Consider the following 56,926-nt stretch of genomic DNA (forward strand, 5'->3'; position numbering starts at 1 on the left):
CAGGATGGCGGAGCGCGGCGCCGTACGCGCACCAGATGGCGTTCACGTGCTGCAGAGGCACGAAATAGAATCCAGAGAGCAGGAGGCGATCGAGCGCGCGCGCCGCCGCGACGCTGTCTTCCTGCGTGCGCGACGCGAGCAGATTGTCGAGAGCGGCGTCGAGCGCAGGCGACGCGACCCCTGCGTGATTGAGCGAGTTTACCCGCTCGAGGCTCGCCGTGCTCCACCGGTTCAGCTGCTCCTGGCCCGGAACGGCGGCCGGCAACCATTGCCCGATCATCATGTCATATTCGAAGCGCTGACGCCGGCGCTGGTACTGGACTTCGTCGTAGACGCGCGGGCTGGCGTCGATTCCGATGCGCTTCAACGCAGCGGCGAAATTCAGCGCAAGTCGTTCTTCATCCCGGTCGCGAATCATGATCTCGAAGAGAACGGGAGCGCCATTCTTCTGGAGATGTCCGTCGACCAGGACGTAGCCGGCGTCGGCGAGGAGCATCTGCGCGCGCCTGGCCACGGTGCGATCGCGTCCGGAGCCATCGTGTTGAACAGGCCTCCAGCGGCCTTCGAGAACGTCGTCGCGCACGACGCCGGGATACTTCGAAAGCAAAGCACGCTCCGCCGCGCCTGCGGGACGCCCGACCGAAGAATAATCCGATTCGCCGAAGTAGCTTTCCGTACGGTTGTATAATCCGCTGTAGAAATTGGCGTTGATCCATTCGAAGTCATACATCATGGCGATCGCTTCGCGCAGCCGCACGTCGCGGAAGATGCCCTTGCGCAGATTGAAGACGAAGCCTTCCATTCCTGTCGGGCGGCCGGGGCGCAAGACCTCCTTCACCACGGCGCCATTGCGAACCGCCGGGAAATCATAGCCGCTCGCCCAACGCGCGGCGCTCGTCTCCTCGCGATAGTCGAGGAGGCCCGCCTTCAGCGCCTCGAACAGCGCCGCCCCGTCGCGATAATAGTCGAGGTCGATCTCGTCGAAGTTATAGAGTCCTCTTTGGCTTGGTATGTCGCGGCCCCAGTAGTCGGGATCACGGCGCAGAACCAGACGCGCGCCGGCTTTAGCTTCCGCGATCACATACGGGCCTGAGCCGAGCGGGATCGTCATATCGAGCTCGTCAAAGCGCTCCACATTGGTCGCCTTCTTCGACAGGACCGGCATGGCGGCGAGAATGAGCGGCGCCTCGCGATCCTTCACGCCAGTCAGATCGAAACGCACCGTATGATCGTCGAGCGCGGCGGCGGATTTCACTAAACCGAAAATCGCGCGATGGTTCGGCCGACCTCTTGACTTCAGCAAATCGAAGGAAAAAAGCGCGTCCGACGCAAGGATGGGCGTCTTATCCGAGAAACGCGCCCGAGGGTCGATGTGAAAGGTGACGTGTTCGCGCGCGTCGTCGATTTCGACAGATTGAGCAATCAGCGGATAAAACGAATAGGGTTCGTCCTGCGATCGCGTCATCAGGCTTTGCAGCACATTGCCGATGATGACTTGCGGCGCGTCGCCGAATCTTGCGTTGAACGGATTGAGACTCGCAAATCCGCCACGCTGGCCGAGCCGCAGCCTGCCGCCTTTCGGCGCGTGGGGATAGGCGTAAGGAAAATGAGCGAAATCCTTCGGCAACGCAGGTTCGCCATAGAGCGCGAGACCATGCGTGATGGGAGCTTGCAGAGGGCTTTCGGCAAGCGCCGAAATCGGCGCGATCGCCGTCAGTTGGACAAGCGCCGCGAGGCGCGCGGCGCCGATCAGGCGGCCAGTTGCGTGGGCGGCGCAAAGCATTCCATCGCCTCCTTCGCCAAAATCGCGCATCGAAGCTATCTCGCTTCGGCAAAACGTACGGTTGAAAGAACTCCTGATCGCTTCGGGCGCACCACTTCGAAAATGAGACTGAAGAGGATGCCGCAGCTGAGCCGCTGTGTAGCTTTGCCAACACAGATGGCCGTGCAGCGTCGCCCCGAATGAACGAGGCGACGCCACGCCGCGTCAGAACCTGAGTTTGACGCCTCCGGTGAAACCAAGCGGCTGGCCGGCGAGTAGACCCGCGCCCTGCGCCGTCGCCAGTCCGCCCGTCGGCCAGACCAGCGGCGTTTGTATCGCGCCGGTAAGGAGAGAGTTGGCAAGCACGGTTGCGCCGGCGGCATAGGTTCGATTGAAAACGTTCTGGACGTCGAAATAGAGTTCGATATTCTTGATATAGAAGTTTGTCAGGTCGTGTCTGTAGTGAGCGTTCAAATTGACGAGGCTGTAGCTCGGGACGGTGGTGAAATTGGCGTTGTCGATCGTATAGTCGCTCTTGAAAATATATTCGACATAGGCACCGAGACCAGCGAGATCGCCGTGCGGCTGATCATATCCCAAGCGCATCGTCAGCGTATGCGGCGGCACATTGGGGATTCTGTTGCTGGCGCGATTATACAAGACCGCTCGCCCCCCGACCGATCCGAGATCTTCCCAAAAATTGGTGAAAAACTGATTGTTGAACGTATAGGCGGCGATCATCCGCCATCCCTCGAAGGGTCGCCAATCGGCGTTGAGTTCGACGCCGCGGTGGAGAGAGGCGGGCGTGTTTAAAAAATAGTTGATGGTTCCATTGCTCAACCGCAAAATCTCGTTGCGATGCCATTCGTTGAAGCCGGTCACGCTGACCGTGAGATCCGAGCGCGGCGTCCAGTCGATCCCGACATCGACGCCCATGTTGGTCTGGGCCTTCAGCGGATTTTGTCCAACGCCGTTTCGCGTGCTGGTGAGGAACACGAATGTCGGCGTGCTGTAGCCGGTCGCATAACGCGCCCGCACCTGCCATTCGGGGCTGTAGCGATAGGTGAGCGACGCTTCCGGCGCCGTGTTCCAATAGTCATTGTCAACGGCGACCAGCTGCGAAAGGGTCGGCTGAAAATTGTTGGCGTAATTGTTGGCGGTGAAGACTCCCCAGACCCGGTTCCAGTTGGCGCTGAAGCCCACGACGCCGGTCAGGCCCGGCGCGAGCGCAATCTCTTCGCGCGCACGCAAACTGATGTTTGACGTGTAGCTATCGATTTTGCCCACTGGCGCGCCCCTTACGCCGCTGTACCATGCGTTCGCAATCTGGTTATAGAGCGGGTTGGTGGTTTTGGCGTTGTTATAGAAAAACTGGAGAAAATGCGTGGCCGGAAAACCAAACAGCGGAACGTGACTGGTAATGTCGGTCTGCGCGGTGATGCCCACCGTCGGACCCGTGATGGCCACCGCGCCGCCCTGTCGGCCCGGCGGCGGCCAAGTTCCGTTGATGTTATCGAGATAGTCGTAAGTGAATTGCGATCGCCACGTGGTGCTATTGTCAAAATCATGCTCGAACTGAACGCCGCCGATCTGTCTGAGCGTGTTCGCGTGCGAGCCGAGTTGCCAGACGCTTTGGCGAGTGAGCGCGCCGGTCACGCCATTCGCCGGCACGTTCAGATTGTTGCACAAGTTGAGATTCAGCGGAACCGCGGTGGAGCACCCGTAATTTTTTTGAAAAGGATTGAGGTAGAACACCGTAAAATTTTCTCGGTTGAGATACTCCGCTCTCAGGTCGTTGGCGATATATTTCACGATGACGCGATCGGTAGGGGTCACATCCCATCTGCCGATAACCTTGGCTTGCTTGCCTGAGTAGGCGCCCCGGCCCGCAAAGCCGCCGCCATTGGCGTCGGAGGCGAAAAACGCCAGATCGAAGCCGCCGAGCACGCTGTCCTTCACCGCCTTGCCGACGCGAATATAATTGTTGACGTAGCCGAAGCTGCCGAATTCCGAACCTGTGTTGACGCCATCAATTTCGGCGCCGGTGAAGGTGCGGAAATTGATCGCGCCCCCATAGGCATAATTGCCGAAAAGAGCGGACGAAGGTCCGCGATAGACATCGACGGCGGCATAAGAGTGCGGATCGAGCAGGTCGGTGCGGCCATTGCCGTCGGCCGTCATGATCGGAAAGCCGTCTTCCCACAGCATGATGTTGCGGACGCCGTAGGGGAACCCGACGCCGAGCTGATTGCCGGATCCGCGAATCGAGATCATCAGGTCACGCGCGCTATTGCCCTGCTGTATGGAGACGCCGGGGCTGTAATTCAGCACTCCTCGGACATCGACCAGCGGCGTTGGCGATAAGAATTTGGTGTCGATGATCGTTACCGTCTCGCCAGGCGGATCGCGGTAGATCGGCAACTTCGCGCGGACCGGATTGAAGCCGGGCGCATATCCCGCTTCGCCCGCCGTCGACTCTCTCACCGCCGGAGCCTCCGCCGTCGGCGCTCCGGCCGTGGGCCCGTTCGGCGCGGCGCGAACGCCGGCGCCCGAGCGGAGCCGGCCGCCGATATCGATCGTCGGAAGCGCCTGCTGCGCACGCGCGACGGAGGCGGCGGACAAGACGGCGAGAGCGCCGAGCGCCACGCCGTGCATCGATTTCGATCGAGAGCGCATCTTCTTTGCTTTCCTGGCTGAGGTAGAATTTTATTGAGAGCGCCGCCTTGCCTCGTGTCGCCCGAAAAAACATGCCCGACGGTCGGCATGAAAACCGGAGGCGGCGCCCGATCGCGTCAGAATTTGAGTTTGACGCCGCCGGCGAAACCAAGCGGCTGGCCGGCGAGGATGCCCGCGCCCTGCGCCATCACCAGGCCGCCGGTCGGCCAGACGAACGGCGTCTGTATCGTCGTGCCCGGGAGGAGCGTGTTGGTGACCACCTGCGCGCCGTTGACATAGGTCCGATTGAAGACGTTCTGGACGTCGAAATAGAGCTCGATGTTCTTGAAATAGAAGTTTGCGACGTCGTGATTATAGTGCGCGTTGAGATTGACCACGCTGTAGCCTGGTACGGTCGTGTAATTGGCGTTGTCGATCGTATAGTCGCTCTTGTAAATATATTCGACATAGGCGCCGAGACCGGCCAGATCGCCGTGCGGCTGATCATATCCGTAGCGTATCGTCACCGTATGCGGCGGCACATTGGGAAGTCTATTGCCCGAGCGATTATAAAGAACAGGAACGCCGGCGAACGCAGGAACGCCGGAGACCGACCCGAGATCGTCCCAAAAATTGGTGACGAAGAAATTGTTGAAGGTATAGGCCGTGATCAGCCGCCATCCCTCAAAGGGCCGCCAATCGGCGTTGAGTTCGACGCCGCGGTGGAGAGAGGCGGGAATGTTCTGCTGATAGGGGTTAACAAAGTTGGTCAGCGTCAAAATCTCATTTCGGTGCCATTCGTTGAAACCGGTCACGCTGACAATGAGATTGGGGCTTGGCGTCCAGTCGATCCCGAGATCGACGCCCATGTTGGTCTGGGCCTTCAACGGATTTTGTCCAATCCCGCTTTTCGTCCTGGTGAGGAAGATGAACGCCGGCGTGCCGTAGCCCGCCGCATAACGCGCCCTCACTTGCCATTCTGGGTTGTAGCGATAGGTGAGCGAGGCTTCCGGCGCCGTGTTCCAATAGTCATTGTCGACGGCGAGCTGAGTAGACAGCGTGGGCCGGAGAGTGGCGGCGTTGTAATTATAGCCGGTATTGACGCCCCAGACTCGGTTCCAGTTGGCGCTGAAGCCCACGACGCCGGTCAGACCAGGCGCAAGCGCAATCTCTTCGCGCGCACGCAAACTGATGTTTGACGTGTAGGAGTCGATCTTGCCGACCAGCGCGCCGGATGCGCCGCTATACCAAACATTGGGAAGCTGGGTATAGAGCGGATTGGTGATTTTGGCGTTGTTATAGAAGAACTGGAGAAAATGCGTCGCGGGGAATCCAAAGATCGGCGCGTGACTGGTGATGTCGGTCTGCGCGGTGATGCCCACCGTCGGACCTTTGAGGCCCACAGGGCCGCCTTGTGGGCCCGGCGGATTCCAAACGCCACTGATGTAATCGAGATAGTCGTATGTGAATTGCGACCGCCACGTCGTGTCGCTATTGAAATCATGCTCGAACTGAGCGCCAGCGATCTGTCTGAGTTCGTTCACGTGGGAGCCAAGCTGCCAGACGCTTTGACGAGCGAGCGGCGCGGCGACGCCATTGGCCGGCTGTTGAAGATTATTGCACAAGGCGAGGTTTAAAGAGGTGGGGATGGCGCAACCCTGTTGAAAAGGATTGAGGTAGAACACTCCTAAATTCGTTCGATTGACATACTCCGCTCTAAAATCGTTGGCGATATATTTCACGATGACTCGATCGGTAGGGGTCACATCCCATCTGCCGAGAATCTTGGCTTGTTTGCCCGAGTACGCGCCGCGCGCTTGATAGCCGCTGCCATTGGCGTCGGAGGCGAAAAACGCCAGATCGAAGGCGCCAAGCACGCTATCCTTCACCGCCTTGCCGACTCGAACGTAATTGTTGAAATAGCCGAAGCTGCCAAATTCCGAACCCGTGTGCACGCCGTCGATTTCGGCGCCCGAAAAGGTGCGAAAATTGATCGCGCCGCCATAGGCGTAATTGCCGAAGAGAGCCGATGAGGGTCCGCGATAGACGTCGACGGCGGCGAATGAGTGCGGATCAAGCACGTTGGTGTGGCCGAGGCCGTCGGCCGTTAGGATCGGAAAGCCGTCTTCCCACAGCATGATGTTGCGGGTGTTGAACGGATAGCCGGAGCCGGCGCGGTTGCCGGATCCGCGAATCGAAATCTGCAGATCGCGCGGACCAAAGCCACCCGCCTGTACGGAGACGCCGGGGCTGTAGTTCAGCACCTGTCGGACATCGACCAGCGGCGTCGGCGACAGGAATTTGGTGTTGATGATCGTCATTGTCTGGCCTGGCGGATCCCGGTAGATGGGCAGCTTCAAGCGGGCGGCGCTAAAGCCCGGCGCATATCCCCCTTCGCCAGCCGTCGACTCTCTCACGGCCGGAGCCTCCACCGGCGTTCCGACCGTCGGCCCGTGCGGCGCGGCGCGAACGCCCGCACCCGTGCGGAGCCGACCGCCGACATCGATCGTCGGCAGGTTCTGCTGCGCATGCGTAACGGATGCGGAGGACAAGAGGGCGAGAGCGCCAAGCGCCACGCCTTGCATCAACTTCGACCGGGAGTTCATTGTCTTTCTCTTTCTATGAAGGAGTGAAACTCATTGAGCAGGCGCACGCGTTGATCCGCTCGCTGTCGACGCCGGTTTCCACGGGTCGGCGAAGCGGGGAGATGTCAGCAGGGAGTCGTCGGTCAGCGTTTTCAGAAAGGCGATCAGATCGCTCTTTTCCTGAGGCGACAGATCGATGGGCACGATCAGCGCGCTTTTGTTTGCGTTGTATCGACCGTCGCCCTTGAGAGGGCCGCTCGTGACATTGCGTCCGCCGGCCGCGTAAATGTCGATCACGTCGTTGAGCGTCGCGGCGCTGCCGTCGTGCATATACGGCGCGGTCACAGCGATATTGCGCAGGCTCGGCGCGCGAAACGCGCCCATCTCGGCGGGATTATGCGTGTTCTCGAAAACGCCGCGATTGGGTTCCGGATAGGCGCCTTTGCCATCGAGATCGTAGAGGCCGGTGTTGTGAAACGGCGTCTCGATCTCGCGCGTTTTGGCGTGATAGAACTGATCGTCGAAATTCACGCTGCCATGGCAGTGATGGCATTCCGCCTTCTCGCCGAAGAAGAGATCCTTGCCGCGCGTCTCTTCAGGAGAGAGCGTCGCCTTGCCTTCAAGATAGAGATCATATTTCGAGGACGCCGAGACGACGCCGCGCTCGAAGGCGGAGATCGCCTTGATGACGTTGCCGAAGCTGATTGGATCCGCCTCGCCGGGAAAGGCGGCCGCGAAGTCGCGGCGATATTCTGCGTCACTGTCGAAACGCGCGAGGATCTCTTTGCGGTTCTTGTCATTGACGCCCATCTCGATCGGCTCTTCGCCAAACAGCGGGCCTTCCATCTGCCTTTCGAGAGTCACCATCGCCGGATTCGCCCAGGTGAGCGTGGCGCGCCAGGCGGCGTTGGCGATGCTCGGCGAATTGCGCGGCGTATGCTGGCCCGTGGCGCCGACGGCGACCGGGCGGCCATCGGTGAACGCCAAGCGTTGCTCGTGGCACGAGGCGCAGCTCTCCTTGCCGTTTCCGGACAGACGCGGGTCGTAGAAGAGTTTGCGTCCGAGCTGAAAACGCGCCTCCGACATTGCGTTGTCAGCTGGAACCCGTGGCGGCGGCATGAACTCGGGCAAGGTCCAGCGCCACGCTTCCGCGCTCGGGACCGTGTCGCCTTGCGCGCCGCCCGCGATCAGAGTTGCGGCGAAGAGGAGGATGAGAGCGTCGCGCTTCATTTCGTGGCCTCCGCGCGGAAAATCTTCGTCGACGCGCCGGAGGACTGGCCGGCGTCATTGGCGTCGGGCGCAGTTTCCTTGAGCCGAAGCCCGAGATTTTCGAACATCGGCGTGCATTCGGGATCGGCCGGACCGCTCATGCAGCCGGTGGAGAACCCTTGGTCTTTGCCAAGATCGATGCCGGCGAAGAGCGACTTCAAATCGAGCACGACGCGCTGCCGCGCGGGGTCGAAGGACGCGAGTTTCACGGGAACGCGATTTGGATTGGCGCAGGAGGTGATTTCGCCTTTCGTCGCATCGCCGCGGCAGCCGGTCGAACCGAGATGCAGCATCCAGGTTGAGACCGTGATCGTGCCGTCCTCATTGACGCGCAGCGGCGCCGCCTTGGGCGCGTCGGCCATCGCCGGCGCGCCGCCGTCGGACTTGTCGCCGGACTTGTCGCCTTGCGCGCCGGCGCTATTCGCTGCGTCCGCCGGGCTTTTCGGCTTGGGCGGCGGACGGGTCACGCCGCCCTCGGGATCGACTTCGATCTTTATGAATTTGCGGCCAGCCTGCCAATTCCACGTCATCGACTGAAGATCGAGCGGCGCGGGCGCGGTGGCGAAATTCGAATGGTTGAGAATGACGTCCTTGCCGTCCTTATCCTGGACGACGCTGGGAACGCCAATGACGAAGCTGAACCCTTTGTAGCGGCCGCGCGGCGCCGATCCCTTGATCGTCACGTTGACGTCGGCGCTGCCGATGCATTTGCCGGTCTTGTTTTCGAAATCGAGCAAAGCGAGATTGGCGTATTGCCAGTCGTTCTGTTCCAGCTCGATAGGAATTTCATGGCCGGCGGCGTCGATCAGCGCCGGCGCGGCGATGTAGAACCTGGCGTCGCGGAGCTGCGCCGGCTGTCCGCCGGTTCCGAGCCCGGCGATGTCGCGGCCGCATTCGACCGGCTGATCGCCCGCCGCCAGCGCAAAACGTATCGCGACCTGCTGCCTCTCGCCGCCATCGACCTTGGCGGCCTGCGCGCCGCCAAAGGCCGCGAGACCGGCGACGACGGCCGTAAATCGAGTGAATGCGCCCATGGTTCCTCTCCTGTCGGTACGATTTTTGAGACGTTTCTTGGCTGCACGCGTTCGCGACGCGTGTCGGCGGCGGCCGTGTGAAAACACGCGCGGCGCATTAAAGACGCGATGGAATGGCGATGAGGGGTCGAGGACCCGGCAGCCGGCCGTTAACGCGCTCTCTTAGGAGAGAAGCGACGGGGGTGCGCGAGAAAGCCTATTTCGAGGCCACTGGGTGGTCGGGGGCGCGATATCGCGCTCTTCCGGCCAAAGAGGAGAAGTCTCAGACACCGGCGCCAGCACGAGAATGACGGCGGACAGGAGAACCTTTGCTCCGAGGTCGTCGTTTCGGTCGCTTAGGAAGCAAGCCATGCAGTGCATGTGCTGAACATGCGGGGCCTTGCCATCGCCATTGGCTTGGTCGGCGCAAAGCTCGTTCGCCATCGCTACGGGAGAGCTTAGGAACGCGCCGAAATCGCCGCCGTAGCGGCCGTGAGAAAAAACAAGACCCAAAGCTTGTTGAAACAGCAGACAAGCGACGGCGGCCGCCACAATCGGACGCATGAATCGCCGCATTTGTTTCTTGTCTTGCCGCATAAGGAATTTTGAGTGCACAAGGATTAACTTGTCAACGACAGTTATTGCCCAACTTTTGCAATATTTAGAACTGTTGCGCTGTAGCCACACTTGGTCTTTGCAATTTCGCTTTGTCTTTAAATTGACGCGCACGAAGAAGCCGAGCGCTCCGACATCCCTCCAAATGGCGGCGCGACCGCCGGCGCAGAGTCTCCGGCATAGAGTCTTTCGTCCGCATGAAGATCCTGTGGCGATTTGAGACCGCGCAGCGGGCTCGCCGACGGCTGCTGTTTGTCAACGCGTCATCGCCTTGTCGGACCCTGATCGTTCCGCCATGCGCGCGTCATATAAGGAGTTTCCATATTGCCGCGCGCGAGTTTCGCGCCTATGATCCGCGCCGCGTAGGCAATGGTTGGCGGCAATCCATGCTCGTTCGGCTCATTCTTTTCGTTGCGATCTTGCTGCAAGTCGCTGGCGTTTCGACTGTCGCCGCGCGTGCTCAATCTCATTCTTTGTCGTTCCGGGCCATCGTCTGCAAAAGCGATGCTGTTCCCGCCGCGCCTCACGCGCCGGGCGAACACGACGGCTCTTGCTCGGATTGTATCGCGTGCTGCAACGCTCAGCCGCAGATCTTATGCCTCTATGATCAGGTTGCGCGCCTGTCCTTTCCAACGGCGCGACCCAGCGTTCTCGCTTTTCCAATCCTTCCCGTTTCCCGAACGCGGTCGGCGACTCCGCCGGCGCGCGCCTCCCCCGTCTAAAGACACGGCCGTACATCCGCGCGTTCGGAAGCAATGACGTCCGCGGATTGAAACCACGCATCCCTGAAGGCCTTTGAGGGCGCTTGGGGTTGATGCGTTTTGGATAATCGGCGCGCTTGGAGACAAGCGGGGAGGCGCTGATGCAGAAGTCCCATGAAACGATCGACCGACTGTTTAGAAGCCATCATCGCGATCTGATAACGCGGGCGCGCCGCGTGATCGGCTCGGGAGACGCCGAAGACCTGGTCCAGGAAGCCTATCTCAAAATGCTGGAAAGCGACCGTGGCCAACTGATTTCGAATGCGCGCGGCTATGTGTCGAAGATGACGTGCACGCTCGCGATCGACAATCTTCGCAGGCAAAGAACGCATGCCAGAGCGCTGGCCGAAGACGGCGCATGGTTCCAATCGCCCGCTCGAGACACGCAAATCACAACGGCCCTCGACGCGTTCGGCCTGGCGCGGGACGTTCAAGCAGCCCTGGCGCGGCTGCCGCGATGCTGTCGTCAGATATTCCTGATGAGCCGAATTCTGGGTTTCAGCCATTCGGAGATCGCGCAGGAACTCAGCGTTTCCTTAAAAAGCGATCAATCGCAACCTCGGTCGCGCGCTCGAGCATTTCGGTCGCGCCTTCGAGATCTCGCCTTCGAGCGTCCCGATTGAGTCGCAGAGCGTTAAGCCGCAGGCCGCGTCAAGCGACGCCTTGGTCGAAGCTGCCGCGCCGCGACTTCGACATGCGCCAAACATCAAAATCTCGACGGCTCGAAAAAATTCTCGCCCCAAGCTGTCCGATTTTTGCGGCCTCGCTCGTCATACCATTCGGGTTCCGCGTTCTGCGGAACCCGTCTGGACATTCCAGACGAACCCAAAGAGGGAAGCCGTCATGACCATCCGTATCGCCAAGCGCATCACTCTCAATGTTCTCAGCCGCGCCGGCGCCGACTGCGGCGCGACCTGCTCCGCCACCAACGGCTAAGCACGATCGGCTTGCGCCGTTGGCCCCCCGGGCCGGCGGCGCGGTCGAGGTTCGGCGACAGGACGAAGGCGACATTCGATGCGGCTAGGCTTCAATTTCACGCTCGGCTCAACTTATGAGATGGTCCAGCGGCTAATCGCCGAAGGGCACATCGATTATTGCGAATTTCTTATCGACAATTTCTTCTGCGTCGATCCGGACGAAATGGCCCGGGCGTTCGATTGCCCCATCGGCTTACACGTCATGTATTCCAAGTTTCTCGAAGTCGATCGGCCGACGCTCGTCGATTTCGCCGCACGGCTTCGCGACTATATCGATGCGCTGAACCCGATTTACGTCTCGGACCATATTTTACATTTTTCTCACGAAGGGCGCGCGTTTTTTCACCTGGGCGAAATCGATTATTCCACGGAATATGAACTCGTGCGTGACAGGGTTCTGGAGTGGCAGGACCTTGTTGGGCGGCGCGTTCATTTTGAAAATTACCCGTCGATCATGGACGGCGGACTGGAAGCGCCAGCCTTTTTCGAGCGGCTGATGAAGGAAACCGGCGCGGGCGTGCTGTTCGACGCGTCCAACGCCGTTTGCGCCAATCGCAATTGCGGCACTCCGTTCGAAGCCTGGCGCAAGGTCATCGCCGCGGCCCAACATTTCCATGTCGCGGGCTATAGGCCGTCTTTGACCGAGCCCTTCATCTCACTCGACACCCACGCCGAGGCGCTGGCCCCGGACACGCTCGCCTTCCTTGAAAAATATCGATCGGTCTTCGACAAGCCTGGCGCGACGATGACCTATGAGCGCGACGACCGGATCGAATATGACGACGTCGTCGCCGATTTGAAGCTACTGCGAAACCTGTTCGGTGAACCGCAAGAAAGGCGTCATGATCTTGTTGTCTCTGCCTAGTCGAACTGATCGCGACCTTTATCCGGCGCTCATGTCGCCGGAGCTTTTCGCCAAATATCCCGCAGGCAATAGGGCTTTTGTGCGGATCGACACAAGCCTGCGCGTCTATTGGCACACGCTGTTCGATGTTTGCCCAGAACTGCTGGAGCTCTCCGGTCCTGACGGCATGTCGATCTTTCGCCCTTTCATGAACTGGGCGGGAGAAAAGAAGCTCGCCTTCGATTGGTTCTATTATTTGTGGGTCTATGTCTGGCTGCGCCAGTCGCCGTTCAAGGAACAGGTGCTCGCGGACCAAAAATATTTGAAGTCGCTCATGGGCGCTTGCGCCGCGCGCTGGGCGATCCTCGATCGGGGCAGAGATTGCGGGATCGGGATCGGATGCGCCGACACCACGGATATTGTCGTCGGTTGGAAATGCCACGACGTCCGTTTAGGACGGGAAATCGAGCTGATCGAGCCCGAGGAGCCGCTGCCGTCGCCTCCAGAGGTTTTCGGCTACTTCACGCTGCCGAGTTTTGAACTCGACATATTTCCGGGGTGGCAAGGCGTCACACGATGAACGGCGCGTCGCTGTGGCGCGGATACTGGCATCTGTTCGCCAGCGCTTCGGCGGCCGCCTTTATCATCCAGATCAATTTCGCCATGGTCGCGAGACTGGATGGGCGCGCGTCGGGCGCCTATGCGATTCTCATGCGCATAACCGTGCTCGATGTTGCGGTCACCATCGCTTCCGCCGCCGTCGCCGCCATCGCCCTCGGCCATGCGCAAAGGAAGGGAGAGGCGGCCGAGGCGATCGAAAAGACCTGCGCGCTGGCAGTCGCGCTTGGAGCAACGACGGCGATCTTCGGCTATTTCGCCTATCCGGTCTTGCTCAGCGCGCTGATGGGCGACGCCGCCGCGGCGCCCTTTGTCGGCGCGCCGATCTTTTGGTTCGTCGCGGGCGCGCCTTTCCGAGTTCTTGCGAACACTCAGGGCTTTCTGCTGCATGCGCTCGGACGCGGAAGCTCGGTGTTCGTATGGAGACTTGCGGAGATTCCCGTGAGAGTGGGCGCTAACGTCCTGTTCATGAATGTACTCGAGTTCGGGTTCGCCGGCTGCTTTTTCGCGGGCTTTATCGTCACGGCGGGCTCGTCAATTTGGCTGTGGAGTCGGCTGGCGCCGCATGGCGCGCGCAGATTGCGCATTCCCGAAGCCGCATTTGCGCGTTCCTTTATGAGCGGAACGTTCTGGGAAGCGCTGCGGGTTCTGTCGCCGCAAGCGGCGATGCTCTTTTCGCTGACGCTTTTTTCTCTGCCTTGGCAGAGCGGCGACGGCCAGCGTCTCGACTCATATGCCGCCGGTCAAACCTTCATGCTGTTCATTCTTGGTCCGCTGATCACGCTGACGCGCTTTCTCGCCATTCGCCTGCCGTCGAGATCTCACGAAGAGTGGATGACGACGCTCGCGCCGATGATCCGGGTCGGCGCGCCGCTCGCGCTGACGGCCGCGATTCTGCTCATGTTCGGTCGCGACTGGATCGGCGCGACGTTTTACCGCCAGCATGGCGATTGGTGGTCCGTCTTCGTCGCCGCTTTGGCGCTCTCGCTGCCGATCCGATTCGTCGGCGGCGTCGTCCGCGGCCTGGCGCTGGCGCGACGCGCCTTCGCCAAAGTCACCTTTGCTGACGCGCTTGCGCAATGGGTCGTCTCGCCTCTGTTTATTTTGCTTGGTCTCTCGGCGAACCGTCCTGAGATCGCCTATCAATCCTTGATCTGGTCTGAAGTCGTCGGCGTTTTCCTGATCTGGCGCAGCCTTCGATCGGCGTCCGAAGCGCAGGTTGGCGTCTCACTGCCTTGCAAAGGACATGTCCAATGAGCGTGGAGCGCGTTCCTGTTCTCATCGTCGGCGCCGGCTATGCCGGTCTGTCGGCGGCCACTCTGCTTGCATGGCGTGGCGTTCCCTGCATCCTCGTGGAGCGGCGCGCGTCGACGTCGCGCCTGCCGAAAGCGCATGGCGTCAACAGGCGCACCATGGAGCTTTTGCGCGTCGTCGAAGGCTTGGAGGATGCGCTGTTTGCGTCAAGCCGCGCCGGCGCCAATGAATCAACGCTCGTCATCGCCGAGACCGTGACGAGTCCGCCGATCGAAACGCTTATCACCAAGAATTCGCTCGACGCGACGCGCATCTCGCCCAGCAAAGTATGCACCGCGGGCCAGGATCGAGTCGAACCCGTGTTGCTGCGCTTCGCCCGCGAGAAAGGCGCCGACGTTCGATTTTCGACGGCGCTGGCGCGCTTCTCGCAGCGGGACGACGGCGTGGAAGCGATCTTGCGCGACGAAGCGTCGGGACAAGAGACGACGGTTGTCGCCGACTACATGATCGCCGCCGACGGCGCCGGCGGAACGATCCGCCACGCCGGCGGGGTGAAGATGGATGGGCCGGGATTTATCGCGGATGCGATGGCGGTGCTGTTCGAGGCTGATCTCAGCGCGATCCTGCCAACCGATGGATTCATGCTCTACTACTTGCGCAACGCGGCGTTCAGCGGCGCCTTCGTCACCTGCGACGAGCCCAACCACGCCCTGATCAATGTTGATTATGATTCCTCCCGCGAAGGGGAGTCAGATTTCGATGAAGAGCGATGCAAAGACTTCGTTCGCCGATTTCTCGGCGTCCGCGACCTTGCGGTGAAAATTCTCGACGTTCGTCCCTGGCAAATGGCCGCTCTTCTCGCCGATCGCATGTCCTTCGGCCGCGTGTTTCTTGCCGGCGACTGCGCGCATATCGTGCCGCCGGTCGGCGGCTTGGGCGGACAGACCGCGATACAGGACTCGGCCGACCTGGCGTGGAAACTGGCGCTTGTCGTCAAGGGCCAGGCCGCGACTTCACTACTCGACAGCTATAGCGTCGAGCGCAGGCCGGTGGCCCGGATCGCGATCGGGCGAGCCCTCGCCAATTACGTCGAACGCATGCTCCCCGATCGTCAGGACTTGCGCATCCGGGAAGATGAATACGGCCTTGTCGAAACCGCGATCGGCTATCGGTATCGCTCGGACGTGATCGTCGCCGATGAGGCCGACGACGGCGCGCCGGTCGAAGATCCTCTTCGTCCAAGCGGCGCGCCGGGTACGCGCCTCGCGCATGTCTGGCTGCGGCGGGGCGAGGAGACGATCTCCTCTCACGATCTGATCGGACGCGACTTCATGCTCTTCGCCGGACCGAACGGCGGCGACTGGATCGAGGCGGCGCAGCGTGTCGGCCTCCGTTCGGGAACGCCGCTTAGCGTCTGCCGCTTGGGATTTGACGTCGACGATCCCGAAGGGTTGTTTCTGCCGCGTCTCGGCGTTTCGCCTGAAGGCGCGCTGCTCGTGCGGCCCGACGGGTTCATCTGCTGGCGTTCGCGAGGCCGAAGCTCCGACGCTCTCGCGACGCTCGATGCGAGTTTTGCGCGCGTGCGCGGTTTCGATACGCGCCAATCCAGCGACAGTCTCAAGGCTACGCTCGTCGACGCAAGCTAGGCGCAACCGCCTCATCCTGCTCCAAGAAACGTCATCGCAAAGGAGAGTGGTCGAATGTCCATCCTTTCGCCGGAACTCCACGCGCCGTCCCGGTTGGAGCCCCTCCTGGCGGTCGATCCGAAACGACTCGAAACGATCCAGACGCCCTACCAGGACTTCAACCGGCTATCGCGCGCCAGCGGGATTTTGGAATCCCTACCCCTTCGGGCGAAGCGTCAATTCCGCTCCTACTATTTTTTCAATCCGCCAAAATGGCGGGTGTGGGCGCGGACCCTCGGCTCCAGCCAACGCATGGAGCCGTCCTTCGCATCGATCGGCGCGGTGCGCTCCGGCACGTCTTTTCTCTCCTCCTATATTCTTCAGCATCCGCATGTCGTCCTGCCCCTGTCGAAGGAAATTTCCTTCACGGATACGATGCGCGAGCTGATGGCGTATTTTCCGACGCTCGCGGCGCAAAGGGCGGCGGAGCGGCGCAACGGCGGCGCCGTCACTGGCTATTGCACGCCGGTGATGCCCAATCCCCGTTGGATATTTCTGGCGAAGTCGATGTTTCCGAATCTGCGCATCATCTGCGTTCTGCGCGATCCGGTTGAGCGCACGTTTTCGCATTGGCGGTGGGATCAGAAGCGCTTCCAAAGCCGAAGGGCGAAGGATCCGCACTGGAAGGGTTTTCCAGATTTTGAAACCTTCATGAGAGTGGAAAAAGAAGCGATACGTGCTGGCGGGATGGAGCCGCATGCGTTCTCGGGCGCGCACGCCGGCTATTTGCGCCATAGCATCTACGCCCCCTTCATGCGTCTGCTCTTCGAGCAATTCGGCAGAGACCGCGTTTTCGTCGTCGATGCGGCAAAGTTTTTCGAAGACCCCCAATCGACCGCGAAGCGGATTTTCGCCTTCCTTGGCCTGCCTGAGGTCGAGCCGCTGGTGATCGAGGAGCGCAATCCCGGGCCTTCCGGCGAGCTCGACGACGGCGCTCGGGAAAATTTGGCCGAGTTCTTCCGGCCCTACAATGAAGAGCTCTATGCTCTGCTTGATAAGGATTTCGGCTGGGGCGCCGCCCGATAAGAGGCCGCATTCCGCGGCAAACCTCTCCTTGCTCCTGGTCCCGCCCCTCGGCGACCCGACGGGTGGGCTTCACGCGACCGCGTTCCGGCAATATATGGAGGACGCCGAATTTCCGCCGGTTCGAGGTAAGGATGAACGCCCACGCCAGAGGGCCTGCAATTGCGACGCCCGCGGTCGCCGCGCCGGCGCCGCTCGTCGACCCCTTCGGGCGGACGATCTCCTATCTGCGCGTCTCCGTCACCGATCGATGCGATTTCCGCTGCGTCTACTGCATGTCGGAACATATGCAATTCCTGCCGCGACGCGATCTGCTGACGCTCGAGGAGCTCGACAGGCTGTGCTCGGCCTTTGTCGCGCGCGGCGCCAAGAGGCTGCGCATCACCGGCGGCGAGCCGCTGGTGCGCCACGACGTGATGAAGCTGTTTCGCGCGCTGTCGCGCCACCTTGTCTCGGGCGCGCTGGAGGAGCTGACGCTCACCACCAATGGTTCGCAGCTTGCCCGTTTCGCCGCCGAACTCGCCGATTGCGGCGTGCGGCGGGTCAATGTCTCGCTCGATACGCTCGACCCCGATCGTTTCAAGGCGCTGACCCGCACCGGCGCGCATGCGCAGGTTCTGGCGGGAATCGCCGCCGCCCGCGCCGCCGGCCTCAAGGTGAAGCTCAACGCGGTGGCGCTGAAAGGCGTGAACGAAGACGAATTCGTCTCGCTCGTGCGCTTCGCCCACGAAAACGGGATGGACATGACCTTCATCGAAGTGATGCCGCTCGGCGAACTCGACGGGCCGGAACGCGCCGACCAATATCTGCCGATGCAGGAGGTGCGCGATCGGCTGAGCGAATCCTTTACCCTCGATGAGATCGACTATCGCACCGGCGGACCGGCGCGTTACATGCGGTCGCGCGAAACCGGCGGGCGCATCGGCTTCATCACGCCGCTCACCCATAATTTCTGCGAGAGCTGCAATCGCGTCCGCGTCACCTGCACCGGGACGCTGTATATGTGCCTCGGCCAGGAAGACGCGGCCGACCTTCGCGCGCCGCTGCGCGAAAGCGCCGACGACGCGCTGCTGCATCAGGCGATCGAGGCCGCGATCCTGCGCAAGCCCAAGGGCCATGATTTCATTATCGACCGAACCGCGCCGGCGCCCGCCGTCTCGCGTCATATGAGCATGACGGGGGGCTGAGTGATGGAGCCCATGTCCGTCGCTTTCATTGGCCTTGGGGTCATGGGTTATCCCATGGCCGGCCATCTTCATCGCGCCGGCCATAAGGTGCGGGTCTACAACCGCACCGCCGCCAAGGCCGAGCAGTTCGTGGCCGAGCTCCCCGGCGCCGAAGGATTCTCGACGCCGGCCGAAACGGCGAATGGCGCCGAATTCGTCTTTTCCTGCGTCGGCAATGACGACGATCTGCGCGCGGTCACGATCGGCGACGGCGGCGCCTTCGCCGGCATGTCGGCGGGCGCAATCTTCGTCGACCATACGACAGCCTCGGCGGAGGTCGCGCGGGAGCTCCACGCCGCAGCGGCCGAGCGCGGGTTTGGCTTCATCGATGCGCCGATCTCCGGCGGGCAGGCCGGGGCGCAAAAGGGCGCGCTGACCGTCATGTGCGGCGGCGATCCCTCGAGCTTCGCCAAGGCGGAGCCCGTGATCGCCTGCTACGCGCGGGCCTGCCGGCTGATGGGGCCGCCCGGCGCCGGGCAGCTCACCAAGATGGTCAACCAGATCGCCATCGCCGGCCTGATCCAGAGTCTCGCGGAGGCGCTGCATTTCGCCAAGACGGCGGGCCTCGAGCCCGAGAACGTCGTCGATCTCCTAAAGAACGGCGCGGCGCAATCGTGGCAGATGGAAAATCGCACGAAAACAATGGCGGCGAGTGAGTTCGACTTCGGCTTCGCCGTCGAATGGATGCGCAAGGACCTCGCGATCTGCCTTGGCGAGGCGAGGCGCAACGGCGCCCGACTGCCTGTCGCGGCGCTCGTCGACCAATTCTACGCCGAGGTGGAGAAGATGGGCGGGCGGCGCTGGGACACGTCGAGCCTCATCGCCCGCCTTGAGCGATAGGGGCCGATTAAGGCTAAATCTTAAAATTTAGTTGACTGCGGCGGAACCATTACCGGGGCCGCTGCGTTTCTCCCCCGCAAAAGAGGAAGCGTCCAGGTTCGCATCGTTCGAGTAGCGATCTGGGGAAGAATTCCCGACCACCCTGTGGGAGCCCTATTAATGCCCGTTTCGCGCGAAAGCCCTTTCGCAAGCCGCACGTCCCGGATCGTCCTCGGATTCACAGTCGCCATCTGCGCGGTTGCTGCTGTCGCAGCTGCGCCCTCAGCGTCTGATCCGAAGATGCAGTCCGCAGCCACTGGCGTCCAAGCCGCCGTGAGCCTTAGTGACGTCGGCATGCGTCCGCTTGCGCACGGACCGGCAATCCGAGTGGGGCGCGCTTACGGCGCCGAGGATGAAGATTGCACGCTCGTCATCACGCCGAAGGCTGACGAGCGGGGTCGCGTCCGTTACATGCGTAGCGTCTCCTGCGCCAATTGACGCCGAGAGTCGCGCACCCGGATTAGGCCAGGGGCTGGCCTGAGGCGAGGATCGTTCGGAAACGGACGTCTTCGCCTTTTTCTTTTGAGCCGTCGTTTCCCTGAATCACGCTGCGTTGGCGGAATCGCCAAAATTCAAATAGCGTGATTGATTCCAATAGATTAAAGCGCGCTCGACGCGACCGGATTCCGCTTTTTCGCAGCGCGCTCTAGAATATCGTCTGCAGACGCAGGCCGAGATAGCTCGCCCGCGCCCGCAGCGGATTCCACGGATCGATGATCTGGACGTCGCCCGAGAGCCGCAGCCATCGGGTCACGGCGAAATTATAGAAGGCCTCGACGCCGCCTTCGCTGCGACGATTGATCCGCCGCGCCGCCAGTCCGGAGAGGAGCGGCTGGGTCAGCCCGTAATGGTAATAGCCGACGCCCCAGCGATCGTCCTCGCGGCCCGTCATCAGATTGTAGCCGGCGAGACCGACGAGCATGCTCCATCTGACCGGATTGGGATTGCCGTCCGACAATGTCGCAAGCGTGAACAGGCCCCAGCCGAGTTTGGGGTCCGTGGCGCTCTGCACGAAATATTGCTGGACGGCGTAGGAGGCGAACCAGAAGCCCTTTTTGGTCAAGCCGCGGAGCCGGGCGATCGACGCCCGGGTTTCGCCGATGTCGTCGAGGTCGAAACCGCGCGCATTGCTGTAGGCGAAGCGCAGCGTATGGAATCCCTTGAGGCCGCCGATTTCGATGGGGACGGTGGCCATCAGACCGGCGCCGACGCCGCGCTCGAACGGCCGCGTGATGACCCGCGCCTGCTGAGCGTTGCGCGGATCGGCGACCATGACCCTGAGGTCGAAATATTTCGTCTTGAGCGCGGCGACGCCGCCCAACAGATAGGGCGGCGCGATAATCAGGCGGTCGGCGACGCTTTCCGGCGAGCTGACGCCGATGCCGGTCGAGGGCAGCGCGAAGGCGCGGTTCATGAAAGTGTCGATGCCGCCGCCGCCGACCAGCGGCGTCTGTGCGGCGAGCGTCAGCATGTTGAACTTGCCGACCGTCACCGAAAGTTCTTCGCTGAGCTCCTGCGTCAGCGTCATCGACAGCGCCGAGTGATAGCCGTCGCGCTCGATGAACGCCTGGGCGACGTTGACCGGCAGCAGCGCGAGATCCTGGCGGTTCACGTTACGGCCGAAGTAATGCTCATATTGCGCGTTGAATTTCAGCCCCTTCCAGAAGCCGAGCTTTTCGCCGTCGACGCGCAGGAACATGTCCATCTTGCCGCCGTAGCGCGCCGTCCGGTCGATCGCGCCCGCGGGAATGCCCTGGAAGAACTGGGTGACCCAGACGTTGACGTCGACGCCGAGGCGGCGCAGCTCATCCTTGGGGCCGCCCGGCGTATCGGTCAGCGATTTCTGCTTGGCGAGCGAGACGAGACTGTCTTCGGCGAGAGCTGGCGCGCCCATCGTCGCGACGAGGGCTGCGAGGCTGGCGCCGGCCGCCGCGATGAGGCTGCGCACTCGCGCGCGTCGCCTTTTCGGGGAGGCCGGCCCGCTCCAGTTCCTCCGCCGCCACATCTCTCTTCGGCCTTCCCGCCAGCCAGATCGGTGAATCACATGCGCCGTCGAGCTTAGCGGCATCGCCGCGCTTGTCTATTGACGGCGCGCAACAGCCGCGAGCTTTCCTCGTTCGAAACGGATCAGGCGGCCGCGCATCTCGGTCGGCATGCCGACCTCAGCCAGCGGTGGCGGGTCAGTTTGAGTTTAAGGTTGCGACCCGACTCAGTCCTTCCTAAGGGCGCAATCTTGGATGAAATGCCGCTCAACTTTTGCAACAAGCCTCTGCTCGCACCAATGCATGATTCTAAAGGCTTCGGCGTTTGTTGACGTCTTGATCATTTTCAAAGAGATAAACGGATCTTCTGATCAGCGTCTCTTAAGATGAAAGCTACAGTATTAAGGTTTTCCTCCATGCTCTGAATCGCTTGAGTTTGTCAATTTCTTCGGAATAAATCTCAGAAAGGACGGCGTTGCTAGCCAAGCCGCCGTATACCAGAGACCCCAGTGGCCAGAGGAGCTTTTCCTTGGGCTGATCTTGTGTCCCAAGATCAAAGGTCACGGCATGGAACGCCAGCACGCACCGCTTCCATCCGTCTAATTCGAGAGCATCCCAAACCCGCTGGTGATCGGCCGGCATGAGCTTTGCTACAGCGAGAGACGCGGCCTCGGCGAATACTCTGTGTCTAATTGTTGGAGGCAAGTAACGTTCTTTTTTGAAAGCGCCGACAGTTTTCTTTCGATGATCCCATAAACCGAGAAGAGCAGGAACGGCGAAACCGGCACGCATAGCAAGGCGTGTAAATGCCTTATCATCAAAGGGCGGTGTAACGGCCTCTAGGGCCAACAGGAAAACGAAATTCCACGTGCCGCTCTGGTCCGCGTCGAGTTCCAAACACCGCCAAGCATCGTCCTGGCTGAGGTTGAAATCGGAGAGAGCGAAATTCCGTTCGATCCCCTCACGTAAGGCGAAATGGCCATTAGTAATATGAGCAATTTCGTGCATGAGGACATAGAGAATTGCAATATTGACCATCCCTTCAATGTCACACCAGTAGTTGGCTGGATCAAGTGGTCTGGTGAATACTGTTCTCTCAAGGCCTCTTCTGAGTTGCTCAACGCTATCATAATCCTCAAAAATTGCCGCCACTGAAGGGGGCGTCCAAAACATCTCTTCATTGAATTCGTCCAAAGGAGAGTTCAAGTAATACGGCGATGCTTCCGCATCGGTGTAGTAAGGAAGTAGAAGCCGAAGTAAGGCGGTCAGCCTGAGCGCCATCCCTTTTGGAACCAGAACCAACCATCCGTCACCATCGGAAAAAACGTTCATCCCAAACCCGGGAAGCTCCTCGAGTCGGATGTCGACTCGCTTCCCGGTAGCTGAGCTTTGAAACGTTTCAAAAACTATTGGCAGGATCGCGCCTGTAGCGCTGAGAACCCTCTCAACAGATGTTTCAATGAAACTGCCAGAAAGGAAATCCTTAAGCTTTGCCGCCTTTGTCATGCGCTGGCCCTTCTATGTTCGGGCATAGTTGACTGTAGCCATAGTGAACAACGCGAGCAGCAAGGATGAGCGGCACAGGCGTCATGTGCGCGAGGAGAGCCGCAATCCCTAGGATAATCTCGTTGCGCTCCTCTTGCTCAGTTCCTACCAACTTTTTGAGCGTTTCATTGTCGCACAACTGCTTCCTAAGTTCTGGCAAGTACGCGAGGAAACGGCTGCGCCCAAGCGCCACCTTCTCCGCATCCGAGGCTGATTTCGAACCAAAGCCCTCCTTGATTGCTGCATCGCCGAGGAGAAGATCAAGTTCGGTGACATCCATGCCGGCAATTTCGTTGACGTTGGGCTCGGAAGACATCATCCCTCTCCGTTTAATATATGTTTTTATTAGGATTTATTCGCAAGAGAGGCCTTGGCGCAGCGTGTGAGGCCTCGTTTCTGCGTCTCATAATGAGTCTCAGAAGTCCGCGCGCTGATATACCTTTTGACACCGGCTCATTTAGAAATGCTATTCGCAGTGCGCGCTCCGGGCAAGTAGCGGTAGAGCTTTGCGGGAGATACTCCGAAGCGTTCAGCAACGTCAGCAACAGTAATGTCTGGATAGCGAGAAGCGTTCTAGCGGCCTCAAGGTCGTTGTCCAGAAATTTGCTGGTCGGCCGCCTGTGCGTCCCATACGCTCCGCAGCTCCAAGCCCCGCACCGGTGCGATCGCAAATGGGAGTACGCTCGAATTCCGCCAGAGCGCTGAACAAGTGAAATACCAAGACGCCTTACGTCGTCGTATCGAGCGCCTCGGTCAGGCTCCGAAACCCGATGCCGCGCACCGCGAGCCCTCGATTGTCTCAATGAGCTGCTTCATCGATCGCGCCAAGCGGTCGAGCTCCCAGACGATATGGTGTCGCCGGTGCGGGCGTATGCGAGCGCATCGTGCAAGGCGGAGCGCTTGCGGAATTCAATTGACTTACTACCCAGCGCGCTTCCGCGTTGACGCCCCGAGCCCCTCTCCCTACTGTGCCGCGCTTCCCGCTACAGATTGGCCCGTTCACACCCCATGTCCGCATCGCTCCTATTGTCGCCCGAACTCGTCGAAGCCGCGCGCGTCTCGCCCGCCTGGCCGTTCGAAGAGGCGCGAAAGCTCGTCAAACGCGTGGAAGCGAGCGGTCAGAAGAGCGTGCTGTTCGAGACCGGCTACGGACCTTCCGGCCTGCCGCATATCGGCACCTTCGGCGAGGTCGCGCGCACCAGCATGGTGCGCCGCGCGTTCGAAGTCATGACCGAGGGCAGGATCGCGACGCGCCTCCTCGCCTTCTCCGACGACTTGGACGGGCTGCGCAAGGTCCCCGACAACATCCCGAATAAGGAACTCGTCGCCGCCAATCTCGGCAAGCCCTTGACGCAGGTGCCGGACCCTTTCGGCACGCATTCGAGTTTCGGCGCGCATAATAATGCGCGGCTGCGCGCCTTTCTCGACGCCTTCGGCTTCGAATATGAATTCGCGTCGTCGACGGAATATTATAAGAGCGGCCGCTTCGACGCCGCTCTGAAGCATATGCTCGCGCGCTACGACGCGGTGATGAAGATCATGCTGCCGAGCTTTCGCGAGGAGCGCGCGGCGACCTATTCGCCCTTCCTGCCGATCCATCCGAAGACCGGCATCGTCATGCAGGTCGCGCTGACAGGCTATGACGCGCAAGCCGGGACGATCTCCTGGACCGATCCCGATACGGGCGAGGCCTTCACCACGCCCGTCACCGGCGGCCATTGCAAGCTGCAATGGAAGCCCGACTGGGCGATGCGCTGGTATGCGCTCGACGTCGATTACGAGATGGCGGGCAAGGACCTCATCGATTCGGTGAAACTGTCCGGGGCGATCGTGCGGGCGCTTGGCGGGCGCGCGCCGGAAGGCTTCAACTACGAACTCTTCCTCGACGAGAAGGGCCAGAAGATTTCGAAGTCGAAGGGCAATGGCCTGACGATCGAGGAATGGCTGACCTACGCCAGTCCCGAGAGCCTGGCGCAATTCATGTTTCAAAAGCCCACGGCGGCGAAGCGGCTCTATTTCGACGTGATCCCGCGCGCGGTCGACGACTATCTGAATTTCCTCGACGCCTATCCGCGCCAGGACTGGAAGAACCGACTCGGCAATCCGGTCTGGCACATCCACGCCGGAGACCCGCCGCAGGCCGAGACGCTGGCGCATGAGGGCGACGCCAAGGGCGTGAGCGTCTCCTTCTCGATGCTGCTCAATCTCGCCGCCGTCGCCAACGCCGAAGATCCGGCCGTGCTTTGGGGCTTTCTGCGCCGCTATGCGGGGTCCGCGTCGCCCGAAAATCATCCCCGGCTCGACAAGCTCGTCGGCTACGCCGTCGCTTATTTCCGCGATTTCGTGAAGCCGGCGAAAACCTATCGCGCCGCCGACGAGACCGAGCGCGAGGTGCTGCAAAAGATCGACGAGACGCTGCGCGGCATGGACGCCGCGAGCGCCGAAGAGATTCAGTCGGCGCTTTACGACGTCGGCCGCGCCGCGCCGCGCTACCAGGATTTTGCCGCCAAGGGCGCGACGCCCGAGCGCCCCGGCGTCTCCAACGATTTCTTCAACATGCTGTACGAAGTGCTGCTCGGCGAGAAGAAGGGCCCGCGCTTTGGCTCCTTCATCGCGCTCTATGGCGTCGCCGAGACGCGCAAGCTGATCGAGGACGCGCTCAACGGCGCCTTTGTGGCGCGCGAAACCGCCTGATGCGCGCAGCCGACGCCGACATTCTCATCGTGCCGGGGTGGAGCGATTCCGGCCCCGAACATTGGCAGACGCGCTGGCAGGCGAAACTGTCGACAGCGCGACGCGTCACTCAGCGCGACTTCGAGAAGCCGATCCGCGCCGAATGGGAAGAGGCGATCGCGCAAGAGATTCTCGCGAGCGCGCGGCCTGCGGTGATCGTCGCGCATTCGCTCGGCGTCATCGCGGCTCTGCATGCGGCGCAACGCGTCGGCGACAAGATCGCCGGCGCCTTTCTCGTCGCGCCGCCCTCGGAGGCGGTGATCCGCGAATTGCCGTCGGTCGATTCCGCCTTTCTGCCAATCCCCCGCGCGCGGCTTCCCTTCCCCGCGGCGCTGGTCGGCAGCAGCGACGACCCTTACGCCGATCTGCTCTTTGCGCGCCAACTCGCGCAGGACATCGGCGCGCGCTTCATCGACGCCGGCGCCGCCGGACATATCAATGTCGATAGCGGCCACGGACCGTGGCCGGAAGGGTCGCTCGCCTTCGCCAATTTCATGGCGAAGCTGTAAGCGCGTCATCAGTTCGGAGTATTGACACGCTACTGGCGATCGTCGACCCTGACGCAATGCGCTGTTCCCAGGCGTTTTTGCATCGGCGTTGACGCGATTTTGTAACGGCCGTTCATTGAGAAGTTTGCAAGATGAGCATCACCAAGGCATTCCGCTCCGCTGCGCTTACTGTCGCCATTCTGTTCGCAAGCGCGCCCGCTTCGCTGGCGTTGGAACGCGTCGAACAGCCCTCTTCCATTCCGGGCGCCGGCCCTTGGGACCAAAAGGCCTGGAACGACTTTTACACGACGAGCCAAGGCTCCCGCCTCATCCCCTGGGACTGGATCAAAGCGCTCAAGCAGGCTGACGGCCAACCCTTTCTTGCCGATGGACTGGCCCGCTACGGCTATCTGGCCAACCCCGCGAGCGCGACGCCGGGGCTGCCGGTCGGCTTCGTCGTCGCGGATGGCGTGTTGGGGCCCAGCTGCGCCGCCTGCCATACGCGGCAGATCGACGTCGAGGGCAAAGCCTATCGCATCGACGGCGGGCCGGCGCTCGCCGACATGGGCGCGCTTTGGGCCGATCTCGATACCGCAGCCGGGAAGGTTCTCGCGGACACGGCGTCCTTCTCAGAATTCGCCAAGGCCGTTCTCGGAAGCGGCTACGACCCGCAGAAGGAAACCAAGCTGCGCGCCGAAGTCGATCTCTGGTATGCGCGCCACCACGCCATCACCGAGGCGGGCCTGCCTAAAGACAGGCCCTGGGGCGCCGGACGCATCGACGCCGTCGGCATGATCCTCAACCGCGTCACTGGCCTCGATATCGGACCCGGCCCGACGCATATCATTTTGGGTAACATGCGGAAGGCCGACGCGCCGGTGCGCCCGCCGTTCCTTTGGAACGCGCCGCGGCAGGATCATACGCAGTGGCCGGGCTTCGCCGACAATGGCGACCGCATTCTGGCCATGGCGAGAAACGTCGGACAGGTCTACGGCGTCTTCGGCGAATTTTTCCCGGAGAAGGACGCCACGCATCTCCTGGGCTTCAATTACGTCAAGGCCAATTCGGTCGACTTCAAAGGGCTGATCGAATTGGAGCGGCTCGTCGAGCGGATCGGCCCGCCGAAATGGCCGTGGCCGACCGACAGGACGCTCGTGGCGCAGGGCAAGCTCATCTACGAGCGTCCCTACGAAGAGGGCGGATGCGCTGATTGCCACGGGATCGACAAAGGCCAGCCGCGCCTGCTCAATCCGGACACCTGGTGCACGCCCGTTCAGGACGTCGGCACCGACGCGCGCGAATATCAATATTTCGCGCCGGACTGGAAGGTCGACACCGGCGCGCTGACCGGCGCCTTCATTCCTTTCGTGTCCGAGCCGCTTGGCAGAACCGACGCGCCCGTCTCGGTGCTGGCGACCGCGGCGCGCGGCGCAATCCTGCAGCACTTCCTTCCCGTCACGGTGAACGGGATCGAGCGAAAGAAAGCCGACGTGGCGCTGTCCCTTCTGCAGCCTTTGATCGAAGAGCTGAAGGGCGTCTACAAGATTCCGGGCACGCCGGGCGCCGGGCGCTGGGCGTGCCGCCGCGCCCCCGAGACGCCGGGCAAACTCAAATTTGAAGCCCGCGTCCTCGAAGGCGTGTGGGCGGCGGCGCCCTATCTGCACAACGCCTCTGTTCCGTCGCTCGCCGAGCTGTTGAAGCCGCCGCAGGATCGCGTCACGGACTTCAAAGTCGGGCCGGCCTATGACATTGCCGCTGTCGGCTTGGCCATTGAGCAGCCGAAGTCGACCTTCCTGATGAAGACGGACTGCAACCGAGGCTCCGGCGTCAGCCATTGCGGCCATGACTTCGGAACGGCGTTGAGCGAAACGGACAAGCGCGCGCTGCTCGAATATCTGAAGACGCTGTGATCGGGGCGTCTCGGGACGCAATGTCCCGAGACGCTTTTCGGCGCGACGGCGCCGCCTATATCGACCTTCTTGGCGTCGCTCGACGCGGAGGAAGGGACAGGTGGAGAAATCCGAATTCGCGCTCGGGGCGAAGCCCCTGCCGGCGGCAGGTCTCTTAACAGAAGCCCCTTCGCTTTCGGCGCTCGCTGAGCAAGAAGCGGTCTGCACGCGCTGCCCGCTTTATAAAAACGCCACGCAGGTCGTTCCCGGAGAAGGGCCGGCGCAAGCGCGCGTGCTGCTGATCGGCGAGCAGCCGGGCGACCAGGAAGATGTGTCGGGGCGACCCTTCGTCGGGCCCTCCGGCAAGCTCCTCGACATCGCGCTGGAGCGCGCCGGCGTCGACCGCGACAGATGTTTCGTCACTAACGCCGTCAAACATTTCAAATTCGAGCCGCGCGGCAAGCGCCGTCTGCACAAGAAGCCCGACGCCGGCGAGATCGACGCCTGCCGGTGGTGGCTGGATCGCGAACGCGCCCTGCTCAGCCCAGGACTGGTCGTGGCGCTCGGCGCGACCGCGATCCGCGGCGTGCTCGGCCGCTCCGAGGCGGTGTCGCGTGTGCGCGGCGAGATCATCGACCTTGGCGACGGCGCGCAATTCCTGGCCACCGTTCACCCTTCCTCTCTGCTACGTTTGAGGGATGAATCGGATAAGCGCCAGGCGTGGCGGGGCTTCCTCGCCGATCTTCGCAAGATCGCCCGCTGGATCGAAAAGGACGCGCGCGCGAATTAGAGGCGCTGCGCTCATCGGGTCGCTGGCGCTCGCCGGCGCCGCCCATGCCGAACTGCTGAAATTCGAGACGCGTCCGGACGGCCCGAATGAGGCGGTCGTCGCGACCGTGAAGCTCGACGGAACGTCTCACGACATCGCCGGAACGCTCGCCAAGCCCGCAAAGCCCGCAAAGCCGCCAAGCGGCGCAAAGGCGCTGCTGATCGAGACGCAGTCAAGCGACGACGTAAAGCCGCTGGCGCTCGAACGCGGACTTGCCGTACTGACGCTCGATGTCGCCAAGCTCCCCGACAAAGCTCGAGCGCCGGCCCTGCGCGATGTGCTCGGCCATCTTCGCGGCGCGCTCAAGATGAAGCGCGTGCTCGGCCGCGCGCAGGGCTCGGACGCCGACGCAATGACGGACGCAGCTTCCGCATTCGATGGCCTGTTGCTGCATGACGCGAACCGCGAGCCCGCCGCCCCGACGCGCTTCATCGAGACCTGGGGCGCCGACGCCTATTGGCGCGAGAAGCCGCGCGTCGAGTTCGCGAACGGCGCGCCGCCGAACGGTCGGCGCTTCTATCTTGCCGGAATCGCCGCGTCGACGACGGCGACGAATTGCGCCGCGCCCGTGAACGCACGCCCCTCGGCCCCCGCGCTGCGCGCGCTGTTCGCCGCGCTCGACGAGTGGACGGCCAAGGGCGTCGCGCCGCCCGCCGCGCGCGCGCCCCTCGACGCCGATCTGGCGCCCGCGCAGGATCTGAAATGGCCGAAAATTCCCGGCTTGCCCGCGCCGCCTGAGGGCGCACGCCGCGTCCCGAAAATCGACGCGGATGGCAATGAGATCGCCGGCCTACGCCTGCCCGACGTGGCGCTCCCTGTCGCGACCTTCACGGGCTTCAACGCGCAAAAGAACAAGAAAGGCCCGCCTTGCGCCGCAGCCGCCGCGATTCCCTTCGCGGCGACGAAGTTGGACCGCGAAAAGAACCTCGATCCGCGTCCCGCGCTCGTCGAGCGCTACGGATCGCGCGCCTATTTCGTCGCGACCGTGCGCGTCATCGCCGACAAGCTCGTCAAGGAGCGGCTGCTGCTACAGCAGGACGCCGACGCCTATGTCGCCGCGGCGCGATCTGCGCCATTCTAACGATTGAGGATAAAAATCCCGGCGTTGAGATAAGTCGCGAAAGCCACCCAGAAGGCGGTTGGCGCAAGCGAATATCCCGCGACGCGGTCAAGCCGCCAGAACAGGACGATCGTGGCGACGAGCAGCGCTTCCATCGGCAGAATGACGACGAGTCCGAGCAAGGGATTTCGCGCCGCGAAGAAGGCGAACGACCAGGCTGCATTCAAAACAAGCTGAACAAAAAACACGATGATCGCGGCGCGCCGGCCCGGCGTCGCCGGCTCGAGCCGTAGAACGCGATAAAAGGCGTAGCCCATCAGAATGTAGAGAGCCGTCCAAGCGGGGCCAAACACCCAGTTCGGCGGATTCAGCGGCGGCTTGGCCAGCGTATCGTACCATGGGATGTTCGGCGTCGTCGCGAAGCTGCCGAGCACCGCGGCGGCGAGCACAGGCGCCGCGGCGGCGACTCCGGCGACGAGCCGCGAAGGCCGCCGATCCGAAAGAGACGTTGAACTGCTCATTGCGCCTCCTCGCGCCGCGTCGCCCGGATATCGGGCGCAGCGCGGCGGCTTCAAGGCTGCTGCAGGGTCGGGAAAAAGACCGGCGTCGCGCCGGCGCGAACGCTGTTCTGAGATGCGAACATGTCGTCCTTCATCCAATTGGGCAGGTCGTCTTCGCGATGTCGGCTGATGAGAGTCTTGTCGCTCTCGCCGAGATAGATGCGAATGCCGCCCCAGACAGCCTTGTAATCATTCTCGCCCACGCGGCTTTCGATGAAGCCGGTGATCGCGGAATGGCCGAGATTCCAGACGAGCGCCTCGCCGCTGAGCGCAGCCGCATGCCGCCCTCCGACGTAACGATGGCCGACCGAGATTTTGACGTTGTAGGTCGGATAGACGCTGATATCGAACATGTCGAAGAAGCGCCCGCGCCGCGGCTGCCACTGATAGGCGAGATATCCCGGTCCATAGCCCAGCGGCGTGAAGAAATGGCCCGAGCTCTCCTCATAGCCGGCGATGCTGGAGAGCGTGAACGGCCCATAGTAATAGGCGCTTTCAGCGCCGACGCGGAAACGCGTGTCGTCGAGACGCTTGTCGTGAGCGATCGCGCCATAGCCGCCGAGGAGACCCACGCTCGGATCGCGCCAGAAGGCGTGTCCGGCGCCGCCGCTCACGAAGAAGCCGCGATGCGCCGCCGCGATCGCGTCGACCTGAAATCCAAAACGGTCGCCGACGGGGGCGATGATCGACCCCATTCCGCCGGCCGAGGCGTTGTTCAAGCGCGCGAAGCCCAGCCATTCAGAGCCGCCGCCAAAACCTTCGAGCTTGCCGTTGACGCCGTCGACGGCGCGCTTGGGTCCGGGGTTTTCCGAGAGCGGAGCCTTCCACCAGGTCGGACCCTCGGCGCGCGCTGAAGACGCAGCGAGGGCGACCGCCAGAACGGCGAGAAGCTGACGCTTGTATGACATTGCTATCGAAGTCCCGTGGGTGATCGTCGCGAGCTGTCGACCCTAAAGGGCTTCAGCCTCGCTGGCTGTGACATTGCGGCAACAGCCCTCCAAAATAGGACCACCAGACGCATCGAATTCACAGCTGTGTTAAATTAATATTGCGTATCAAGCTTTTGACCAGCGGCGCTTAGATGTTCGCTCAAATTCTCGCGCGTGGCCGGATCGACAATGGCGAAGGGCGCGGCGACCGCCGCCCCGGCCACGCCGCCGACCGCAGAAACCGCCCCCGCGGTCGCGATTCCAAGGTGATCCCCCAGGCCCGGCTGGCCGTCCCTGAGCGGCTGACCCTGCGCGAGCCTGGCGCCGATGGAGCGTACGACCTGGGGAGAGGACGCGAACTTGCTATGCTCCAAAGGATCGCTGGTGGCGATGCCGGTCAGATCGACGACCTTCACCCGATCCCGGTCGAGGACCTCCTGATAGGGGGACGCCTTCGGGTCGACGGCGCCCAGACGCGTATTGCCCCAGAAGCGGCGGGATGCCGCGAGCGCGTCGTCGTCGCGCGAAGCGAACAGCGTAAAGATCGAAGGTCGAACGCCGCCGATCTCGGCGATCTGACGCCGGAAGACGTCGAAATCGACGTCCGGCGAGGCGAGCATGACGTTCTGGATTTTCGATCCGATCTGACCGTTGCGGATCGCCATCTGGCGTAGCGCTTCCAGCGTCACCCAATTGCCCATCGAGTGCGCCAGAATCGAGATCTCGCCGACGTCCCGGTCACGCTGCAGCGCCTGCAGCACGAGTTCCAGGGCGTCGCGCGAATAGCTGGCGCTCTCATGATCATAGCCATATTGCAGCAGCCGGCCGCGCGACGGCCAGGTGAACAGCACCGGCGTGACTTCGGCGCGCGAGTCGTGGACGATCTGCGCGAAGCGGTAGACCGCCTCCTCGAAACGCGTGTTGAAGCCGTGGACGAAGAGAAGCACCTGCCGCTTGGGCGTCTTGCGGATGCGGGCGTTGAAGTCCGCGAGCGCCGCCTCCCTGCTCAGCACCTCGGCGCGAACGGTGGCGAATTGGACGGCCGGGTTGGGGGTCGGCCCATCCGGCCACTGCACTTCGCCGACCACGCGGGAGGCGTCTGGCGGGATCGAGACGGCGATATCGGCAAAATGCACGCCGTGTCCGCGTTCGCCCGAAAACATGACGCCGGGCTCGGAGTCATTCGGCTGCCGGGTGGTGACGACCAGAAGATCGACGACGCTGGTTCCGGGCGCGACCTGATGCGACGCGACAAGGGTGCCGTGCGGCCGGCTCGAACAACCGCTGAACGCAAGCGCCAGAAGCGCCGCCAAGATAATCCGCCCGCGCCCCATACGCCGCCTGCACTCAAGTGTTTATGCGCGGCGTCGCCGCTCAGGCGAAGCCAACACGACTCCCTCCATCATCTTTGCGGCTCAAATGCGACGGTTTGCCCGCGCTGTGCGCAGTCGCACTGATTTCTTGGAGGGAATGCGGCAATATAGCGACGCTCGCTCGAGAGGCGAGCGTCGGAGGCGGGGCTGGGACGAATCGCCTCCGACTGTGCAGGGGAAAGCCTCAAAACTTTCCCCTGCCTTTCAGCCGCGGGTCAGCGCCTTTTCAATATCCTTGAGTGGATGGCGGGTCAGGTCCTTGGCGAGTTCGCCAACAACCTTGCTTTGCGCCTTGACGGACAGCTCCTTGCGAATTTCGCCGAGCGCCTTTGGCGGCGCGATGATGGCGATCGCAGTCAATTCGCCCGACTCCGCCGCCTGATTGATGCGGTCGGCCATGGCGCGGGCGAAGCGCTCCTCCTCCAGCTCATGCCAATCGGTATTTTGCATGGCGCTTCGGCCCGGCGAGAAAGAGGCGAAGCTGCGGCCGGGACGATCCGTTCCCTGCTCATGCGTCGGCGGATTGTCGTCAACGCGCGTCTCGACGACGCGAAGGTCGAGGAGTTCGGCGTCGCCGTGATTTTGAAAAAACAGCGCCCGGCGGCCGTCGCCGACCAGGACCCAGGCGCCATTGCCGACGGAAAATTCGCTCATGATGCTCCCTCGCCTTCCAACGTCGTTCTCATCAATCCGGACGTCAGGCGAGGCCGCTCGGCTGCGGCGCGCGCAGCCGCGTCATGCGGGCGTCGTATCCTCGCGGGAGTTGGGTCACAAGCCCGACAGCCTTTAAGCGCCCCTTTGCGAGGAGCGCTCTAACGCAAGGATAGCGCGCTGCCGGGTGCGTTCAATCCGCGCTTGGCGGCGTCACGCCGCGAGCTTTTCTTCCTTGGCAGGCGCGGGCTTCATGTCCTGCAGCGCGGCGCCGAGCGCCTCGCCGCCGGCCGCTGCGGCCCTCGCCTGCAGAAGGGCCGCTTTCCGCTTGATCGCGCGCTCATTGAGCGCCCAGATCAGCCAGCAGACGCCGCCGATGCTGATGAGCGCCGTATAGGGTTCGCCAATGGCGAAAGACTTGAGGAAGGAGAAGTCGGGGGCGCATTCCTTCGCGTATTCGCACGCGTCCGACCAGTCCTGAAACCATTGTTTGACCGATTCCATTGTGACCTCCTCGCCGCGCGGACAATTCGACGGGCGCACGCCCCGCCGGTCGAATCGTGTAGCGCAGCCATGTGGCGAGCATTGTGCGCTGCAGCATATTGCGCGTCAACCGGCCGGCGCACGGTCAAAATGGCGCACCGCTTTGAATTTAGGCAGAAAAGCCCGCAGCGCCGGTCTCGTCGCGAACGTCCGTGCGTTCCTCTCCATGTGATGCGCGCGCGTATCACGGCCATGCGACGCAAAACATGCGCCATTGTCAGGAGCGGAAATCCAAGCGATTCAAAGGGCGCGTGTGGGGTTTTTCTGACAAAAGCGCACGTCAACCAAGGACAGGAATGATGCGAACGCTACGCGTCAAATTGATGTTGCTCATCGCGATTGTCTTGGCGCTCTCAGGCTGCGGCGTGAACTATCATGTCAATCCGGGCCCACGCTCCTGGCCCGCCGCGCCGAACGCGCCCAACAAGTGACATCGCGCATCAACGGGAAGATCATGGCGACGGTTCGACTGCTTACCGACGAAGAGCTCTCGCCCGAAGCGCGCGCCGTCTTCGCCGACATTCGCGCGACGCGCAAAAGCGACTTCGTCAATAATTTCTGGCGGGCGCTGGCGCATGATCCCGTGACGCTGAAGCGCACCTGGGAGAGCGTCAAGCAGGTGATGGCTCCAGGCGTGTTGGAGCCGAAGGTCAAGGAGATGATCTACATCGCCGTCTCCATCGCCCATGCCTGTCCCTATTGCATCCATTCGCACACGGCCAACGCCCGCGCGAAGGGCATGAGCGAAGAGGAATATCGCGAACTGCTGGCGATCGTCGGCATGGCGTCGGAGACGAACCGTCTCGTCACCGCGCTCGGCGTGCCGATCGATGAGGAATATGAGGTGGTGTGAGGTAGGTGGAGTGAGTTGGGGTGAGGTGAGCGCTGTTGGAAAAGCCCCTTGTTGCTCTCCTATCGCAAACCTCTCCGCGTCATGCCTGCGCTTGTCGCGGGCATCCACGCGTCGCCGTTGCGAAAGTCTCCGAGCATTTACGCAGCCTCACGGCGTGGATGGCCGGGACAAGCCCGGCCATGACGCGCTGAACGGTTACGTAAACAGCTCCACCGCAACGCTACTACATCGGAAGGCGCTCCCTCTCCGCGTCATGCCCGGCCTTGTGCCGGGCATCCACGCGGCGCCGCTGCGCGCGCCCCCACATTTGCGCAGCGTCACGGCGTGGATGGCCGGGACAAGCCCGGCCATGACGGCTGAGAGGTTTCGCAAATGACCTCGACGCACCGCAGCTACAATCCGATAGACGCACTCTCTCCGCGTCATGCCCGGCCTTGTGCCGGGCATCCACGCGTCGCCGCTGCGCGCGCCCCCACATTTGCGCAGCGTCACGGAGTGGATGGCCGGGACAAGCCCGGCCATGACGCGCTGAAACTCTTGCCGCGGCGCTCTCTCGTCCGCACCATGCGCCTATGCGTGGCGGCTGGGTTTACATCATGACCAATCGGCCAAACGGGACGCTCTATCTCGGCGTCACGAACGATCTCGCGCGCCGCGCCTTTGAGCATCGTGAAGGCCGCTCTCGCGGGTTCACACAACTCTATGGCCTGAGGCGCCTCGTCTGGTACGAAACGCACGACGACATCCGCACGGCGATCCAGCGCGAGAAGACGATGAAGAGTTGGCCGCGCTGCTGGAAGGTCCGGCTCATTCTCGAAATGAATCCGGATTGGCGCGACTTATACGAAGACTTGGCGAACTGATCGGCGCATTCTCTCCGCGTCATGCCCCGCCTTGTGCCGGGCATCCACGAGTCGCCGCTGCGCGAACTCCCGCAGCATTCGCGAATCATCCCGACGTGGATGGCCGGGACAAGCCCGGCCATGACGGCGCGAGGCGATTCAATTACCTCACGAGGATCGTCGGCGCTTTTGATCACACCAACCGGCTCTGCGCCTTCGCCGCCGCGATAAAACTTGCAAACAACGGATGCGGCTCAAACGGGCGCGACTTTAATTCCGGATGATATTGCACGCCGATGAACCAGGGGTGGCCCGGGATTTCCACCGTCTCGGGCAGAAGCCCGTCGGGCGAAGAGCCCGCGAATAAAAGCCCGCAATCCTCTAAGCGCTCGCGATAGGCGAAATTCACCTCATAGCGATGGCGGTGGCGCTCGGAGATCTCCGTCGCGCCGTAAATGCCGGCGATGCGCGACTCCGGCTTCAACAGCGCCGGAAAAGCGCCAAGCCGCATGGTGCCGCCGAGCCCCTCGCCGACGCCGCGCTTTTCGAGTTCATTGCCCTTGAGCCATTCGGTCATCAGGCCGACGACCGGCTCGGCGCAGGGGCCGAACTCGGTCGAATTCGCCTTGTCGATTCCGGCGAGCGCGCGGGCGGCCTCGATCACCGCCATCTGCATGCCAAAGCAGATGCCAAAATACGGCACGCCGCGCTCGCGCGCGAAACGCGCCGCGAGGATCTTCCCCTCGGCGCCGCGCTGGCCAAAGCCCCCCGGCACGAGAATGCCGTGCACATGTTCAAGATGCGCGGCGGGATCGGCGCTCTCGAAAATTTCCGATTCGATCCAGTCGAGATTGACCTTCACGCGGTTCGCCAGCCCGCCATGCGCCAGCGCCTCGATGAGGCTCTTATAGGCGTCCTTCATCTCGGTGTATTTGCCCACCACCGCGATGGTGACTTCGCCTTCCGGGTTGTTGATGCGCTGCGTCACCGCGTTCCAGCGGCTCATGTCGGGCTTGGGCGCAGGCTCGATGCCGAAGGCGGCGAGCACCTGCGCGTCCAACCCCGCCGAGTGATAGGCGCGCGGCACGTCATAGATGTTGGCGGCGTCGCGCGCCTCGATCACCGCCTGTTCGCGCACGTTGCAGAAGAGTCCGAGCTTGCGGCGCTCCTCGCGCGGAATCTCACGGTCGGTGCGGCAGAGCAGAATGTCGGGCTGAATGCCGATCGAGCGCAGCTCCTTCACCGAATGCTGCGTCGGCTTCGTCTTCAACTCGCCGGCGCTCGGGATGTACGGCAGCAGCGTCAAATGGATATAGATGCAGTGATGCGGCGGCAGATCGTTCTTGAGCTGGCGGATCGCCTCGAAGAACGGCAGGCCTTCGATGTCGCCGACCGTGCCGCCGATCTCGATCAGCGCGAAATCGACGTTCTCATTGCCATCGACGACGAAGTCCTTGATGGCGTTGGTCACATGCGGAATGACCTGGATCGTCGCGCCGAGATAATCGCCGCGCCGCTCCTTGCTGATGATGTCCTGGTAGATGCGGCCGGTGGTGACGTTATCCTGCTTCGAGGCCGGGCGGCCGGTGAAGCGCTCATAATGTCCAAGGTCGAGATCGGTCTCCGCGCCGTCGTCGGTGACGAAGACCTCGCCGTGCTGATAGGGCGACATCGTGCCCGGATCGACGTTGAGATAGGGATCGAGCTTGCGTAGCCGGACCGTATAGCCGCGCGCCTGCAACAGCGCGCCGAGCACCGCCGACGCCAAGCCCTTGCCAAGTGAGGAGACCACACCGCCGGTGATGAAGATGTACCGCGCCATGGGGCCTAACGCCTAACGCCTTTCCAGCGATTGTGATAGCGGATTCTATCGGGCCGGGGGCGTCGCCCCCAGCCAAGATCGTCGGATGGCGGATTTGACGCCGGTTACTGGGTCGGGACTTTCCAGATCGTCGAAGGCGCGGGCTTGGTTTCCGGCGCGGCGGGCTTCGGGGCTTCCGCGGCCGGGGCCTGCGGAGCCGTCGTCGCCGGGGCCTCCGTCTTCGGCGCTTCCCACTTCAAGCCGTCGCTCTTCGAGGCGTCGGGCTTCGGCGCTTCAGCGGCAGGCGCAACCGCGTCCGCCTTGGGAGCTTCCGCCTTGGGGGCTTCGGCAGGCGGCGCAACGGACTTCGGCGCTTCCGCGGCCGGGGCCGGGGCCTGCGGAGCCGTCGTCGCCGGGGCCTCCGTCTTCGGCGCTTCCCACTTCAAGCCGTCAGTCTTCGGGGCGTCAGGCTTCGAGGCTTCAGGCTTCGAGGCTTCAGGCTTGGGCGCTTCGGCGGCCGGCGGCGTTGCGGGCGCAACCGCTTCAGGCTTGGGAGCTTCGGCAGGCGGCGCGACAGGCTTCGGCGCTTCAGCGGCCGGAGCCTGCGGCGCGGGCTCCTGCGACGGGCGCAGCGCCGGCGCCTCGGCGGCGGGCGGAGTCGAAGCTGGCGGCGCGGCGGCCGGCGGCGCGTCTACGGGCGCGCTCTGCTGGCGCTTCTGCTGGGCGCGCTGGAGCTGGTCAAAAATGCTGTCCTTGCCGGGTTCGGGCGCCTTTTCAGGCGCGCCCTGCTCGCCCTTGCCTTCGGTCTTGGGAAGCTCCTTGACCTGGATCGAGCCTGGATCAAGCGCCTTGGTCCAGTCGTCGCCGCCCTCGCTGCGCCGTTCCCAGGCCGGCAGCACGGTCAGCGCGATGCTGGTGATAAAGAAGATCGTCGCGAGGATGCCCGTGGCGCGGGTGAGCGCATTGGCCTGGCCGCGCCCGGTGAAAACGCCGCTGCCGCCGCCCATGCCGAGCGCGCCGCCCTCCGACTTTTGATAAAGCACCAGAATGACGAGCGCCGTCACCACCATCAGGTGGATCGCGATAATGACCTGCTGCATGTGCACCCTTCCAGCCGCGCCTGAGCCGAGCTCGACGCGCAATCGTTGGGCGCCTTTTACACCAAGCGCCGCGCGCGAGGAAGGGGATATGACCGTGCGATCAGCCGCCTAAACGAAGAATCGCGAGCCTGGCGGCCCGCGATCGCCCGCGTCCTGGACGTTGCTCAATAAAAATTGCCGTCCTGGCCCTTCCACTTCGAGCCTTCTTCGTCGAACCGCGTCTCGTCACTGAAGTCGATGACCCTGCCCGGCTCGATATATTGCTTGTCCTTGATCATCTGGTTCTGGATCGTCGTCGAATAATAGCTCGTGTTATCGGAGCAGCCCGGCTTCGCGCCGCCCTCCGGCTTGCATTCGAGATTGGCGCCCTTCGGGAAGCGCACTTTCGCCGTGTAGTAGAACTCATAGCCGGCGTGACCGGCCCCTTCGACGTCGAGCGGCCAGAAGCGCGTGACCTTGAAGTCCTCGATCACGACGTCCTTGTCGAATTTCTTCTTGATGAGATTTTCGAAGACCTGCTTCGCGTGCTCGGGCTTGGGCTCGCAATTGACGAGGCAGAAAGCCTTGGCGGGCGCCGCGCCGGCGAGGGCGCCGAACAGGCTAAGCGCCATGATATGCACGATGGTTTTGTAGCTCTTCATCTCAAGCGTCTCCCAACTGCGCAGAGCCTGCGCATCGCTTCCCGCGGACGTCGCTCATTGATTGACGCGTCTCGCGCGAAGCCCCCTTGCGTTTGACATTTTTCAAGCTGCACGGCTTAACGCGCTGCGGCAAGGGCGGCGCGGCAGGCGAATTGTCGCACGACAAGATGAGATTTCGTGCGGTTGCGTCGCCTAGTCGCGCGCTCTATTGACAGCGCGAGTTTCAAAGCCGACGACGAGGCGTTCATGGCCATATACAAGCTTCTGCTCCTGCCGGGCGACGGCATCGGTCCGGAAATTTCCGCCGAGGCCGAGAAGGTTCTCGCCCTTCTGAACGAGGCGGGCGTCGCGCGCTTCGAAGTCGAGCGGGGGCTCGTCGGCGGCGCGGCCTATGACGCGCATAAGCAAGCGATCAGCGAAGAAGACATGAAGCGCGCGCTTGAGGCGGACGCGGTGCTGCTCGCCGCCGTCGGCGGGCCGAAATGGGACGGCGTGCCTTATGATTTGCGTCCCGAATCCGGCCTTTTGCGCCTGCGCAAGGATTTGGGTCTTTTCGCCAATCTGCGCCCCGCGATCTGCTACGCCGCGCTGGCCGACGCTTCTTCCTTGAAGCGCGAGATCGTCGACGGTCTCGACATCATGATCGTGCGCGAATTGACGGGCGGCGTCTATTTCGGCGAGCCCAAGGAGATCACCGATCTCGGCAATGGCCAGAAACGCGCCGTCGATACGCAGGTCTACGAAACGTACGAGATCGAGCGCATCGGCCGCGTCGCTTTCGAGCTGGCGCGCAAGCGCGGCAACAAGGTGACCTCTTCCGAGAAGTCGAATGTGATGAAGTCGGGCTATCTGTGGCGCGAAGTCATCACCGCGCTGCATAAGCGCGAATATGCCGACGTGACGCTCGAACATATGCTCGCCGACGCGCTTGGCATGCAACTCGTGCGCTGGCCCAAGCAGTTCGACGTGATCGTCACCGACAATCTCTTCGGCGACATGCTGTCCGATGAAGCCGCGATGCTCACCGGCTCGCTCGGCATGTTGCCGTCGGCTTCGCTCGGCGCAGCTGACGAAAAGGGCAAGCGTCATGCGATGTATGAGCCCTGCCATGGCTCGGCGCCCGACATCGCCGGCAAGGGCATCGCCAATCCGATCGCCATGATCGGCTCGCTCGGCATGGCCCTGCGTTACAGCTTCGATCTGCCAAAGGCGGCCGACGCCATCGACGCGGCGATCGCCAATGTGCTGGCGAAGGGTCTGCGCACGGCCGACATCAAGGGTGATGCGACGTCGACCGTCTCCACGAAAGAGATGGGCGACGCGATTGTGGCGGAGCTGAAGACGGCGCTGTCCTAGAACTGGCTCCGCGCGATTTACTTCCCGTGCACCATGCCGAGGAATTCCTCGCGGGTGCGCGGATCGTCGCGGATGACGCCAAGCAGTCGGCTCGTCGTCAGCAGCGAACCAGTCGTGTTGACCCCGCGCAGCGTCATGCAGCTGTGCTCCGCCTCGATGACGACGCCGACGCCCTGCGGCTCCAGAATATCCTGGATCGCTTCGGCGATCTCGGCGGTGAGCTTTTCCTGAATTTGCAGCCGGCGCGCGAAGCCATGCACGACGCGGGCGAGCTTTGAGATGCCGACCACGCGGTTGCTTGGCAGATAGCCGACATGCGCGCGCCCGGTCACTGGCAACATGTGGTGCTCGCAGAAGCTGACGACGCGAATGTCCTTGAGGACCACGAGCTCGTCGTAGCCGCCGACCTCGTCGAAGGTGCGCTTGAGATAGTCGCGCGGATCGACGTCGTAGCCGGCGAAAAGCTCGCGGTAGGAGCGCGCCACCCGCGCCGGCGTGTCGATCAACCCCTCGCGATTAGGATCGTCTCCCGCCCATTCGATGAGAACCCGCACGGCCGCCTCTGCGTCAGCTTGAGTGGGTTTGGCCATGCGTTCAGCTCTCCAGGATCGTCGAGGCGGATCGCGCCGCCCAGCCACTGGATAAAGTCACAGGCTATGGCGTTTGGCAAAGGCCACTGCCCGGTCCATTCGCCAAAAGAAAACGCCGGCGCGCTCGCGCCGGCGTTTCGAATGGTGCCGTTCTCAGGTTAGCGTACGAGGCCGCCGATGGCCGATCCGACCGAGTTCACCGAGCGCTTGACGAAGCCGAACGGTCCGTCGCTCGCGGGAGGCGGGGGAGGAGGCGGCGCCATCGGCGCCGGCTCAGGCGCTGCGACGGCGACCGGCGCCTCGGCGGCCGGCCTGGGTCGGCTGGCGACCGGCTTCGTCGGCTTCTTCTGCTTCACGACCTTTGCGCGCGGCGCGGGCTTTGGCGCTTCCATCGTCTCGGCCGCGGCGGTCGGCGGCTGCGAAATGGGCGCGGCGGGCGCAGCCGCTTGCGGCGGCGTCAGCGACGCGGCTTTCGGCGGAACGGCTTTCGGCGGAACGGCCGCCGGCGGCGACGTCGGCGCAGGGGTCGCCGGCGCCGTCGCCGTCACGGGCACTGGCGCCGTCATGGGCGTTGGCGCCGTCGCCGCCGTGGGCAGTGGCGCAAGTTGCGGCGCAGCGGCGGCGCCGGTGGGAACAGGAATGGTCGCGCCAAGCGGCGCAGCCGCCGGATTCACCGGCGTCATCGCGGCGCCTGCCGACGGCGCTGGCTCCGATTGGAGGTCCGCGCCAGACGCGGGTTCGGCGGCCGCTGCGGCCGGCGCAGGCTCGGCCGGCGCCTGGGCGCTTTCCTCAAGCGCAGGCGTCTTGTCTGCTCCTTCATCGGTCGGCGCGGCGCTGCCGAGAGCGGATTCAGCGGCTTCCGGAGCGGCCAAAGGCGGCGCCGTGGCCAACGCGGGATCCTCGCTCGGCCCGACCGCGCTCCACGGCCCCAGAACCCAGGTCAGGGCCGCCAGTCCGGCGATGACGACGGCCGCCGCCGCGAAGAACAGGGCCCGACGGCCGCCCTCGCGTTCCTCCTCGGGCTCGTCGTAGAATTCTTCCTCCGTCGCATGGACCGCGCCCCAGGCTTCCTCTGCGCGGGGCGCTTGAGGAGAAGGACCCGGATGGATCGCTGCGTTCGTTGGCGGGCGCTCGAAGCCCGGAGCCGGCGCCGCAGTTGGCGCGGGGCCATGGCCGAGGTCGCGGCGCAGCAACTCTTTAAACTCGGCAAATTCAGCCATCAGCTCCTTATCGTCGCCGATATCCATCATGCCTGAACCCTTTCATTGGCCGCGCGCCAGGGACTCGGCGATGAGTCGCGCGCGGTCGCACCATCCGCGCCCAGACAAACGTTAAAATGTGGCTGTACTGCGCCGGGTTGCTTTCAGGAGATTAAAACTGGTTAATTTCAGTCTCTTGGATGTAAGTTGAGGCGCAGCTTGCCGCCGCGCGGGCGCGGCGTGCGACGTAAATTCGCAACCTTGCTGGAAGCTATCCAAATTAACGAAATTGACCTTTGCGCCGCGCGATTCCTAAAGTTTCGCAAGGCGCGAAGCAACGCGGTTCTCTTTCCGACGGGCTCCTCAAGTGACCCTTTCCTGTCTACGCAAGGCGCGTCAGGCGGCGCTTTGCGCCGTCTTCGCAGTGCTCGGCTCCCCGCTCGACGCGCAGCCCGCGCCACCTCGCGCCGGCGCGGCCGACGAACGCGGCCTGACGGCGCTCGAACTCCTCGGCAAGCGCGTGTTCGAAGATGCGAGCCTGTCGCGACCGGCGGGGGTCTCCTGCGCCTCCTGCCATGACGCCGCGACGGCCTTTCAAGGCAATAATGGTTCGAGCGTCCCGGCCGTGGCGAGGGGCTCGCTGCCGACGTCGCTCGGCAAGCGCAACACGCCGTCGATCATGTATGCGTCCTTCGCGCCGCCCTTCGAATTCATCGACGATAAGGATGAAGAGACCGGCAAGATCGAAAAAATTCCGGCTGGCGGACAGTTCTTCGACGGGCGCGCCCGCGATCTCCTCGCCCAGGTCGAAGGTCCGATGCTCGATCCGCTCGAAATGAACGCGCCGTCGAAACGCTTCGTGGTCGAGACGGTGCAGGGCGGCGCCTACGCCGACCTCGTCCGCCAGGTCTATGGCGACAAGGTTTTCGCCGACCCGGACGCCGCCTTCGTGAAGCTCGCGCAAGCCGTCGTCGCTTTCGAGGCGAGCGCGCGCTTTCATCCCTTCGCGTCCAAATTCGACGATTATTTGCGCGGGCAAGCGCAGTTGACGGCGCTGGAGAAGAAAGGCTTCGAACTCTTTAAGGACCCCAAGAAGGGCAATTGCCTCGCCTGCCACGCCGGCAAGGAGGATTCGCGCAATCCGCAGGACTGGCTCTTTACCGACTTCACCTATGACGCGCTCGGCGGCCCAAGGAATAAAGCGATTCCGACCGCGGCGAAGGCTGATTCAGCTCCCGATCTCGGCCTGTGCGCGCGACCGGGACTCGCTGAAGTCGCGCCCGCGGGCTTCAAGGTCGAGAGCGTCTGCGGCGCTTTCAAAGTGCCGACCTTGCGCAACATCGCCGTCACCGGCCCCTATCTGCACAATGGCGTCTTCGACAGACTGCGCGACGTCGTCGCCTTTTACGCGACGCGCGACACCGATCCTGGTCACTGGTACCCGAAAGACCGAAGCAGCGAGCCGGAAAAATATGACGACCTGCCGGCCTCCGCGCATGACAACGTCAACGTCGACGAGGTTCCCTACGATCGCAAGCCCGGGCAAAAGCCGCGGCTGTCCGATAAAGACATCGACGCCATCGTCGCATTTCTCGAAACATTGACCGACCGGCAAAAGCCATAACGCGCCTTTATGAAGCATTGGCGCTTTGGCGAAACTCGACGACGCGCCGCGCTAAACGGTAGGGACAACAGCGGTCCACGCAAGGCCGTAGCGCGCGAGCGTCGCGGCGAGCGGCGCCGGGGGACGCGCGCCGCTCGTGAAGATGATGCTACGGGAGACAGGCTGACGTCCCGGCGCATCCGCGCCGAAGCGCTCGCCAAGCAATTGATCCGCGCGCCGCGCGATCGCCGGCGCGGGGTCGATCCACTCGACCGGCCAGGGCGCAAGACGTTTGAACTCGTCGACCAGCAGCGGATAATGCGTGCAGGCGAGAACGATGGCGTCCGTGCGCCTGCCGCCTTCTTCCTGGAAACAGGGGGCAATCTCGTCGCCGATGTCGGCGTCTCTCACGCTTTCCCCATGCATGTAGCGCTCAGCGAGACTCGCCAGGCGTTTCGAGCCGACGAGGGTCACCGAGCAGTGCGCGGCGAATTGCGCGATGAGCTTTTGCGTATAGTCGCGCGCCACCGTGCCCTGCGTCCCGAGCACCGAGATCATCTTTGACCGTGTGCGCTCGGCCGCCGGCTTGATCGCCGGCACCGTGCCGACGAAGGGCAGAGCTGGCCAATGCAGCCGCAGATCGGGCAGAACGATCGTCGAGGCGGTGTTGCAGGCGATAATGATCATATCCGGCGCGTGATCGACGATCAGCCCTTCCATGAGCTTCATCACGCGTTCGACAAGCGCCGGCTCCTGCCAGGACCCGTAGGGGAAGCCGGCGTCATCCGCGCAATAGACATAGTCCGCCGATGGCCGCAGCTTGACGATCTCGGCAAAGACCGTGAGGCCGCCGAGACCGGAATCGAAGACGAGGAGTTTGGGCGGATGGGTCATGTGCGGCGAATCTCGCAGCGAATAGGACAGGATACCCGCGACAAGATCAACGCCATATTGACTAGTTTGTTTGACCAGTCGAATATTTCCTCATGAGAGAAGTTCAAGCCTCCGACGCGAAGGCCCGCCTTGCGGAATTGCTGACCGCCGTGGAGCGCGGCGAAACAATCGTCATCACCCGGCATGGACGCCGGATTGCGCGCCTGGCCCCGGAAACGAGTTTTAAACGGGCTGAGATCGAGCGAGCGATCGACGATCTCGCGCGTTTTCGAGAAAGCGCAGGAAAAGCGCCGCTGGCCGAGGTTCTAAGCGCGCGCCATCGCGGCCATAAATATTGATGGGTTTCGTCATCGATGCGTCGATCCTTGCGGGCTTTGCGCTTGCCGATAAACGTCCGTCGCGCGTGGTGGCGGCTATTGAACGCCTCCTAGAGGAGACGGCGCTCGCGCCGTCCCTGCTGTTTTTTGAGATCCGCAATGTCTTGCTCGTCAGCGAGCGACGTCATCGAATATCGCCGACCGGAACCGACGAATTTCTTCGGATAATGGCGCGCTTGCCGATAGCGATCGACTTCGACTGCGACGAGAGGCGCCTAATACCGCTTGCACGCAAGCACAGGCTGACAGCTTATGACTCCGCCTATCTCGAACTCGCCTTGCGGGAAGGCGCTGCGCTCGCGACGCTCGACGCCGAATTGGAGCGCGCCGCGCGCGCGGAAGGCGTCGCGATTGTCGAATAGGCTCAGAACGGGAGATTAAACACCCGCGCCGGCGCGAGCGCGCCCTGGACGATTTCGCCGAAAGCGACCGGCACGCCGCCGCAAGCAGCGTAGACAATGCCCTCATGCGGCGCGTCGCGGCCCCGCAAAATCACCGAGCCGCCCCGCCGCAGCCGCGCCGCCATGTCGCGATCGACAACGACGCAAGGCAGTTCCGCCAATCCGGCCTCGACCGACAGCAGCGCCTCTGCGGCCATGTTCTGATTTTCGATCTCGTCGAGCGTATAAGCGTCGTCCTCGACGAAAGGCCCGACGCGGGTGCGTCTCAGCGCCGTGACATGGCCGAAACAGCCCAAAACCCGACCGAGATCGCGGGCGATCGCGCGCACATAGGCGCCCTTGCCGCATTCCATGACGAAGGTCGCCTCGTCGCGCGACGCATCGATCAGCGTCAGCGAGCGGATCTTGACCACGCGCGGCTTCAAATCGACCAGCTCGCCCTCCCGGGCGATGTCATAGGCGCGCTCGCCGGCGATCTTGATCGCCGAGAACTGCGGCGGCGTCTGCAAAATCTCGCCGACGAACTGCGGCAGCAGAACTTCGATCGCGGCGCGCTCCGGCCGCACAGCGCTCTCCCGCACGCCGCGGCCGTCGGCGTCGTCAGTATCGGTCTCGACGCCCCAATGCACGGTGAAACGATAGGCCTTCTCGCCGTCCTGAACGAAGGGCACGGTCTTGGTCGCTTCGCCGAAGGCGACGGGAAGAATGCCGGACGCGAGCGGATCGAGCGTGCCCGCATGGCCCGCCTTCTGGGCGTTATAGATGCGCTTGAGGCGCGACACCGCCTGCGTGGACGTCAGACCGACAGGCTTATCCAGCGCCAACCAGCCGTCCACGATGACTCGGTCCGATTTTTTTTTGCTCATTCCTCAACGCCATCCTCTTTGGCGTCGTCGCCATCGGCGAGATCGCGCTTCACACGGTCGGAACTGAGCAGCGCGTCGATGCGCGACACATTGTCGAATGTGTCGTCGATGCGAAAGCGGATTTCGGGCGCGAACTTCAAATTCACCTCTTGCACGATCTCCCCGCGCAAAAATCGCTTGTGGCGATCCAGCGCGGCGAGCACCTCAGGCTCATCCTTGCCGCCAAGCGGAACGACGTAAATCGTCGCGAGCTTGAGATCGGGACTCATCTTCACCCGCGACACGGTCACGACATGCTGTTCGAGCACCGGATCGCTGATTTCGCCCCGCGTGAGCAGCCGGGCGGCGGCGTGACGAACGAGTTCGCCGACGCGCAACATACGCTGCGACGGCGCCCCGGCCTGTGAGTGATGAGCTCTGGACATTTTGGACCCGGTAATTGCAGTCGTCTCACGCCCGCGCCTGTGGCGGACATTCCGCGCATGACGCGTAATGAATGAAGGTAGCGCGGCTCAGCGCGACGAGGATGGCCGGGACAGGCCCGGCCATGACGTTTCGCGGCGGCGCAGCGCCGCTTACAGCGTTCGCTTGATTTCCTCGACGCGATAGCACTCGATGACGTCGCCGGCGCGCATGTCCTGGTAGTTCTCGAAAGCCATGCCGCATTCCTGTCCAGCGGCGACTTCCTTGACCTCGTCCTTGAAGCGCTTGAGCGTCGAGAGCTTGCCCTCATGCACGACGACATTGTCGCGGATGAGCCGCACATTGGCGCCGCGCTCGACATTGCCATCCGTCACGCGGCAGCCAGCCACCTTGCCGACCTTCGAAATATCGAAGACCTCGAGGATCGCTGCATTGCCGAGCAGGGTTTCGCGCAGCGTCGGCGCCAGCAGGCCGGACATCGCGCCCTTCACGTCATCCACGAGATTGTAGATGATGTTGTAGTAGCGAATCTCGATGCCGGCGCGTTCGGCCGCGTCGCGCGCCTCTTTGTGCGCGCGCACGTTGAAGCCGATGACCGCGGCGTTCGAGGCTTCGGCGAGCGAAATATCGGACTCCGAGATGCCGCCGACGCCGGCATGCACGATGCGCGCCCCGACCTCTTCGGTTCCAAGTTTTTCGAGCGCCGCCGCGATGGCTTCGACCGAGCCCTGGACGTCGCCCTTGATGACGAGCGGGAATTCCTTGCGGCCCGCCGTCTTGAGCTGGCTCATCATGTCGGAAAGCGAACCGCGCGCCGAACCGCCGCGCGCGGCGATCTTGTCGCGCTTCATCCGCTCGCGATATTCGGCAATCTCCCGGGCGCGGGCTTCCGACTCGACGACAGCCACGCGGTCGCCGGCTTCCGGCGTGCCGCTGAAGCCCAGAATCTCGACGGGAAAACTCGGGCCGGCTTCGGGACGCGCGGCGCCCTTGTCATCGAGCAGCGCGCGCACGCGGCCCCATTGGGTTCCCGCGACGACAATGTCGCCGACGTGAAGCGTGCCGCGCTGAACCAGCATGGTCGCCACAGGCCCTCGGCCCCGGTCGAGCCGCGCCTCGATGACCGTGCCTTCGGCGGCGCGATCGGCGTTGGCCTTGAGGTCAAGCACCTCGGACTGAAGCGCGATCAGCTCGAGCAGCTTGTCGAGATTGGTCTGCTGCTTCGCCGAGACTTCGACTTCGAGCGTTTCGCCGCCCATCGATTCGACCTGCACTTCATACTGCAGCAGTTCCGTGCGCACCCGCTCAGGCTTGGCGTCCGGCTTGTCGATCTTGTTGATGGCGACGATCAGCGGGACATGCGCGGCGCGGGCGTGATTGATCGCCTCGATCGTCTGCGGCATGACGCCATCGTCAGCCGCGACGACCAGCACCACGATGTCCGTGACCTTGGCGCCGCGGGCGCGCATCGCCGTAAAGGCCGCATGGCCGGGCGTGTCGATGAAGGTGATGGCGTGACCGTTGGGGGCCGTCACCTGATAAGCGCCGATATGCTGGGTGATGCCGCCCGCTTCGCCGGAGACGACATTGGCCTGGCGAATGGCGTCGAGCAATGACGTCTTGCCGTGGTCGACGTGGCCCATGATCGTGACGACAGGCGGACGCGCCGTGAGATCGACGTCGACGTCGGGCGTGTCGAACAGGCCTTCCTCGACGTCGGATTCGGCGACGCGCTTGACCGTGTGGCCCATCTCTTCCGCGACGAGCTGCGCCGTATCAGCGTCGACGACGTCGTTGATCTTATGCATCTCGCCCTGCTTCATCAGCAGGCGGATGACGTCGACCGCGCGCTCCGACATGCGGTTCGCGAGTTCCTGAATGGTGATCGTCTCGGGAAGGATCACCTCGCGCAGAACCTTTTCCTTCTGCTCCACCTGGCCGCGGAACAGCCGCTGCTGACGGCGCTTGAAGGAGGCGACGGAGCGCGTGCGCTCTTCGTCGGTTCCGGCCGTGGCGGTGGAAACCGTCAGCCGGCCGCGATCTTTCATCGCGCCGCCGCGAGAGGGGGTCGGGCGTGGCGGAGCGGGCGGCGTGAAGCCGCCGATGGTGCGCACGGGCGGACGTCGCACCGCGGCGGTTTCGCCCTCGGTGCGAATGGGCGCGCGGGCGCCGGCCGAACCAGGCGCGGCGGCCCCGACGGAACTGCGCGGCGCTGCAACGCCGGCGGCGTCACCGGGCAGCCGGCGACGCGCTTCTTCCTCGGACTTGCGTTTCGACTCGGCTTCGCGCGCGAGACGCTCTTCTTCCTCCCGCTTGCGCGAGTCGGCGGCGGCGCGCTCGGCGTGCTCGCGCTCCTCGCGTTCGTTGCGCGCCTTGGCGTCGATTTCCGCGCGGCGGCGATCGTCCTCTTCGCGCGATTTCGCATCGACGAGCGCGCGGGCGCGCGCCTCGCGCTCCTCATCGGTCAACGCGCGCAGCACGACGCCCGAGCCGGAGCGCGGCGCAGGCGCCGAACGCTGTGTCTCGGATCTCGGCGCGGCCTTCGGCGGCGGCGCCGGCGGCTCCGCAATCGGGGCCGTCGCGCCGGCCGGCTTCGCCGGCTCGACATTTCCGGGCGCGCGGCGCTTCACCTTCTCGACCACGACCACTTTTGAGCGGCCATGGGAGAAGCTCTGACGGACCATGCCGTGCTCGACCGGTCGTTGCTTTAAGTGCAACGTCTTCGACGGCGCGACGGTCAGAGTTTTGTCGCCGCTGTTCTCGCCTTCGCTCATCCAGTTCCCAATCCTGGGCCGCTACGACCCGTTAACTTCAGTCTGCGCAGCCGTTCGGCTTCGCCTCGTTTTCGTCGCCCGTCGCCGCCGCGCCGTCGATGCATACGCCCCGATAGGCTGCGAGTCGACGGCATCGCCCGATGAAAGCCGTCGTCGGACCGCTCCCGGCGAGGGCAGCATGTATCACATTTGTGCGGCCCAACGCCAAATCCAATTGCACCGACGAAAATAAGCCGATGACGGGGGTCGTCGACCCGGCGCGCCGGGCCGCTTGGGCAAGCTTGCGCTTGCCGTCTTCGCCGCCGTCGCGCGCTTCGATCAGCGCGCGGACAGAACCTTGCGCGAGGGCGTCGGCGACCTTGCCGAAGCCCGCCGCAACGGCGCCCGCCTTATTGGCCAGCGACAGCATCTGCAGACAATCGGCTTCGAGCAATCGGTCGACGTCCTCGGCCAGTTGCGGCGCGGCGTCGATCTGCGTCTTCAGCGCGCGCGCAAACAGACGCTTTTGCGCCGCTTGCGCAACGACGTCGGCGCGCGCCGTCACCCAGACGCCGCGGCCAGGGAGCCGCGCCTTGATGTCGGGCGCGAGCCCGCCGTCCGGCCCGCGCACAAAGCGGATCATCGCCTCGGGCGCGCCGCTCTGGCGCGTCACGATGCAGGTCCTCTCCGAAACATGCGGCTCGCGCGTCATGCCCTCGATCAATCCGCTATTCGCCTTCCGCCTGAGCTTCAGCCTCGACCTCGGCCGGCGCCACAGGCTCCTCGATCCAGCCCACGCGCACCCGCGCGAACATGATCATCGCTTCAGCCTCTTCACGCGACAGGTCAATGCCCTCGAAGTAGCCCTCGTGCTTGACCGTCTCGCCATCCTTCTTCTCGCTCCAGCCGACGAGGTCGTCCGGCACGCAGCCGGCGAAATCCTCCAACGTCTTCACGTCGTTTTCGCCGAGCTTCACCAGCATCGCGCTCGTCAGGCCCTCGATCTCGCGCAGTTCGTCGGCGACGCCAAGCGCCTTTCGGCGCTCTTCGTTCTCCGCCTCGATGCGCTCCAGATAGTTCTTGGCGCGGTTCTGAATTTCGGCGGCGGTATCCTCGTCGAAGCCCTCGATCGTCGCGAGTTCAGGAAGTTCGACATAGGCGAGTTCCTCGACCGAGCGGAAGCCCTCGGACGCCAGCAGCCGCCCAACGACCTCGTCGACGTCGATGGCGTTCATGAACGACTTCGTGCGCTCGACGAATTCCCTCTGCCGGCGCTCCGACTCTTCGGCCTCAGTGAGAATATCGATGTCCCAGCCGGTCAGCTGTGAGGCGAGACGCACATTCTGGCCGCGTCGGCCGATCGCGAGCGACAGCTGATCGTCCGGCACCACGACCTCGATGCGCGAGCTGTCCTCGTCGAGGACGACCTTGACCACTTCCGCGGGCTGCAACGCATTGACGATGAAGGTCGCGGCGTCCGCGGACCAGGGAATGATGTCGATGCGCTCGCCCTGCAACTCGCCGACGACCGCCTGAACGCGGGAGCCGCGCATGCCGACGCAGGCGCCGACCGGATCGATCGAGGAATCGCGCGACACCACGGCGATCTTGGCGCGCGAACCCGGATCGCGGGCGACCGACTTCACCTCGATCACGCCGTCATAGATCTCCGGCACTTCCTGCTTGAACAGCTTCGCCATGAATTGCGGATGGGTGCGCGAGAGGAAGATCTGCGGGCCCCGCTGCTCGCGGCGCACATCGTAGACATAAGCGCGGGCTCGATCGCCCGGGCGGAACATTTCGCGCGGGATCATCTCGTCGCGGCGGATAATGGCTTCGCCGCGGCCAAGGTCGATGACGACATTGCCGTATTCGACGCGCTTGACCACGCCGTTGACGATTTCGCCGATGCGGTCCTTGTATTCTTCATATTGGCGGTCGCGCTCGGCCTCGCGCACTTTCTGCACGATGATCTGCTTTGCAGACTGCGCGGCGATGCGGCCGAAGTCGAAAGGCGGCAGCGTCTCCGAGATCCAGTCGCCGGACTGCGCCGCCGGATTGCGCTTGCGCGCTTCGGCGAGCGAAATCTGCGTCGAGTCGTTTTCGACCTCGTCGACGACGAGCAGCAGCCGCGAGAACCGAACTTCGCCCGTCTTGGAATTGATCTCGGCGCGCACCTCGGTTTCCTGGCCGTAGCGCGAGCGCGCCGCCTTCTGCAGCGCGTCCTCCATCGACGCGATGACGATCGAACGGTCGATCGACTTTTCGCGCGCGACGGCTTCGGCGATCTGCAAAATCTCAAGTCGGTTGGCGCTGACGGCCATTGTTAGTCTCCCCTCGAACGGCCGGGGGGCTTTGGTTTGCCGCCGGCCTTCTTGAACTGGGTTTGAACGCCGGCCGGAGCCAGCGGTTTTTGCTTCTGTTGCGCGGGGCCGCGAAAGCGTCCCGGTCCGCGGCGCGGACGCTCCTCCGCGTCCGCCTCCTCCGGATTCCCTTCAGTCTGCTGGAGCTTGCCCGCCCGCAGCGACTCGCGAATGAGCGCCTCGGTCAGCACCAGCCGGCCTTCGTCGAGATCGGCGAGCGGCAGCGACACGGCTTTTTCTTCGTCCGAGCGCGCGTCGGTGCGCTCCAGCGCGAGCGTCGCGCCTTGTCCCTCGCCTTCGACGCCGCGAATGACGCCACGAAAACGCTTGCGTCCGCTCGCCACGGGATGAGTCAGTTCGATCTTCACCTCATGACCGATGGCGTGGTGAAAATCCGACAGACGCACCAGCGGGCGATCGACGCCCGGAGAAGAAATCTCCAAGCGATATTCACTGGCGATGAGATCGGCGACGTCGAGTTCGGGCGACAGCGCCTGGCTCGCCGCCTCGCAATCATTAACGGTCATCGTTCCGTCCGGACGCTCCGCCATGATCTGCAGAATCGGTCCGTTCTGCTGCAAGAGGCGCACGCGCACGAGTCGGTAGCCCAACTGCCCCAGCACCGGCTCTACAAGATGCGCGACGCGCGCGGCGACGCCGGTCTCACTGATGAGACGCGGTTCGTCAAAGGTCGTGCTGGCGGCGGCGTTTTGCGTCAAGCGCTGTCCTTGAAGCTCTCGAACGATCAAAGCAAAAAGAGCGGGTCCCCGGAGGGCCCCACTCTCAATCGGCGATCATCCGAGAATGATCGTTATGAGATGAAGTTCGGCCCTATATGGCAGGGGAACGGCGAAAAATCAAGAAATCTTGAAACCAGTCGCCCAGCCGATCTTCGCTTACCAACGAAGGTCAGAGTCCGAGCCGCCATGTCAATTCTCCCGTTCGGTCTATGAATTAGTTCTTTACCGCTGCTTTTACTAGGAACCCGAATACTAACGCAGTAAACGCGAGACCCTGCCCTGCCGCATCCAATGGCAGGCGTCGCGTCCCGTCTCGGCTCGACCAATCGCCGCACGCAGATGCTAAGAGCCCGGCCCTCGCGGTCTTTGAATTCACATCTTCTTTTGCGAGAATCGCACGAAAGCGCGCGTGTTGACCTCGCGGCGATGCGCCCATAGTTTCGCGCCGGGTCTGATGTAATTCTTTTTTTTCGGTCGTTCGGGCGCGGCCGCCAAATGCGACATTGTGGAGATTATTATCGAAGCGCGTTCGTTTTCCGACGCTGGAACAGTCGTCGACTCTCATGCTTTGCTCGCGTGCGCCACAGGGGGGCGCTGAATTGCCGCCGTCAGACGCTGCGAGCGACCCCATTTCCTTGGAGCCCGCGCGCGACGTTCGGCGCGAGCAAGACGTCTTCCTTGCGCTGTCGCAGGAGCCTTGGCTGCGCTTTTGCGGCTTGAAGGGATTTCCGCCTGGGAGATTCGTCGAACTTCGCTATACGGCGAGCGTCTATGACGCGCCGGTGCGGCCGATCCTGCGATTTTGGATTGGCGAGGAATTCAAAGAGCACATTCTGCCATCGCCCTGCGAAGGCGTTGGGCTTTGGATCGGGCGCGTTCCGCGCGAGACGACCGAGGCCTGGATCAGCCCGACCAATCGCTCCGGGGCCTTCAGTTTCCGCTTATTGGGCGCGCGGCCGCTGGGCGGCATCGAGGCGCTGCGCCAAGCGTCGGCGGCGCCCAAGCGTCTGTTCTTCGCCCTGTCGGCCGATATGGTCGGACTGACGCAGGAAGCGGAGCTCAACTGGCGCTGGGCGCTCGGCGCCGCGCCGATGTCGACGTACCCGTCCTGGCGCGCCGCGCGAACGCGCGAGAGCGACCCCGACTTCGACCGGCCTCGGAGCGAATGGGCAAAGGCGCCGAAAGTGGTCGCGCTGGTCGACGCCCGCGGCGCGTCGCCGCGCGACATTGAAACGACGTGGGAAAGCGTCGCGGCGCAAACCTATCCGCACTGCGCCGTCTTCACAAAGACCGACGGGGCGCAGTTCGACGCTCGCGATCTCGTGCTGCCGCTCGTCGCCGGAGATCGTCTGGCGCCCGACGCCTGCGCCTGCTTTGTCGAACATTTCGCCCGCGATCCGCAGCACGCCATCGCCTATGCGGATGAAACCGTCGGCGAAGGCGACGCCTTGCGCCCGATCTACAAACCCGGCTGGAGCCCGGCGCTTCATCGTTTTGCAAATTATGTCGGCCGCGCGGCCTGCGTTCGCGCAAGCCTTCTCGCCGCGGAGTCCGACTGGATCGAAGCCGGCGCCGACGAACTGATCGACCGGCTGCTGTCACGCGCGGGAAACGACGACGTCGGCGCGCTGCGCCGGCCATTGTTTCGCCTTGCGCGCGCGGCGAGCGGGCGACGAACGACGATTGACGCTGTGTTCCGCGGCCCGCCGCCTTCGGTGACCGTCGTCATTCCGACGCGCGACCGCATCGATCTGCTCGCGCCCTGCCTCGACAGCCTGCTGCGCAAGAGTCTCTATCCACAATTCGACGTCATCGTGGTCGACAATGACAGCGTCGAGCCGCGCACACAGGCGTTGCTACAGGCGCTGCAAGCGAAGGATTCGCGGCTCAAGGTCCTGAACAAGTCAGGCGCCTTCAATTTCTCCGCCCTGTGCAACGCCGGCGCGGGCGCGGGGCGCGGCGACTACCTGATTTTCCTCAACAACGATACCGAAGTGGTGACGCCGGACTGGATCGAACGGCTGCTCTTTTTTGCGTCGGCGCCGGATGTCGGCGCCGTGGGCGCGAAGCTCCTTTATCCCGGCGGCCGCGTTCAGCACGTCGGCGTCTTGCTCGGCATGGGCGGCGTCGCAGGCCATTTCGGCGCCGGCGTGACCGAAGACGATCGCGGCTGGATGAGCCGAAATGTCTTGCCGCACGACGTCTCGGCGGTGACCGGCGCCTGCATGATGATCGAACGAGACAAATTCGACGCCGTCGGAGGCTTCGACGAGATCAATCTCCCCGTCGAATTGAACGACGTCGACTTATGCCTGCGACTGGCGGCGCGAGGCTGGCGCACGATCTGCCACACGCAGACGATTCTCATTCATCGTCAGTCGGCGAGCCGCGGCGGCGGCGCGCTGCGTCTGCAACGCGTCTACGAGACCGAGCGCCGCGCGTTTTACGAGCGCTGGCGCGCCGTCATTCGCGACGATCCGCATTTCCATCCGGGGCTGTCTCTCTACGCCAATAGCGAAGCTTTACCGTGATGTTGCTCGCTTGCGCCGGGGCCCCGACCCGCTTAATTTGCGGCGCGGGAAAACTGTCTGCTCCGCCCGAATGATAGGGCCGCCAGGGACCGACGCCGCGTCAACGCGCTCAGGCGATTCAGCCTCAGTTAACATGCGTAGCGCATGAACAGGTCAGCGACTTGAGGGTAGATGAGCACGCCTAGGGCTCCAAGACCGCCTAAACTGTCTGAAGTCATCGCCACCGCTCAGAACGTGGCGCGTTTCTCGTCGACCAAGGCGGTGGAGATTCTCGCGCCGCTGACGACGAAGGACGCCGCGAACCGCCTGCCGACGCTGATTCGCGAAAGCTTCGAGGGCATGGCGGAGAAACTGGCGACCGCCAGGGCGGACGCGGGCGGCGGGCTGCTCGGACGCAGCTTTATCTTCGCCGTCGTTCTGCCGACATTCCTGTTCTGGCTTTACGCCTGCTTCTGGCAGTCGGAGCGCTACGTCGCTGAGACGCGGCTGACCGTGCGCGCTCAACATGAAAAAAAATCGGGGACCGACGCGGCGTCGATGATCACCAAGCTGACGGGCGGGGGCGCCAATCCGTCCTCGCAGGACGCCTTCATGGTGCTCAATTACGTAAAAAGCCGCGCCATCGTCGCCGACCTCGGCGGCCGCGACTACATGGAGAAAAAGTTTGCGCGCTCCGGCATCGACTATTTTTCGCGGCTCGGCAGAAACGCCAACGCGGAAGAAATCTGGAAATATTGGCTGAGTCATATTTCGGCCAGCGTCGACACCCTTTCCGGCATTTTGACCGTGCGCACCGACGCATTCCAGCCCAAGGACGCGCTCGACGTCGCGCGCGATATCGTCAGGCTCAGCGAGGATCTCGTCAACAAGATCACCGTGCGCAATCGCACCGACGCCTTGAGTCGCGCCGAGCTCGAAGTGACGCTGTCGCGCCAGATGCTCGCCGACGCGCGCGAGAAGACGCTTCAGTTCCGCAACAAGAACGTCATCATCGACCCGAGTTCGCGCGCTACAAGCATTGGCGAACTGTTGGGCAAGCTCATGATGGAGCGCATGGACATCGTCAACGCGCTTTCGACATTTTCTTCGTCGCTCTCCAGCGATGCGCCCAGCCAACGGCTGCAACGCACGCGTCTTGCCGCGATCGACCAGCAGATCGCGGACCTCAAGAAGAAGCTTACGGACCCGCAGGGCGCCGACGCCGTTTCCTCGCAGATCGCGTCCTATGAACGCCTGAAGCTCGACGAGCAATTCGCTGAAAGATTCTATTCGATCGCGCAGACCTCCTACCATCACGCGCGGCAGGAACTTGCAAAACAGCAGCTCTATCTCCTGACGATCGTTGAGCCGACGTTGCCGGAATCTGCGAGTTACCCGAAAGCCACGGCGAACACCATCCTGCTGTTTTGCGCGCTGCTCGTCGCCTGGGCGGCGATTTCGCTGATCGTCGCGAGCATCGACGATCACATGGTTTGAGTGTCCCGCGCGACGACGTCGGCGTCATCGGAGAGCGCGGAGACAACCGATTCCTCAGCGAAGGAATAGAGCGCCAAATCGGCTTCAAGAAGGTCCGCGACGAGGCTGATGCGCGACAGCCGATCGGCCAGCGCGCTGATCGAAGGGTGCACCACCGGCTCATAATCGCCGGTGAGATCGTGACCGAGAATGCCGGCCAGCAGCGCGCTGAAATCACGAAAGCGGCTGCGCACGCCCACGAGCTCCATCGACGCCAGGTTCTCAAGCGCCGCCGGGACGTGACGGCGCTCCGGCGTCTCGCCCGGGATGCAGCCGAACATTCGCGTCATCGGGCTTATGAGCGCCTCACGCTCCTCATCGGAAACATTC

At 63.2% G+C, this 56,926-nt stretch carries 50 protein-coding genes and 1 pseudogene (2 of these 51 only partly in view); 23 read left to right on the forward strand and 28 right to left on the reverse strand.

Annotation, left to right across the window (positions count from 1 at the left end; translation table 11 throughout):
- The 6 genes from IYY11_RS14895 to IYY11_RS14920 all read right to left on the reverse strand — a co-directional run.
- On the reverse strand, positions 1-1,783 hold the 5' portion of the coding sequence (locus IYY11_RS14895) for an extracellular solute-binding protein (protein WP_196404548.1). The gene continues 80 nt to the left of window position 1, outside the view; only the first 1,783 of its 1,863 coding nucleotides appear in the window; its start codon is at positions 1,781-1,783; the stop codon falls past the left edge of the window.
- A gap of 204 nt (positions 1,784-1,987) precedes the next feature.
- Complete coding sequence (locus IYY11_RS14900) at positions 1,988-4,438, reverse strand: TonB-dependent receptor domain-containing protein (RefSeq protein ID WP_196404549.1); 2,451 nt, start codon at positions 4,436-4,438, stop codon at positions 1,988-1,990.
- Between the two features lie 116 nt (positions 4,439-4,554).
- Complete coding sequence (locus IYY11_RS14905; protein ID WP_246719998.1) at positions 4,555-7,023, reverse strand: TonB-dependent receptor domain-containing protein; 2,469 nt, start codon at positions 7,021-7,023, stop codon at positions 4,555-4,557.
- Between the two features lie 30 nt (positions 7,024-7,053).
- A complete protein-coding gene (locus IYY11_RS14910; protein ID WP_196404550.1) occupies positions 7,054-8,232 on the reverse strand; it encodes a methanobactin export MATE transporter MbnM in 1,179 nt (392 codons plus the stop codon).
- Positions 8,229-9,305 (reverse strand): MbnP family copper-binding protein, encoded by a 1,077-nt coding sequence (locus IYY11_RS14915; protein ID WP_196404551.1) that lies wholly within the window; start codon positions 9,303-9,305, stop codon positions 8,229-8,231. Before IYY11_RS14915 ends, IYY11_RS14910 begins: the two co-directional genes overlap by 4 nt.
- A 162-nt stretch (positions 9,306-9,467) precedes the next feature.
- Positions 9,468-9,881, reverse strand: a complete 414-nt coding sequence (locus IYY11_RS14920; RefSeq protein ID WP_210331372.1) for a DUF2946 family protein — start codon at positions 9,879-9,881, stop codon at positions 9,468-9,470.
- Between the two features lie 880 nt (positions 9,882-10,761).
- Here IYY11_RS14920 and IYY11_RS23060 point away from each other — a divergent pair.
- The 10 genes from IYY11_RS23060 (at position 10,762) to IYY11_RS23070 (ending at position 19,604) form a co-directional block, all read left to right on the forward strand.
- Entirely contained in the window at positions 10,762-11,283 is a 522-nt protein-coding gene (locus tag IYY11_RS23060; protein ID WP_246719999.1) for an RNA polymerase sigma factor, read from the forward strand.
- 220 nt (positions 11,284-11,503) lie between these two features.
- Positions 11,504-11,596 carry a methanobactin gene (gene mbnA / locus IYY11_RS23065; protein WP_246720001.1) on the forward strand — a complete coding sequence of 31 codons (93 nt, stop codon included), beginning with the start codon at positions 11,504-11,506 and terminating at the stop codon, positions 11,594-11,596.
- A gap of 78 nt (positions 11,597-11,674) precedes the next feature.
- Positions 11,675-12,502 (forward strand): methanobactin biosynthesis protein MbnB, encoded by an 828-nt coding sequence (mbnB, locus tag IYY11_RS14930; RefSeq protein ID WP_196404552.1) that lies wholly within the window; start codon positions 11,675-11,677, stop codon positions 12,500-12,502.
- On the forward strand, positions 12,480-13,061 hold the full coding sequence (gene mbnC, locus IYY11_RS14935; RefSeq protein WP_196404553.1) for a methanobactin biosynthesis protein MbnC: 582 nt from the start codon (positions 12,480-12,482) through the stop codon (positions 13,059-13,061). The genes mbnB and mbnC overlap by 23 nt, the downstream gene beginning before the upstream one ends.
- Entirely contained in the window at positions 13,058-14,356 is a 1,299-nt protein-coding gene (mbnM, locus tag IYY11_RS14940; protein ID WP_196404554.1) for a multi antimicrobial extrusion protein MatE, read from the forward strand. The genes mbnC and mbnM overlap by 4 nt, the downstream gene beginning before the upstream one ends.
- Positions 14,353-15,999 carry a methanobactin biosynthesis FAD monooxygenase MbnF gene (mbnF, locus tag IYY11_RS14945; RefSeq protein WP_196404555.1) on the forward strand — a complete coding sequence of 549 codons (1,647 nt, stop codon included), beginning with the start codon at positions 14,353-14,355 and terminating at the stop codon, positions 15,997-15,999. The genes mbnM and mbnF overlap by 4 nt, the downstream gene beginning before the upstream one ends.
- A 54-nt stretch (positions 16,000-16,053) precedes the next feature.
- The gene (locus IYY11_RS14950) at positions 16,054-17,064 is read left to right on the forward strand and encodes a sulfotransferase (RefSeq protein ID WP_196404556.1); all 1,011 of its coding nucleotides are present in this window, start codon (positions 16,054-16,056) and stop codon (positions 17,062-17,064) included.
- Positions 17,065-17,195: 131 nt separating this feature from the next.
- A complete protein-coding gene (gene moaA, locus IYY11_RS14955) occupies positions 17,196-18,248 on the forward strand; it encodes a GTP 3',8-cyclase MoaA (RefSeq protein WP_196404557.1) in 1,053 nt (350 codons plus the stop codon).
- Positions 18,249-18,251: 3 nt separating this feature from the next.
- Positions 18,252-19,127, forward strand: coding sequence for an NAD(P)-dependent oxidoreductase (locus tag IYY11_RS14960; RefSeq protein WP_196404644.1), 876 nt, complete (start codon positions 18,252-18,254; stop codon positions 19,125-19,127).
- A 279-nt stretch (positions 19,128-19,406) separates the two neighbouring features.
- Positions 19,407-19,604, forward strand: a complete 198-nt coding sequence (locus IYY11_RS23070) for a hypothetical protein (protein WP_246720003.1) — start codon at positions 19,407-19,409, stop codon at positions 19,602-19,604.
- 208 nt (positions 19,605-19,812) lie between these two features.
- Here IYY11_RS23070 and IYY11_RS14970 read toward each other — a convergent pair whose 3' ends face one another.
- From IYY11_RS14970 to IYY11_RS23480, 4 genes and pseudogenes are all read right to left on the reverse strand, one after another.
- On the reverse strand, positions 19,813-21,114 hold the full coding sequence (locus IYY11_RS14970) for a carbohydrate porin (protein WP_312029733.1): 1,302 nt from the start codon (positions 21,112-21,114) through the stop codon (positions 19,813-19,815).
- A gap of 427 nt (positions 21,115-21,541) precedes the next feature.
- Positions 21,542-22,654: a hypothetical protein gene (locus IYY11_RS14975; RefSeq protein WP_196404559.1), complete on the reverse strand. Its 1,113-nt coding sequence runs from the start codon at positions 22,652-22,654 to the stop codon at positions 21,542-21,544.
- Positions 22,632-23,012, reverse strand: a complete 381-nt coding sequence (locus tag IYY11_RS14980; protein ID WP_196404560.1) for a hypothetical protein — start codon at positions 23,010-23,012, stop codon at positions 22,632-22,634. The genes IYY11_RS14975 and IYY11_RS14980 overlap by 23 nt, the downstream gene beginning before the upstream one ends.
- A 134-nt stretch (positions 23,013-23,146) precedes the next feature.
- Positions 23,147-23,622 (reverse strand): annotated as a pseudogene (locus IYY11_RS23480) (recombinase family protein).
- A 79-nt stretch (positions 23,623-23,701) separates the two neighbouring features.
- Between IYY11_RS23480 and IYY11_RS14985 the strand changes: the two are divergent.
- The 5 genes from IYY11_RS14985 to IYY11_RS15005 all read left to right on the forward strand — a co-directional run bounded on the left by IYY11_RS14985 (position 23,702) and on the right by IYY11_RS15005 (position 29,713).
- Complete coding sequence (locus tag IYY11_RS14985; RefSeq protein WP_196404561.1) at positions 23,702-25,387, forward strand: lysine--tRNA ligase; 1,686 nt, start codon at positions 23,702-23,704, stop codon at positions 25,385-25,387.
- The gene (locus tag IYY11_RS14990) at positions 25,387-25,935 is read left to right on the forward strand and encodes an alpha/beta hydrolase (protein WP_196404562.1); all 549 of its coding nucleotides are present in this window, start codon (positions 25,387-25,389) and stop codon (positions 25,933-25,935) included. Before IYY11_RS14985 ends, IYY11_RS14990 begins: the two co-directional genes overlap by 1 nt.
- A 131-nt stretch (positions 25,936-26,066) precedes the next feature.
- The gene (locus IYY11_RS14995; protein ID WP_196404563.1) at positions 26,067-27,824 is read left to right on the forward strand and encodes a di-heme-cytochrome C peroxidase; all 1,758 of its coding nucleotides are present in this window, start codon (positions 26,067-26,069) and stop codon (positions 27,822-27,824) included.
- A 100-nt stretch (positions 27,825-27,924) separates the two neighbouring features.
- Complete coding sequence (locus tag IYY11_RS15000; protein WP_196404564.1) at positions 27,925-28,593, forward strand: UdgX family uracil-DNA binding protein; 669 nt, start codon at positions 27,925-27,927, stop codon at positions 28,591-28,593.
- Entirely contained in the window at positions 28,502-29,713 is a 1,212-nt protein-coding gene (locus IYY11_RS15005; protein ID WP_196404565.1) for an alpha/beta hydrolase domain-containing protein, read from the forward strand. Before IYY11_RS15000 ends, IYY11_RS15005 begins: the two co-directional genes overlap by 92 nt.
- On the opposite strand, the gene IYY11_RS15010 is transcribed toward IYY11_RS15005, so the two are convergent.
- The 5 genes from IYY11_RS15010 to IYY11_RS15030 all read right to left on the reverse strand — a co-directional run bounded on the left by IYY11_RS15010 (position 29,710) and on the right by IYY11_RS15030 (position 33,709).
- Positions 29,710-30,213: a TspO/MBR family protein gene (locus tag IYY11_RS15010; RefSeq protein WP_196404566.1), complete on the reverse strand. Its 504-nt coding sequence runs from the start codon at positions 30,211-30,213 to the stop codon at positions 29,710-29,712. The two genes, IYY11_RS15005 and IYY11_RS15010, sit on opposite strands and share 4 nt — an antisense overlap.
- Positions 30,214-30,263: 50 nt before the next feature.
- Positions 30,264-31,160 carry a hypothetical protein gene (locus IYY11_RS15015; protein ID WP_196404567.1) on the reverse strand — a complete coding sequence of 299 codons (897 nt, stop codon included), beginning with the start codon at positions 31,158-31,160 and terminating at the stop codon, positions 30,264-30,266.
- Between the two features lie 134 nt (positions 31,161-31,294).
- A complete protein-coding gene (locus tag IYY11_RS15020) occupies positions 31,295-32,515 on the reverse strand; it encodes an alpha/beta hydrolase (protein WP_196404568.1) in 1,221 nt (406 codons plus the stop codon).
- A 243-nt stretch (positions 32,516-32,758) separates the two neighbouring features.
- The gene (locus IYY11_RS15025; RefSeq protein WP_196404569.1) at positions 32,759-33,208 is read right to left on the reverse strand and encodes a host attachment protein; all 450 of its coding nucleotides are present in this window, start codon (positions 33,206-33,208) and stop codon (positions 32,759-32,761) included.
- 210 nt (positions 33,209-33,418) lie between these two features.
- On the reverse strand, positions 33,419-33,709 hold the full coding sequence (locus IYY11_RS15030; RefSeq protein WP_196404570.1) for a hypothetical protein: 291 nt from the start codon (positions 33,707-33,709) through the stop codon (positions 33,419-33,421).
- A gap of 493 nt (positions 33,710-34,202) precedes the next feature.
- Between IYY11_RS15030 and IYY11_RS15035 the strand changes: the two genes are divergently transcribed.
- Both IYY11_RS15035 and IYY11_RS15040 read left to right on the forward strand, forming a co-directional pair.
- Positions 34,203-34,601, forward strand: a complete 399-nt coding sequence (locus IYY11_RS15035; RefSeq protein ID WP_196404646.1) for a carboxymuconolactone decarboxylase family protein — start codon at positions 34,203-34,205, stop codon at positions 34,599-34,601.
- 572 nt (positions 34,602-35,173) lie between these two features.
- Positions 35,174-35,464, forward strand: a complete 291-nt coding sequence (locus IYY11_RS15040) for a GIY-YIG nuclease family protein (protein ID WP_196404571.1) — start codon at positions 35,174-35,176, stop codon at positions 35,462-35,464.
- A gap of 172 nt (positions 35,465-35,636) precedes the next feature.
- On the opposite strand, the gene IYY11_RS15045 is transcribed toward IYY11_RS15040, so the two are convergent.
- The 3 genes from IYY11_RS15045 to IYY11_RS15055 form a co-directional block, all read right to left on the reverse strand.
- Positions 35,637-37,265, reverse strand: coding sequence for a CTP synthase (locus tag IYY11_RS15045; RefSeq protein WP_196404572.1), 1,629 nt, complete (start codon positions 37,263-37,265; stop codon positions 35,637-35,639).
- A 104-nt stretch (positions 37,266-37,369) separates the two neighbouring features.
- Complete coding sequence (gene secG, locus IYY11_RS15050; protein ID WP_196404573.1) at positions 37,370-38,344, reverse strand: preprotein translocase subunit SecG; 975 nt, start codon at positions 38,342-38,344, stop codon at positions 37,370-37,372.
- 164 nt (positions 38,345-38,508) lie between these two features.
- Entirely contained in the window at positions 38,509-38,985 is a 477-nt protein-coding gene (locus tag IYY11_RS15055; RefSeq protein ID WP_029651415.1) for a hypothetical protein, read from the reverse strand.
- A 246-nt stretch (positions 38,986-39,231) separates the two neighbouring features.
- Here IYY11_RS15055 and leuB point away from each other — a divergent pair, with 246 nt between their 5' ends.
- Positions 39,232-40,341 (forward strand): 3-isopropylmalate dehydrogenase, encoded by a 1,110-nt coding sequence (gene leuB / locus IYY11_RS15060; protein ID WP_196404574.1) that lies wholly within the window; start codon positions 39,232-39,234, stop codon positions 40,339-40,341.
- Positions 40,342-40,358: 17 nt separating this feature from the next.
- Here leuB and folE read toward each other — a convergent pair whose 3' ends face one another.
- A complete protein-coding gene (folE, locus tag IYY11_RS15065; RefSeq protein ID WP_196404575.1) occupies positions 40,359-40,931 on the reverse strand; it encodes a GTP cyclohydrolase I FolE in 573 nt (190 codons plus the stop codon).
- 158 nt (positions 40,932-41,089) lie between these two features.
- The gene (locus IYY11_RS15070) at positions 41,090-42,181 is read right to left on the reverse strand and encodes a hypothetical protein (RefSeq protein WP_246720005.1); all 1,092 of its coding nucleotides are present in this window, start codon (positions 42,179-42,181) and stop codon (positions 41,090-41,092) included.
- A 316-nt stretch (positions 42,182-42,497) separates the two neighbouring features.
- Between IYY11_RS15070 and IYY11_RS15075 the strand changes: the two genes are divergently transcribed.
- Positions 42,498-43,754 carry a cytochrome-c peroxidase gene (locus IYY11_RS15075; protein ID WP_196404576.1) on the forward strand — a complete coding sequence of 419 codons (1,257 nt, stop codon included), beginning with the start codon at positions 42,498-42,500 and terminating at the stop codon, positions 43,752-43,754.
- A gap of 51 nt (positions 43,755-43,805) precedes the next feature.
- Here IYY11_RS15075 and murI read toward each other — a convergent pair whose 3' ends face one another.
- The gene (gene murI, locus IYY11_RS15080; RefSeq protein WP_196404577.1) at positions 43,806-44,627 is read right to left on the reverse strand and encodes a glutamate racemase; all 822 of its coding nucleotides are present in this window, start codon (positions 44,625-44,627) and stop codon (positions 43,806-43,808) included.
- Positions 44,628-44,719: 92 nt separating this feature from the next.
- Between murI and IYY11_RS15085 the strand changes: the two genes are divergently transcribed.
- Together IYY11_RS15085 and IYY11_RS15090 are read left to right on the forward strand one after the other, a co-directional pair.
- Positions 44,720-44,965: a type II toxin-antitoxin system Phd/YefM family antitoxin gene (locus IYY11_RS15085; RefSeq protein ID WP_196404578.1), complete on the forward strand. Its 246-nt coding sequence runs from the start codon at positions 44,720-44,722 to the stop codon at positions 44,963-44,965.
- Positions 44,965-45,366, forward strand: a complete 402-nt coding sequence (locus tag IYY11_RS15090) for a type II toxin-antitoxin system VapC family toxin (RefSeq protein ID WP_196404579.1) — start codon at positions 44,965-44,967, stop codon at positions 45,364-45,366. Before IYY11_RS15085 ends, IYY11_RS15090 begins: the two co-directional genes overlap by 1 nt.
- A gap of 2 nt (positions 45,367-45,368) precedes the next feature.
- Here the strand turns inward: IYY11_RS15090 and truB are convergent, their stop codons facing one another.
- From truB to rimP, 6 genes are all read right to left on the reverse strand, one after another.
- On the reverse strand, positions 45,369-46,271 hold the full coding sequence (gene truB / locus IYY11_RS15095) for a tRNA pseudouridine(55) synthase TruB (RefSeq protein WP_196404580.1): 903 nt from the start codon (positions 46,269-46,271) through the stop codon (positions 45,369-45,371).
- Positions 46,268-46,696: a 30S ribosome-binding factor RbfA gene (gene rbfA, locus IYY11_RS15100; RefSeq protein WP_026222605.1), complete on the reverse strand. Its 429-nt coding sequence runs from the start codon at positions 46,694-46,696 to the stop codon at positions 46,268-46,270. The genes truB and rbfA overlap by 4 nt, the downstream gene beginning before the upstream one ends.
- A gap of 150 nt (positions 46,697-46,846) precedes the next feature.
- Positions 46,847-49,468 carry a translation initiation factor IF-2 gene (gene infB, locus IYY11_RS15105; RefSeq protein ID WP_196404581.1) on the reverse strand — a complete coding sequence of 874 codons (2,622 nt, stop codon included), beginning with the start codon at positions 49,466-49,468 and terminating at the stop codon, positions 46,847-46,849.
- A gap of 37 nt (positions 49,469-49,505) precedes the next feature.
- On the reverse strand, positions 49,506-50,159 hold the full coding sequence (locus tag IYY11_RS15110) for an RNA-binding protein (RefSeq protein ID WP_246720006.1): 654 nt from the start codon (positions 50,157-50,159) through the stop codon (positions 49,506-49,508).
- Between the two features lie 16 nt (positions 50,160-50,175).
- Positions 50,176-51,771 carry a transcription termination factor NusA gene (gene nusA / locus IYY11_RS15115; protein WP_196404583.1) on the reverse strand — a complete coding sequence of 532 codons (1,596 nt, stop codon included), beginning with the start codon at positions 51,769-51,771 and terminating at the stop codon, positions 50,176-50,178.
- A 2-nt stretch (positions 51,772-51,773) separates the two neighbouring features.
- Positions 51,774-52,529, reverse strand: coding sequence for a ribosome maturation factor RimP (gene rimP / locus IYY11_RS15120; protein ID WP_196404584.1), 756 nt, complete (start codon positions 52,527-52,529; stop codon positions 51,774-51,776).
- A gap of 620 nt (positions 52,530-53,149) precedes the next feature.
- Between rimP and IYY11_RS15125 the strand changes: the two genes are divergently transcribed.
- Positions 53,150-55,081 (forward strand): glycosyltransferase family 2 protein, encoded by a 1,932-nt coding sequence (locus IYY11_RS15125; RefSeq protein ID WP_196404585.1) that lies wholly within the window; start codon positions 53,150-53,152, stop codon positions 55,079-55,081.
- 234 nt (positions 55,082-55,315) lie between these two features.
- Positions 55,316-56,557, forward strand: a complete 1,242-nt coding sequence (locus IYY11_RS15130; protein WP_312029735.1) for a hypothetical protein — start codon at positions 55,316-55,318, stop codon at positions 56,555-56,557.
- Here the strand turns inward: IYY11_RS15130 and IYY11_RS15135 are convergent.
- On the reverse strand, positions 56,545-56,926 hold the final stretch of the coding sequence (locus IYY11_RS15135) for a hypothetical protein (protein WP_196404587.1). 698 nt of this gene lie beyond the right edge of the window; only the last 382 of its 1,080 coding nucleotides appear in the window; its start codon lies off the right edge, out of view; it ends in the stop codon at positions 56,545-56,547. The genes IYY11_RS15130 and IYY11_RS15135 overlap by 13 nt on opposite strands.

It is taken from the genome of Methylocystis sp. H62 (assembly GCF_015709515.1).
Taxonomy (GTDB): Bacteria; Pseudomonadota; Alphaproteobacteria; order Rhizobiales; family Beijerinckiaceae; genus Methylocystis.

What these genes read in the sequence shown, in the direction of transcription:
- IYY11_RS14900 (WP_196404549.1), bottom strand. Translation starts at nt 4,438, where the DNA reads ATGCGCTCTCGATCGAAATCGATGCACGGCGTGGCGCTCGGCGCTCTC.
- IYY11_RS14905 (WP_246719998.1), bottom strand. Translation starts at nt 7,023, where the DNA reads ATGAACTCCCGGTCGAAGTTGATGCAAGGCGTGGCGCTTGGCGCTCTC.
- IYY11_RS14910 (WP_196404550.1), bottom strand. Translation starts at nt 8,232, where the DNA reads ATGAAGCGCGACGCTCTCATCCTCCTCTTCGCCGCAACTCTGATCGCG.
- IYY11_RS14915 (WP_196404551.1), bottom strand. Translation starts at nt 9,305, where the DNA reads ATGGGCGCATTCACTCGATTTACGGCCGTCGTCGCCGGTCTCGCGGCC.
- IYY11_RS14920 (WP_210331372.1), bottom strand. Translation starts at nt 9,881, where the DNA reads ATGCGGCAAGACAAGAAACAAATGCGGCGATTCATGCGTCCGATTGTG.
- IYY11_RS23060 (WP_246719999.1), top strand. Translation starts at nt 10,762, where the DNA reads ATGCAGAAGTCCCATGAAACGATCGACCGACTGTTTAGAAGCCATCAT.
- mbnA (WP_246720001.1), top strand. Translation starts at nt 11,504, where the DNA reads ATGACCATCCGTATCGCCAAGCGCATCACTCTCAATGTTCTCAGCCGC.
- mbnB (WP_196404552.1), top strand. Translation starts at nt 11,675, where the DNA reads ATGCGGCTAGGCTTCAATTTCACGCTCGGCTCAACTTATGAGATGGTC.
- mbnC (WP_196404553.1), top strand. Translation starts at nt 12,480, where the DNA reads ATGATCTTGTTGTCTCTGCCTAGTCGAACTGATCGCGACCTTTATCCG.
- mbnM (WP_196404554.1), top strand. Translation starts at nt 13,058, where the DNA reads ATGAACGGCGCGTCGCTGTGGCGCGGATACTGGCATCTGTTCGCCAGC.
- mbnF (WP_196404555.1), top strand. Translation starts at nt 14,353, where the DNA reads ATGAGCGTGGAGCGCGTTCCTGTTCTCATCGTCGGCGCCGGCTATGCC.
- IYY11_RS14950 (WP_196404556.1), top strand. Translation starts at nt 16,054, where the DNA reads ATGTCCATCCTTTCGCCGGAACTCCACGCGCCGTCCCGGTTGGAGCCC.
- moaA (WP_196404557.1), top strand. Translation starts at nt 17,196, where the DNA reads ATGAACGCCCACGCCAGAGGGCCTGCAATTGCGACGCCCGCGGTCGCC.
- IYY11_RS14960 (WP_196404644.1), top strand. Translation starts at nt 18,252, where the DNA reads ATGGAGCCCATGTCCGTCGCTTTCATTGGCCTTGGGGTCATGGGTTAT.
- IYY11_RS23070 (WP_246720003.1), top strand. Translation starts at nt 19,407, where the DNA reads ATGCAGTCCGCAGCCACTGGCGTCCAAGCCGCCGTGAGCCTTAGTGAC.
- IYY11_RS14975 (WP_196404559.1), bottom strand. Translation starts at nt 22,654, where the DNA reads ATGACAAAGGCGGCAAAGCTTAAGGATTTCCTTTCTGGCAGTTTCATT.
- IYY11_RS14980 (WP_196404560.1), bottom strand. Translation starts at nt 23,012, where the DNA reads ATGATGTCTTCCGAGCCCAACGTCAACGAAATTGCCGGCATGGATGTC.
- IYY11_RS14985 (WP_196404561.1), top strand. Translation starts at nt 23,702, where the DNA reads ATGTCCGCATCGCTCCTATTGTCGCCCGAACTCGTCGAAGCCGCGCGC.
- IYY11_RS14990 (WP_196404562.1), top strand. Translation starts at nt 25,387, where the DNA reads ATGCGCGCAGCCGACGCCGACATTCTCATCGTGCCGGGGTGGAGCGAT.
- IYY11_RS14995 (WP_196404563.1), top strand. Translation starts at nt 26,067, where the DNA reads ATGAGCATCACCAAGGCATTCCGCTCCGCTGCGCTTACTGTCGCCATT.
- IYY11_RS15005 (WP_196404565.1), top strand. Translation starts at nt 28,502, where the DNA reads ATGAATCGGATAAGCGCCAGGCGTGGCGGGGCTTCCTCGCCGATCTTC.
- IYY11_RS15010 (WP_196404566.1), bottom strand. Translation starts at nt 30,213, where the DNA reads ATGAGCAGTTCAACGTCTCTTTCGGATCGGCGGCCTTCGCGGCTCGTC.
- IYY11_RS15015 (WP_196404567.1), bottom strand. Translation starts at nt 31,160, where the DNA reads ATGTCATACAAGCGTCAGCTTCTCGCCGTTCTGGCGGTCGCCCTCGCT.
- IYY11_RS15020 (WP_196404568.1), bottom strand. Translation starts at nt 32,515, where the DNA reads ATGGGGCGCGGGCGGATTATCTTGGCGGCGCTTCTGGCGCTTGCGTTC.
- IYY11_RS15025 (WP_196404569.1), bottom strand. Translation starts at nt 33,208, where the DNA reads ATGAGCGAATTTTCCGTCGGCAATGGCGCCTGGGTCCTGGTCGGCGAC.
- IYY11_RS15030 (WP_196404570.1), bottom strand. Translation starts at nt 33,709, where the DNA reads ATGGAATCGGTCAAACAATGGTTTCAGGACTGGTCGGACGCGTGCGAA.
- IYY11_RS15035 (WP_196404646.1), top strand. Translation starts at nt 34,203, where the DNA reads ATGGCGACGGTTCGACTGCTTACCGACGAAGAGCTCTCGCCCGAAGCG.
- IYY11_RS15040 (WP_196404571.1), top strand. Translation starts at nt 35,174, where the DNA reads ATGCGTGGCGGCTGGGTTTACATCATGACCAATCGGCCAAACGGGACG.
- IYY11_RS15045 (WP_196404572.1), bottom strand. Translation starts at nt 37,265, where the DNA reads ATGGCGCGGTACATCTTCATCACCGGCGGTGTGGTCTCCTCACTTGGC.
- secG (WP_196404573.1), bottom strand. Translation starts at nt 38,344, where the DNA reads ATGCAGCAGGTCATTATCGCGATCCACCTGATGGTGGTGACGGCGCTC.
- IYY11_RS15055 (WP_029651415.1), bottom strand. Translation starts at nt 38,985, where the DNA reads ATGAAGAGCTACAAAACCATCGTGCATATCATGGCGCTTAGCCTGTTC.
- leuB (WP_196404574.1), top strand. Translation starts at nt 39,232, where the DNA reads ATGGCCATATACAAGCTTCTGCTCCTGCCGGGCGACGGCATCGGTCCG.
- folE (WP_196404575.1), bottom strand. Translation starts at nt 40,931, where the DNA reads ATGGCCAAACCCACTCAAGCTGACGCAGAGGCGGCCGTGCGGGTTCTC.
- IYY11_RS15070 (WP_246720005.1), bottom strand. Translation starts at nt 42,181, where the DNA reads ATGATGGATATCGGCGACGATAAGGAGCTGATGGCTGAATTTGCCGAG.
- murI (WP_196404577.1), bottom strand. Translation starts at nt 44,627, where the DNA reads ATGACCCATCCGCCCAAACTCCTCGTCTTCGATTCCGGTCTCGGCGGC.
- IYY11_RS15085 (WP_196404578.1), top strand. Translation starts at nt 44,720, where the DNA reads ATGAGAGAAGTTCAAGCCTCCGACGCGAAGGCCCGCCTTGCGGAATTG.
- IYY11_RS15090 (WP_196404579.1), top strand. Translation starts at nt 44,965, where the DNA reads ATGGGTTTCGTCATCGATGCGTCGATCCTTGCGGGCTTTGCGCTTGCC.
- truB (WP_196404580.1), bottom strand. Translation starts at nt 46,271, where the DNA reads ATGAGCAAAAAAAAATCGGACCGAGTCATCGTGGACGGCTGGTTGGCG.
- rbfA (WP_026222605.1), bottom strand. Translation starts at nt 46,696, where the DNA reads ATGTCCAGAGCTCATCACTCACAGGCCGGGGCGCCGTCGCAGCGTATG.
- infB (WP_196404581.1), bottom strand. Translation starts at nt 49,468, where the DNA reads ATGAGCGAAGGCGAGAACAGCGGCGACAAAACTCTGACCGTCGCGCCG.
- IYY11_RS15110 (WP_246720006.1), bottom strand. Translation starts at nt 50,159, where the DNA reads ATGACGCGCGAGCCGCATGTTTCGGAGAGGACCTGCATCGTGACGCGC.
- nusA (WP_196404583.1), bottom strand. Translation starts at nt 51,771, where the DNA reads ATGGCCGTCAGCGCCAACCGACTTGAGATTTTGCAGATCGCCGAAGCC.